Origin of the sequence: Corynebacterium sp. MSK012, from assembly GCF_030232435.1 — a bacterium.
Classification (GTDB): Bacteria; Actinomycetota; Actinomycetes; order Mycobacteriales; family Mycobacteriaceae; genus Corynebacterium; species Corynebacterium jeikeium_D.
In genome coordinates this window covers 230,687-288,357 of sequence record NZ_JASPJU010000001.1, presented here as the reverse complement: position 1 = coordinate 288,357, position 57,671 = coordinate 230,687, and the positions used below count along the sequence as shown (strand labels likewise).

At 59.5% G+C, this 57,671-nt stretch carries 49 protein-coding genes (2 of these 49 running past the window's edge); 25 read left to right on the top strand and 24 right to left on the bottom strand.

All coding sequences use genetic code 11. The features are described 5' to 3' along the window. Positions 1-73, bottom strand: partial view of a DUF6474 family protein gene (locus tag QP977_RS01205; RefSeq protein WP_016421682.1) — the 5' end (the start) only. 707 nt of this gene lie to the left of the window's left edge; the window shows 73 of its 780 coding nt (coding positions 1-73); it begins with the start codon at positions 71-73; its stop codon lies beyond the left edge, outside the window. 173 nt (positions 74-246) lie between these two features. On the opposite strand from QP977_RS01205, the gene QP977_RS01200 reads away from it, so the two are divergent. Next, a complete protein-coding gene (locus tag QP977_RS01200; protein ID WP_284847062.1) occupies positions 247-2,067 on the top strand; it encodes a ribonuclease H-like domain-containing protein in 1,821 nt (606 codons plus the stop codon). Between the two features lie 4 nt (positions 2,068-2,071). Here QP977_RS01200 and QP977_RS01195 read toward each other — a convergent pair whose 3' ends face one another. The 3 genes from QP977_RS01195 to QP977_RS01185 form a co-directional block, all read right to left on the bottom strand. Beyond that, positions 2,072-2,917, bottom strand: coding sequence for a crotonase/enoyl-CoA hydratase family protein (locus QP977_RS01195; RefSeq protein ID WP_284847061.1), 846 nt, complete (start codon positions 2,915-2,917; stop codon positions 2,072-2,074). Positions 2,918-3,087: 170 nt separating this feature from the next. Further along, positions 3,088-3,684, bottom strand: coding sequence for a superoxide dismutase (locus QP977_RS01190; RefSeq protein ID WP_005510435.1), 597 nt, complete (start codon positions 3,682-3,684; stop codon positions 3,088-3,090). 136 nt (positions 3,685-3,820) lie between these two features. Next, on the bottom strand, positions 3,821-5,797 hold the full coding sequence (locus QP977_RS01185) for an alpha/beta-hydrolase family protein (protein ID WP_049193127.1): 1,977 nt from the start codon (positions 5,795-5,797) through the stop codon (positions 3,821-3,823). A gap of 111 nt (positions 5,798-5,908) precedes the next feature. Here QP977_RS01185 and QP977_RS01180 point away from each other — a divergent pair, with 111 nt between their 5' ends. From QP977_RS01180 to QP977_RS01165, 4 genes are all read left to right on the top strand, one after another. Then, positions 5,909-6,856 carry an L-lactate dehydrogenase gene (locus QP977_RS01180; RefSeq protein WP_284847060.1) on the top strand — a complete coding sequence of 316 codons (948 nt, stop codon included), beginning with the start codon at positions 5,909-5,911 and terminating at the stop codon, positions 6,854-6,856. Between the two features lie 138 nt (positions 6,857-6,994). After that, on the top strand, positions 6,995-8,956 hold the full coding sequence (locus tag QP977_RS01175) for a pyruvate kinase (protein WP_284847059.1): 1,962 nt from the start codon (positions 6,995-6,997) through the stop codon (positions 8,954-8,956). Positions 8,957-9,074: 118 nt separating this feature from the next. Then, entirely contained in the window at positions 9,075-9,953 is an 879-nt protein-coding gene (locus QP977_RS01170) for a hypothetical protein (RefSeq protein ID WP_070851807.1), read from the top strand. Between the two features lie 48 nt (positions 9,954-10,001). Further along, on the top strand, positions 10,002-10,919 hold the full coding sequence (locus QP977_RS01165; protein ID WP_070429924.1) for a DUF5926 family protein: 918 nt from the start codon (positions 10,002-10,004) through the stop codon (positions 10,917-10,919). Positions 10,920-11,038: 119 nt separating this feature from the next. Here QP977_RS01165 and QP977_RS01160 read toward each other — a convergent pair whose 3' ends face one another. Next, positions 11,039-12,442, bottom strand: a complete 1,404-nt coding sequence (locus QP977_RS01160; RefSeq protein ID WP_224784282.1) for an LCP family protein — start codon at positions 12,440-12,442, stop codon at positions 11,039-11,041. A gap of 131 nt (positions 12,443-12,573) precedes the next feature. Between QP977_RS01160 and QP977_RS01155 the strand changes: the two genes are divergently transcribed. After that, a complete protein-coding gene (locus QP977_RS01155; RefSeq protein ID WP_070827528.1) occupies positions 12,574-13,383 on the top strand; it encodes a fructosamine kinase family protein in 810 nt (269 codons plus the stop codon). On the opposite strand, the gene QP977_RS01150 is transcribed toward QP977_RS01155, so the two are convergent. After that, positions 13,380-14,768, bottom strand: a complete 1,389-nt coding sequence (locus QP977_RS01150) for an amidase (RefSeq protein WP_070827517.1) — start codon at positions 14,766-14,768, stop codon at positions 13,380-13,382. The genes QP977_RS01155 and QP977_RS01150 overlap by 4 nt on opposite strands. 33 nt (positions 14,769-14,801) lie before the next feature. On the opposite strand from QP977_RS01150, the gene pheA reads away from it, so the two are divergent. Next, the gene (gene pheA, locus QP977_RS01145; RefSeq protein WP_070827515.1) at positions 14,802-15,737 is read left to right on the top strand and encodes a prephenate dehydratase; all 936 of its coding nucleotides are present in this window, start codon (positions 14,802-14,804) and stop codon (positions 15,735-15,737) included. 3 nt (positions 15,738-15,740) lie between these two features. Continuing rightward, positions 15,741-16,532 carry a histidine phosphatase family protein gene (locus tag QP977_RS01140; protein ID WP_070827513.1) on the top strand — a complete coding sequence of 264 codons (792 nt, stop codon included), beginning with the start codon at positions 15,741-15,743 and terminating at the stop codon, positions 16,530-16,532. Between the two features lie 34 nt (positions 16,533-16,566). Here QP977_RS01140 and QP977_RS01135 read toward each other — a convergent pair whose 3' ends face one another. From QP977_RS01135 to QP977_RS01125, 3 genes are all read right to left on the bottom strand, one after another. Beyond that, positions 16,567-17,112 carry a DUF1707 SHOCT-like domain-containing protein gene (locus QP977_RS01135; RefSeq protein ID WP_038627001.1) on the bottom strand — a complete coding sequence of 182 codons (546 nt, stop codon included), beginning with the start codon at positions 17,110-17,112 and terminating at the stop codon, positions 16,567-16,569. Positions 17,113-17,190: 78 nt separating this feature from the next. Next, on the bottom strand, positions 17,191-17,535 hold the full coding sequence (locus QP977_RS01130; RefSeq protein WP_038626990.1) for a metallopeptidase family protein: 345 nt from the start codon (positions 17,533-17,535) through the stop codon (positions 17,191-17,193). A gap of 47 nt (positions 17,536-17,582) precedes the next feature. Next, the gene (locus tag QP977_RS01125) at positions 17,583-18,836 is read right to left on the bottom strand and encodes a septum formation family protein (protein WP_246821825.1); all 1,254 of its coding nucleotides are present in this window, start codon (positions 18,834-18,836) and stop codon (positions 17,583-17,585) included. A 134-nt stretch (positions 18,837-18,970) separates the two neighbouring features. Here QP977_RS01125 and QP977_RS01120 point away from each other — a divergent pair, with 134 nt between their 5' ends. Next, a complete protein-coding gene (locus QP977_RS01120; RefSeq protein WP_049171671.1) occupies positions 18,971-19,621 on the top strand; it encodes a LysE family translocator in 651 nt (216 codons plus the stop codon). A gap of 47 nt (positions 19,622-19,668) precedes the next feature. Further along, the gene (serS, locus tag QP977_RS01115) at positions 19,669-20,940 is read left to right on the top strand and encodes a serine--tRNA ligase (protein ID WP_048731242.1); all 1,272 of its coding nucleotides are present in this window, start codon (positions 19,669-19,671) and stop codon (positions 20,938-20,940) included. Between the two features lie 321 nt (positions 20,941-21,261). Here serS and QP977_RS01110 read toward each other — a convergent pair whose 3' ends face one another. The 6 genes from QP977_RS01110 to QP977_RS01085 all read right to left on the bottom strand — a co-directional run bounded on the left by QP977_RS01110 (position 21,262) and on the right by QP977_RS01085 (position 28,390). After that, positions 21,262-22,104 (bottom strand): DUF5808 domain-containing protein, encoded by an 843-nt coding sequence (locus QP977_RS01110; protein ID WP_070549939.1) that lies wholly within the window; start codon positions 22,102-22,104, stop codon positions 21,262-21,264. Beyond that, a complete protein-coding gene (locus tag QP977_RS01105) occupies positions 22,101-22,436 on the bottom strand; it encodes a PadR family transcriptional regulator (protein WP_049190945.1) in 336 nt (111 codons plus the stop codon). The genes QP977_RS01110 and QP977_RS01105 overlap by 4 nt, the downstream gene beginning before the upstream one ends. Positions 22,437-22,694: 258 nt before the next feature. Next, complete coding sequence (locus QP977_RS01100; RefSeq protein WP_070827510.1) at positions 22,695-23,867, bottom strand: alpha/beta hydrolase; 1,173 nt, start codon at positions 23,865-23,867, stop codon at positions 22,695-22,697. Between the two features lie 142 nt (positions 23,868-24,009). After that, positions 24,010-25,566: a glycerol kinase GlpK gene (gene glpK / locus QP977_RS01095; RefSeq protein WP_048732791.1), complete on the bottom strand. Its 1,557-nt coding sequence runs from the start codon at positions 25,564-25,566 to the stop codon at positions 24,010-24,012. An 84-nt stretch (positions 25,567-25,650) separates the two neighbouring features. After that, positions 25,651-26,400 (bottom strand): MIP/aquaporin family protein, encoded by a 750-nt coding sequence (locus QP977_RS01090; protein ID WP_187401458.1) that lies wholly within the window; start codon positions 26,398-26,400, stop codon positions 25,651-25,653. Between the two features lie 253 nt (positions 26,401-26,653). Further along, positions 26,654-28,390 carry a glycerol-3-phosphate dehydrogenase/oxidase gene (locus QP977_RS01085; RefSeq protein ID WP_284847057.1) on the bottom strand — a complete coding sequence of 579 codons (1,737 nt, stop codon included), beginning with the start codon at positions 28,388-28,390 and terminating at the stop codon, positions 26,654-26,656. 429 nt (positions 28,391-28,819) lie between these two features. Between QP977_RS01085 and QP977_RS01080 the strand changes: the two genes are divergently transcribed. Continuing rightward, positions 28,820-30,469, top strand: a complete 1,650-nt coding sequence (locus QP977_RS01080) for a 1-acyl-sn-glycerol-3-phosphate acyltransferase (RefSeq protein WP_070827508.1) — start codon at positions 28,820-28,822, stop codon at positions 30,467-30,469. Positions 30,470-30,475: 6 nt separating this feature from the next. After that, positions 30,476-31,309, top strand: a complete 834-nt coding sequence (locus QP977_RS01075; RefSeq protein WP_070652832.1) for a Cof-type HAD-IIB family hydrolase — start codon at positions 30,476-30,478, stop codon at positions 31,307-31,309. Between the two features lie 52 nt (positions 31,310-31,361). On the opposite strand, the gene QP977_RS01070 is transcribed toward QP977_RS01075, so the two are convergent. Further along, positions 31,362-33,785, bottom strand: coding sequence for an N-acetylmuramoyl-L-alanine amidase (locus QP977_RS01070; RefSeq protein WP_070652831.1), 2,424 nt, complete (start codon positions 33,783-33,785; stop codon positions 31,362-31,364). An 85-nt stretch (positions 33,786-33,870) separates the two neighbouring features. Continuing rightward, positions 33,871-35,376, bottom strand: a complete 1,506-nt coding sequence (locus tag QP977_RS01065) for an N-acetylmuramoyl-L-alanine amidase (protein WP_284847056.1) — start codon at positions 35,374-35,376, stop codon at positions 33,871-33,873. 329 nt (positions 35,377-35,705) lie between these two features. Between QP977_RS01065 and glf the strand changes: the two genes are divergently transcribed. The 11 genes from glf to QP977_RS01010 all read left to right on the top strand — a co-directional run bounded on the left by glf (position 35,706) and on the right by QP977_RS01010 (position 49,359). Then, a complete protein-coding gene (glf, locus tag QP977_RS01060) occupies positions 35,706-36,902 on the top strand; it encodes a UDP-galactopyranose mutase (protein WP_042388989.1) in 1,197 nt (398 codons plus the stop codon). A 36-nt stretch (positions 36,903-36,938) separates the two neighbouring features. Continuing rightward, positions 36,939-37,868, top strand: coding sequence for an EamA family transporter (locus QP977_RS01055; protein WP_242451348.1), 930 nt, complete (start codon positions 36,939-36,941; stop codon positions 37,866-37,868). 182 nt (positions 37,869-38,050) lie between these two features. Continuing rightward, entirely contained in the window at positions 38,051-39,064 is a 1,014-nt protein-coding gene (locus QP977_RS01050) for an alpha/beta hydrolase (RefSeq protein ID WP_049171829.1), read from the top strand. A gap of 200 nt (positions 39,065-39,264) precedes the next feature. Then, entirely contained in the window at positions 39,265-41,325 is a 2,061-nt protein-coding gene (locus QP977_RS01045) for a glycosyltransferase (protein ID WP_049193150.1), read from the top strand. Beyond that, a complete protein-coding gene (locus QP977_RS01040) occupies positions 41,309-41,899 on the top strand; it encodes a phosphatase PAP2 family protein (RefSeq protein ID WP_049190962.1) in 591 nt (196 codons plus the stop codon). The genes QP977_RS01045 and QP977_RS01040 overlap by 17 nt, the downstream gene beginning before the upstream one ends. Positions 41,900-41,928: 29 nt before the next feature. Then, entirely contained in the window at positions 41,929-42,948 is a 1,020-nt protein-coding gene (locus tag QP977_RS01035) for a decaprenyl-phosphate phosphoribosyltransferase (protein ID WP_048734319.1), read from the top strand. 473 nt (positions 42,949-43,421) lie between these two features. Then, on the top strand, positions 43,422-44,465 hold the full coding sequence (locus QP977_RS01030; RefSeq protein WP_126108232.1) for an alpha/beta hydrolase: 1,044 nt from the start codon (positions 43,422-43,424) through the stop codon (positions 44,463-44,465). Positions 44,466-45,012: 547 nt separating this feature from the next. Continuing rightward, the gene (locus QP977_RS01025) at positions 45,013-47,124 is read left to right on the top strand and encodes an alpha/beta hydrolase-fold protein (RefSeq protein ID WP_126108231.1); all 2,112 of its coding nucleotides are present in this window, start codon (positions 45,013-45,015) and stop codon (positions 47,122-47,124) included. 37 nt (positions 47,125-47,161) lie between these two features. After that, positions 47,162-47,650: a DUF732 domain-containing protein gene (locus QP977_RS01020; RefSeq protein ID WP_049190969.1), complete on the top strand. Its 489-nt coding sequence runs from the start codon at positions 47,162-47,164 to the stop codon at positions 47,648-47,650. Positions 47,651-47,655: 5 nt separating this feature from the next. Further along, entirely contained in the window at positions 47,656-48,582 is a 927-nt protein-coding gene (locus tag QP977_RS01015; RefSeq protein ID WP_149420765.1) for a cutinase family protein, read from the top strand. A 219-nt stretch (positions 48,583-48,801) separates the two neighbouring features. Continuing rightward, entirely contained in the window at positions 48,802-49,359 is a 558-nt protein-coding gene (locus QP977_RS01010; RefSeq protein ID WP_284847055.1) for a TM2 domain-containing protein, read from the top strand. Between the two features lie 18 nt (positions 49,360-49,377). Here QP977_RS01010 and QP977_RS01005 read toward each other — a convergent pair whose 3' ends face one another. The 7 genes from QP977_RS01005 to trmB form a co-directional block, all read right to left on the bottom strand. Further along, positions 49,378-50,742 carry a PFL family protein gene (locus tag QP977_RS01005; RefSeq protein WP_147766142.1) on the bottom strand — a complete coding sequence of 455 codons (1,365 nt, stop codon included), beginning with the start codon at positions 50,740-50,742 and terminating at the stop codon, positions 49,378-49,380. A gap of 14 nt (positions 50,743-50,756) precedes the next feature. After that, positions 50,757-51,026 (bottom strand): ACT domain-containing protein, encoded by a 270-nt coding sequence (locus QP977_RS01000; protein WP_016421638.1) that lies wholly within the window; start codon positions 51,024-51,026, stop codon positions 50,757-50,759. Between the two features lie 252 nt (positions 51,027-51,278). Next, entirely contained in the window at positions 51,279-52,805 is a 1,527-nt protein-coding gene (locus QP977_RS00995; RefSeq protein ID WP_016421637.1) for a peptide MFS transporter, read from the bottom strand. Positions 52,806-52,892: 87 nt separating this feature from the next. Then, a complete protein-coding gene (locus tag QP977_RS00990; RefSeq protein WP_049171813.1) occupies positions 52,893-53,264 on the bottom strand; it encodes a DUF3054 domain-containing protein in 372 nt (123 codons plus the stop codon). A 62-nt stretch (positions 53,265-53,326) separates the two neighbouring features. Beyond that, positions 53,327-54,307, bottom strand: a complete 981-nt coding sequence (locus QP977_RS00985) for a lysylphosphatidylglycerol synthase transmembrane domain-containing protein (RefSeq protein ID WP_242458653.1) — start codon at positions 54,305-54,307, stop codon at positions 53,327-53,329. A gap of 122 nt (positions 54,308-54,429) precedes the next feature. Next, positions 54,430-55,113 carry an NYN domain-containing protein gene (locus QP977_RS00980; protein ID WP_049171810.1) on the bottom strand — a complete coding sequence of 228 codons (684 nt, stop codon included), beginning with the start codon at positions 55,111-55,113 and terminating at the stop codon, positions 54,430-54,432. A 4-nt stretch (positions 55,114-55,117) separates the two neighbouring features. Further along, positions 55,118-55,966 (bottom strand): tRNA (guanosine(46)-N7)-methyltransferase TrmB, encoded by an 849-nt coding sequence (gene trmB / locus QP977_RS00975; RefSeq protein ID WP_224433347.1) that lies wholly within the window; start codon positions 55,964-55,966, stop codon positions 55,118-55,120. A gap of 324 nt (positions 55,967-56,290) precedes the next feature. On the opposite strand from trmB, the gene QP977_RS00970 reads away from it, so the two are divergent. Further along, positions 56,291-56,833, top strand: a complete 543-nt coding sequence (locus QP977_RS00970) for a hypothetical protein (RefSeq protein ID WP_070827506.1) — start codon at positions 56,291-56,293, stop codon at positions 56,831-56,833. Beyond that, positions 56,815-57,671 carry the 5' portion of a hypothetical protein gene (locus QP977_RS00965; protein WP_070605249.1) on the top strand. 172 nt of this gene lie beyond the right edge of the window, so only the first 857 of its 1,029 coding nucleotides appear in the window; the start codon lies at positions 56,815-56,817; its stop codon lies off the right edge, out of view. Before QP977_RS00970 ends, QP977_RS00965 begins: the two co-directional genes overlap by 19 nt.

The window sequence follows — 57,671 nt, the reverse complement described above, 5'->3', positions numbered from 1 at the left end:
CCTTCGCCTTGGCAGCCTTCACCTGCTTGGCGGTTTCGCGCCGACGCTCACGGATGTCACCCAAGAAGCTCATTTTTTCCTTCGCCTAGTTGCTCGCAGATAGTCCCTCCGGAAAAGTGGGGCGGAAAACCCGTAAACCCCACCGCGCCGGAGTGCGCTTGCCAGATGCAGTGGCTGCATCACGATTCTTGCTATCCAAGCTTAACGTGAAACTTCCTACCGAGTGGCGATACGCTAATTCTCATTGTGACTGATTCATCCGTTTCGCGCCCGCTTCTCCACGCGAGCGACCTCATCGGCTGCCGCTACCGGCTGAGCCTCGACCTCCGCGAGGGGCGGCTAGTCGAACCTGCTTCTCACCATGAGCACCGCTTGCCGACGTCCATCGCGTCCATCCCCGGCCTGTACACAGTGGCCCCGGGGCCGGACGCTCACCTGGATACCCTTGAGGCCATCGCCCGCGGAGAAAGCGTCATCGCCGGTGGCGTGCTCATGCATGAGCGTCCGATTCTCGGTGGGGTGTACTCGGGAATCGACGAGATTTGCCACCCCGATCTGCTGGTCAAGGTCGATGATTCACCACAGACGACCTCACCGACGTACATGCCGGTCCTGGTTGTCACACGGCACCTGCTTTCTGCGCGCAAACCGGGCCGGCGGCGTAAGCCGTCGTCAAGCAATGCGGCGCGTGCGGCGGCGATGAAGGTGCGACTGCTGGGCGTTGATCGGCTCGGGCGTGCTGGCGTGATGGGGCGGACCCTGCGTCAGGCGATGGTTGTCACGGACGAGTGGAAGCTACGGCATTACGGACCCGATGCTGTGAAGCTTGGGCAGGCAGCGGCGATACTGCACCGCCTGGGCGTGTCCTGTGGTCTGGTGGGGGCGATTAGTGCCACCGGGATGAACCTGGATACACGGCATATTGTCATTGCCGATGAAGGTTCGCGCGTGGCCTCGTACCGGATGGCGTTGCGGGATGCGCGTGATGCCGTCGCTGCCACTCAGGGGCGACCGTCACGGTTTACGCCAGGCACCTGGCCGCTGGCGCCACGGCGCATCCGGGAGTGCCGAACCTGCCGTCACCACGACCTTTGCTTGGATGAGCTGACCGCAAGTGACGATATTTCCCTCCTCCTACCTGGCGATAAGTCCATGCGGTTGCGCAGTGTGGGCATCGACACAGTCACGGCACTGGCGCAGGCCAGTACCAACACTCCGCACGTCAGCAAGGAGCAGGTGTGGATGGCGAGGGCGCGGCTTGCCGACGTCGACGCGCTCCGGGTAGCCGCTAAGACATCGGCCCCGCGTGGCGATATTGAGATGGATATCGATATGGAGGCGTACCCCAACGATGGCGCCTACCTGTGGGGAACGTGGGTGCCTGGGGAGGACTACCGCGGGTTTATCACCTGGGAGCCACCGGGGCCAGAAGGGCTCGGTGGCACGGCAGAGGCCAGGAACTTTGCGATTTTCTGGGATTACCTGATGCGTCGTCGAAATGCGGCGCATGAACAAGGCAAGACCTTCCGCGCCTATTGCTGGGCGGCAGAGGGTGAGAACTATTGGCTGCGTCAGAGCGCCACCCGGTTCGGCGGCCAGGAATTTGTGGTGCCCGCAGATTCGGCGGAGCTGGCTACAGGCGATGCGGCTGGTTCCAGTTCCGAGGCAGCTGGCCCGACAAAGATTGTGCGGGTGCCGACCCGCGAAGAAGTGGACAAGTTCATTGCCTCGGAGGACTGGGTGGACATGCTGAAGGTCGCCCGTCGCCAAATCCTCTCCACCGTCGGCATGGGGCTTAAAGTCGTGGCCCCGTGGTCGGGCTTCCACTGGCGCGACGCCGATGTTGACGGCGAGGCATCGCTGGATCTGTATCGCATTGCGACGGCCACTGACCTTGACTTTGTCTCGGAACAGTCCTTTGAAAAGCTCACGCAAGCCGAGGCTCGCGCCATGCTGCTGCGCTACAACGGCGATGACTGCCGATCGGTAGCCCACGTCCGCGACTGGCTGGATTCACAGCGCGCGGCCGCGGACCTGCCGCATGGGGATGACCTGCCGGTTCCTTAGCGCGCTAACCACGCGCCCACGTGCCGCGCCGGGCGAACTTAGGTGAGACCTTCTTCATCGCAGCATTGCGAATAATGGCCGTGTTCTTGCGGGCTAACAGCAGCAGCTGCTGTGTGCGCTCGGCACGGAATGTTGCGCGAGGAGAGCGGTGCACATCGCGGAAAAGCCGCTTCGTCGCCGCCAGCTGATCCGGCGAGCGTGTCGCCAGCTGTGCCAACTTCTCCTTGGACAGCTTGAGTGCAGCGTCCTCCGTGTCCACGGCCCACGTCGCCAGACCGATCTCAGTTGCTTCCTTGCCGTTGAGTTCTTCGCCAGACATGGTCAGCCAACGTGCAGTATCGGCGCTGACCTCATCGAGGATGGTTCGCATACCGGACATATCCGGAATCAGTCCCCACTTCGCTTCGAGGATTGACCACTTGGCATCGCTCGTAGTAATGCGGAAATCAGCACCTAGTGCAATCTGTAGACCACCGCCGTAGCAGTGCCCATGCACCGCCGCAATGACCGGCACCGGCAGGCCTCGCCAGTCCCAGCAGGCGCGCTGGAACAGGTTTGTGCCGTGGATATCGGGGACGAATGAGCGCAGGATGCGTGAGGGCTTCTTAAATGCCGAGGCGAAATCGAGTCCAGCGCAAAACGATTTGCCCTCGCCACGTAGGATTACGCCACGCAGATCACGGTCAGCTGCCAGTTTCCGGGCGACGGCGGACAGCTCGGTCAGCATCTCAAGTGTTAGACCGTTGAGTTTGTCTCCGCGGTCCAAACTGACGACAGCGATTTTCGCCACCTCTGAATCAGCTACGGCGAGGTATTCATAGGCGACGTTGACATTGTTGCTGGTGTTCATGGGCACTAACGCTAAACGACGGCTACGTGTGCCGCCCGGGAAATACCAAAAGTGGTCTCAAACAAGACACAAAAAACCGACCCGCTGAGGGTAAGCCCCGTCAGCGAGCCGGTAAGCCATCTTTAGCGCGCGGCAGGGACGCGTAAAAAGCCGCGCGCTGTTAGCTGAAATTACTTGGCAGCTGCGAACAGCTCTGCAGCGTAATCCCAGTTGAAGACGTTCCAGACAGCCTTGACGTAGTCAGCCTTGACGTTCTTGTACTGCAGGTAGAAAGCGTGCTCCCACATATCCAGCAGCAGAACCGGCTTCAGGTTGATGGACAGGTTGCCCTGCTGATCCGTCATCTGCTCAATAACCAGGCGCTCTGCAATGGTGTCGTAACCCAGAACAGCCCAGCCGGAGCCCTGCAGGCCCAGAGCAGCAGCGTTGAAGTGAGCCTGGAACTTCTCGAAAGAGCCGAAGTCGCGCTCGATAGCCTCAGCCAGCTCACCGGTCGGCTGGCCGCCACCGTTCGGGGACAGCAGCTTCCAGAACAGGGAGTGGTTGGTGTGGCCACCCAGGTTAAAGGCCAGGTCCTTGGACAGGCCGGTAACAGCTGCGAAGTCGCCGGACTCGCGAGCAGCAGCGAGCTTCTCCAGAGCAGCGTTGGCGCCGTTGACGTAATTAGCGTGGTGCTTGCTGTGGTGCAGCTCCATAATCTCGCCGGAGATGTGCGGCTCCAGAGCGTCGTAAGCGTAATCCAGCTCAGGAAGTTCGTACTTAGTCATTAGGAAAATTCCTCCTCAACACGTTTTTAGGTTGTGCCGTCGATGGTACTCAAGATGAGTGGATGCGCAACCATTTAAGCAATACAATTAATGCGAAATTCATAAAAAATGCTGTTCAGGGATATCTGTCACAAGTTTATGAACGCGGCGGCTGAGTGCGGCGAATCCACTTACTCACGCGCTTGAAGCGCATTCCGGCTGCGCCACCCAGGTCGTCGTCAAGCGGAATGTCGAGGATGGAAGCCCACGTTGGCAACATTTCTTCCTCGTACCGGTGGCCGTGACCACCGGGGACGGTGACGGAGGCGAGGCCGTCGATAAGCACCTGCCAGAAGGTGACGAACGGATGCCAGCGCATGGAGGGGAGAACATCGCGGCCGACGCGCTCTGCAAGCCAGTCGGGGCGGCGCCAGGCCAGTGGGTAATCCCACCAAACGATGGGGTCAGAGGCATGCTGCAGGAATGCGACGCGCGGGAATTCCCACGGCCCGAACTTGGTGCCATAGAAGGAGTGGTACAGCTCGTCGGGGCGCGTAGCGAAGCGGATGTTTCGCCCCTCGTCGATGACTGGAGCGATTTCCGGAGACCCCTTTGTCCGACGGTGCGTCAGCTCTTTCCACATCGCGGAGAACTGTGGTGCGCCCGTCCAGACAGCACCGTCGACGCGTGCGAGCATGTCAGCGGAATTCTCGAATGCGCCGAGACCGCCAAACCCGCCGAGGGATTCACCGGCGACGTAGACCTTTGGCCGGTCGTTCTCCGGCATCTTGTCGACTTCCTGCAACACCCGATGGATAAGGGTGTGGCCAGCCGCGATTGGGGTTTCGTGGTCCGTTAGCCATGCCACTGGGGAGGGGAGGTCAGAGTACTGCAGAGCGACAGTGGCGCAGTTGCCAAGGGTCAAGAACTCTGCAGCCTGCGCCGACCACGGTGGCACCCAACCGGTGCCGGTGGTGGTGAAGACAACCAGATGATCGCGCCGAAACGCGCCGGTGCGGTGCATCTCGCGGATGATGAGCTCCGCCTGTTCCCGCAGAGAACGACCTGGCACCTTGCCCGCATAAATGCGGATGGGTTCCTGCAGTTCGGAGAGCGGCTTGCCAGTGACCACCGCCAAATCTCGGGCACGGGGGCCTTCGGCGACGAAGACGCGCCCCTCGGCGCCGAGTGCGTACCACGGCTCCAAAGACCATGGACTCCCGGAACGTTCCGGCTCCCAGGGCTGCATGCGGCCTGGAACTACCAGGGTATTCAGGTATCGGGACTTCTTGGCGATGGACTCCAAAGTCCGACGGATAAGCAGTCGATCAATGCTGGCGGCCACGGCACCACCGACGATGGCACCGCTGAGAACCGGGGCGAGACCGCGCGGCAGCCAGGGGCGGAGGTTGTCCCGCAGTAAGTCATAGCCGCGATTGGCCAGCGCGGAGAGCCCCCGAGTGGTCAGGTAGAGACCACTGGCAATCATTGTGGAGGCGAACTGGCTGCGTGCGGATTCCTGCTCATCCTTGCCCACCAGGCGGCCAATTTCGCGCTGCTGGGAAATGGAGCGCAGCCACAGCGCCGCGGTGGTGGCCGTGGTGGCAACATGCCAGGTCACGGCCAGTGCGCGCTCGTGTCGAGGTGCCGGCGCAAAGCGGCTGAGCGGAGTGCTGGCCAGACGCCGCATCGTCGTGTTGTAGCCATAGCCGATAGCCACCCCGGTGACATGGCCCGCCAGCTGTGCCAGGAAGGTCACAGTAACGGTGGCGATCCGAGTACGCGGCATCAGCGAGGGGCTAAAGGCAGCCCATGACGCAATTTCTGCACCAATTAGACCGGGGTTGGAGGGAATGCCCGCTCGCAGTGCGCTGCGGATAGTGCCAGGGCCGGTACCTAGGAGGCGTTCGCGAAAGACTTTGGTCGCCATCAGACTGCCGGTGCCGACTGCGCCCAGCGCTTTGGCCATGCCAGCTGTGCCAGCGACTCCTGTAATTCCCGTTCGCGCTGCTCGTGCAGCTCGCACTGTCCTGGTGGTTTCGATTGGCTGAGCTACAGGTGTGTTGCCCGTAGACGCAATCGAGGGCGCAATCGAAGTAAATGCGCGACGCAGGAATCCCATAACTCCCATCATGGCAAAATTTTTTCCACGGGGTTTATTCATCTCGCGCCAGTTTTCCGCACAAAGCGTAGCCTGTGGGGTGTCGCAACGTTTTCCGAATCGGTTGAGAAGGATCCGAGGGCTATGAAGCTATCCACAGGAAATAAGGTCGTGCTGATCGGCGCTGGCGACGTCGGCGTGGCATATGCGTACTCACTGGTCAACCAAGGCACTGTCGACCATTTGGCAATCATTGACATCGACGAAAAGAAGACGATGGGCAACGTCATGGACTTAAACCATGGCGTCGTGTGGGCGTCGTCGCGCACCAAAGTCACTCAGGGCACGTACGCCGACTGTGACGATGCCGCGCTGGTAGTCATCTGTGCAGGCGCAGCACAAAAGCCCGGCGAGACTCGCCTACAGCTGGTGGACAAGAACATGAAAGTTATGAAGTCCATCGTCGATTCCGTCATGGCCAGCGGTTTTGATGGGCTCCTACTGATCGCCTCCAACCCCGTCGACGTACTCACATACGCCGCGTGGAAGTACTCCGGGCTGCCACACAACCGTGTCTTCGGCTCCGGCACCATCCTGGACACCGCACGTTTCCGTTACATGCTGGGTGAATACTACGATGTTTCCCCGATGAGCGTGCACGCATACATCATTGGTGAACACGGCGACTCCGAGCTGCCGGTGTTGTCCAGCGCCAACGTTGCAGGCGTCAGTCTGTCCAAGCGCCTCGCCGCCGACCCCGCGCTTCACGACGAGCTGGAGGACATCTTCATCCGAACCCGTGATGCAGCCTACGAGATTATCGATGCCAAGGGCTCCACTTCCTACGGAATCGGTATGGGTCTGGCCCGCATTACGCGCGCCATTTTCCAGAACCAAGAGGTAGCTCTGCCGGTCTCCGCATACTTGCAAGGTGAATACGGTCATGAGGACGTGTTCATCGGAACACCAGCCATTGTGAACCGTCGAGGAATTCGCCGCGTTATCGAGCTTGAGCTGGACGAATACGAAAAGAAGCAGCTGGACAAGTCCATTCAGACGCTCCGAGATGTGCAGGATCCATTCTGGAAGTAACTGCTGGTAGCGAGAGTAGATGTCTTCTCGACATGCGCTTTCGGCCGTCTCATTTGAGAATGAGAATGCCCACCTTCTATTGGCCCGCGTGGCCGACTCTGGCCAACGCTTCGTCTTCAACACAGGAGTGCCTTCTCTATGGCAGCGCAGAGCCCTCAAGACACAGCAACTGACAACACTGAAAGCGGCGCGGCCGTACCGCGTCTGGATGACCTCATCAGCAAGGTCACTGATCTGATCACAGAGTTGGACGACGTCTCGGTGGAGGCTTCTGCACTGCTCGCAGAGGTGCCGGAAGAGCGCCGTCGGCACGCGGAAAACCTGCTGCACTACGCACACCTGCGCACAATTGACATCCGTGAGCTGCAAAACAGCTTGCACGACCTCGGCGTGACCAGTCTGACCACGGTGGAGACTTTCACCCGGGGGCGCCTTGAGCTCGCTCTCAACGCGCTGTTGGCGCTGGCGGGGCGCACCTCAGACATCGATGTCGCCCGCATTATTGCCGACGATGAGCGCGCGGATATTGCCCTGGATAACAACGCCACCGAGCTGTTCGGTCAGGAGCGCGCGGATGTCACTTCGCACATTATGGTGACCCTGCCCGCCGAGGCCGCCGACGATGCAGAGTTGGTGGAGAGCTTCGCTGCCGCTGGCATGGATCTCGCTCGCATCAACTGCGCCCACGACGGACCTGAGCAGTGGAGCCGCATGATTGGCAACGTCAATGCTGCAGCTGAGAAAGCCGGTCGCCGCATCTTCGTGTCCATGGATCTGGCTGGCCCGAAGCTGCGCACGGGTGATATCGAACCGGGGCCGCGTGTGGGGCGCGCCCGTGTTGTGCGTGACGACGCCGGCACGGTCATCTCCAAGTCCAAGATTTGGCTGACTCCGCGACTGGATGAGCACCCCAAGCCAGCTCCGAGCGATTTGCCGGGGCGTCCCGCACTGCCGTTGGAAGCAGATCAGGGGTGGTTGGAACAGCTGCAGCTTGACGATGTCATTACGCTGCATGACTCCCGCTCGGCGAAGCGTCACTTCACCGTTGTGCGCATCGACACCGACTCCGAGGGCGAGGTCGAGGCTGTCCTCGCCGAGGGCGAAAAGAACGCCTGGATTGCCGAGGGAACACACCTGCGCAGCAACTACGAGGTCACGCGCGCTGGTGGCGTGCCACCGACCGTGCAAAAGCTGCGCTTCCACACCGGTGATGAGTTTATTCTCACCAGCCGCGAGGAAATCACCACCATTCCACGCACTGACGATGAAATTCCACGCGTCTCCTGTTCGCTGCCGTCTGCCGTGGCGGCTCTGAAGCCGGGCGATCCGGTGCTTTTCGACGACGGTGCGCTCGGCGCTGAGGTGGTTGAGGTCTCCGAGACGTCGTCAAGCGAAGATAGTCACGTCGATGCCCGGCTGCGTGTCCTGCGTACGAAGCCGAATGGTCAGCCGCTGGCGGCGCATAAGGGCATCAATCTGCCGAACACCGACCTGCCACTCAATTCGCTTACCGACGAAGACATTGAGCACCTGCGCTTTGTGGTGGAGCATGCGGATATTGCTGCGGTGAGCTTTATTCGCACGCAGGGGGATGCTGAGTACGTTTACAAGGTGCTCGATGAGATTGCGGCGGAACATGAGGCTGCGGGCCGCGAGGACCTGGCGTCGAAGGCTCGGAACCTGGGTGTTGTGCTGAAGATTGAGACTATTCCGGCATTCCAGAATCTGCCGGGAATCATCATCGCCAGCATGAAGCGCGCCAAGTCCGGTCTGATGATTGCTCGTGGTGACCTGGCTGTGGAGCTGGGCTTCGACCGTATGGGTGAGGTCCCAGGCCAGATTCTGACGCTGGCGCAGGCAGCCGGTGTGCCGACCATTCTGGGTACTCAGGTGCTGGAGAACATGGCCAAGGCCGGCCTGCCGTCCCGCGCGGAGATTACCGATGCGGCCTTCGCCCTGCGTGCCGAGTGCGTGATGCTGAACAAGGGGCCGCACATTACCGAGGCCATCGCGATTTTGAACAACCTGGCCCGGAAGATGGGACGTTCGCAGCGTAAGAGCCGCATCATGCTGCGGAAGATTCGCAGCTGGTCGGACTAGTGGCTGGGTTAGGGGCCGGGCTAGTTTGGGTAGGTTAGGGGGAGCGCACCTAAAAACACCGTGGGAGAAAAGACTGCGGAAGAAGCCGGCCGCGCGTAAGAGAGGAGCCCTGCGGAAAATGTCTAATGAACAGGCAGAAAACGCGGGGTGGGCTGTGCCGCCGCAGTCTCCAAAACAGCAGCCACAGCAGTCCCCACCTCAGGTGGTGCTGCCACCGCAGCAGAGCTGGCAGCCGACTGTCTCGGATTCGGCCATCACAGGTGCGACGCCGCGCTGGAAGGCCGATGAGATTGTTCGCAAGCGTGCGGACAGCGTCTTTCGATGGGCAATGAGCGGCGCTGGAGTATTCGCCGCATTTACCGTATTCATCTGGATGAGCATTCTGAGTCCAGGTCAGGATCTGGTGGTTTCCCTCCTCGGCGAACTGGGAGCATGGGCTTTCGGTCTCTGCGGAATGGTTTCCCTCATTGGGCTGGGTTTTTCGGTCTACAAGACCCTCCAGGTGCTGCGTGACCGCGCAACGTATGCCCGCCCACTGCTGTCGCGCACGGCAACGGATGTGCGCACGATGCACATGTGGCCAGTGCGCAACATCACGGGACCCGTGGTCGCGTTGGCTGAAACAGGAGTCACTGCCGTAATGGGGCCAGGTCGCTTTATCTGGTATCTGGCCTGCGTTTTGTGGCCACTTGCAACGGGTTGGTTTATCGCTGCCGACGTGTCCAGGACGTACTTCCAGGCCGGAATCATCACTGTTTTAGCTTGTGTGACAACTGCCCTTACGGCTCGGCTACTCCGCTACGTGTTGGCTCCCGAGGAAGTGCATCGCAACATTCCCGTTGGGGCAGGTCGCGAGCGCACCCAGCCCGGTTTTTGGTCCAAGGGCTTCATCCCCAGCGAAGCTACCGATGAACAGGGGGAGGCGGGCGCAATGGCCGTCGACAAGCAGCTTTTCGAAGGAACGGCGAGCGAATTCGTCGACGATTTTTATAAGTAGCCCAGGCAGTCGCGAATTACGGACTGCGAATAGGTATTCTGTGGCCTTGTGGGAAAGAAATCTCGTAAGAAGAATAATCAGGCCCCGGAGGGCATGAGCCGCCGTCAGGCGAAGCTGGCAGCCCGCGCTGCTGAGCGTGCAGCGTTGCTGGGCAATCCGCGTCCGTTCAAGGACTTCGACGAAGAGGCTGACATCGTGGCTGTCCGCGAGTTCGCTCCGGCTGTGGTCATTCCGGTCACGGTCGCTGACGCTGAGCGTGACATCAAGCTCTGCACCGTGCTGCCGGGTGGCGTAGCCGCACTGACGCGTGCCGCTGACCAGGGCAATGAGGCTTTCGTCGCGCTGCAGACGCAGGCTCGCACCAATGACGGCGCTGCGGATCTCTCCCGTGCGCTGGCATGGGCTTGCGATGCAGAGCCGGGTCAGCAGCTCTCCGCCGCTACTGACGGCGAAGCTGCACCGCTTACCGACGTCCTGACCGCCGTGGATCTCGACAACATGGAGGTCCACCAGGACTTCGAGTGGTGGATTCCCAAGGGCATTGAACGCACCCCGATGATCGAGCAGAACCTGGCCGTGGCTAACGACGCGATTCTCCCGTCATACCGCCTGGATGCGAAGGTCGCTGGTGCTGTGTGGTGGATTGATCCGGGCGAGCGCGCCCACATCCGCTGGGTGCGTCGTGAAGATGAGAAGCCGCTGCTGGATGCCTTGGCACGCGTGCACGCTGCGGACAACCTCTCGCTGGGAGAGGGCACGAAGTTCGCCGGTGTCTTCCGTACCGATGGCGTGCTGGTGCCGGTCTGGGACCTGGATAACACCAAGCCGCACGACCACTGGATTGCTGCCGTGGAAGAGGCCGACAAGCGTATCGCTGAGGCGCTGGCCAGCGAAGAGCCGCTGACCGCCGAGGAGCGTAAGTCCCGTGAGACCATCGTGTCCCGTCAGGTGACCATTCGGAACTAGGTACCTAGACAGCCTGGCGGAACTGGTTTAAGAACTAACGCGTGTGGCTCAGCGAAAAACTGAGCCACACGCGTTAGTTGCCTCTAAGTTATCTGAAGCAGTTTTAGCTACTCTCTTGGCTATCTCAGCTCCGCAAAAAGTGTTGGCGCTTCGATTTCGTCCCAGAGCAGCACATTGCCCGCATAACCGGTATCCATGGCGCCTGAGGTGGGCACGGTAAGAGAATCGGAACCGAAGAGCATGCGCAACATCAGCCAGGTCAGATGCCAGACGTGGTCACCATCGCCGACGAGCACGGCCTTAGTGCCAGCATTGGCCAGGCGAATCCAGCGGTAGGGGTTGAGCCATACCGCAGGTGACTTCAGCCGTCCCATCAGCGCACTCATGAATTCACGCTGCCGCTCTACGCGGTCCAAGTCTCCCTGGGCGGTAGCACGCGTGCGCACGTAACCCAGGGCACTCGCGCCATCGAATTTCTGGCAACCGGCCTGAATATTCAGGCCTGCCAGCGGGTCGTCGATGGCTTCTTCAGGGCACATTTCGATGCCACCGACAGCGTCGACGACACCGGCGAAACCGCCAAAGCCAATTTCGGCGTAGTGGTCGATGTGAATTCCAGTGTTTTTCTCTACGGTGTCGATGAGTAACTGGGGGCCACCAAATGCGAATGCCGCATTGATCTTGTTTTTGTCATTGCCCGGGATATCCACGAAGGAGTCACGCGGGATACTGACCAACTTCGGCTTACCGAACACCGGAATGTGGGCAATCATGATGGTGTCTGTGCGCTGGCCGAAATCACCACTGCCCGTCGATAGCTTGGCGGCATCTTCCTCTGACAAGCCCGTACGAGAGTCCGAACCGACGAGCAACCAGTTGGAGGACATCGTATTGGCAGGGCGATTTGCCAGACCTGAGAACGCGTCGACCCTGGTCAGGCGGATGTCAACAAGTGCCATCGTGGCGACAAGGAAGATGACGACAACCAGGATGATGGATTTAAAGCGCAAGCGTGGCAGCCGCATGCGTGGCATGCGGAAGCTCGACCTGGCACCGGCTCCGCCACGACTGCTGCGGCGTCCACCACGGCCAGAACTCGCTGCTTGTGGGGCACTGTAGTAGTCCTGCGACGAACCCTGCGAGGAAGATTGGAAATCCGCATCCGGGTTATAGCCGGGTGGAGGAAACCGCGGATCGCTGCCAGCGCGTCCGCTACCGGTCCGGTTCATCGGTGGACGGGACTCAATGCGCGTTTCGTTCAGTGGCGCCTGCCGACGTTCTGGTTGCGGCCTAGACCTGCGTGGAGGCATAGGCGCTGGGCGGGCTGCCCCTGCCCGAGAAGGGCGGTTCGGGCGGGGAGGGATGGGGCGTCGTGAAGCGCCACGCGAATCGGCCGCACGGGAGCGAGCATGCTTCGGCGACGCCTCGTCCACACGGCGGTAGATGGGGCGACCATAGCGATCTTTGAGCGGCCTGCCGTATCGGTCGCGGGCAATGCGCGAGTCGTCGAAGTTGCCTTCCATACCAATTAAGAATAGGCAACGACAGTGCACTAAGAGAACCGAGACAGCAATACAAGTATTGGTAGCGCTGGCGTTACCCTGCGTGCGACGTGCTGAAAGGGTTTGGGACCGAAGAAGAATATGCTGGAAATATGTCCGCAATGAACCAGAACTACGAACGTGCAGTCAACGAGTCGGATGTTTATGTCAAGAGCCGACATGGTGTTCCTCGAGGGTTCTTCGCCTGTGAGGCGGCGGGGCTGGACTGGCTGCGCGAGGGCGAACCTGACGGCGGTGCGCGCGTCGTGGATGTGCTGGGCGTGAGCGGGCATGCGCTGAAATTGCGTCGAATTGAGTCGATGGCGCCGAATCCACAGGCAGCGTACGAGTTTGGAAAATCGTTGGCTATTACCCACAATCTGGGCGCCGCTGGCTGGGGTGCCGGCCCCGATGGCTGGGAGGGGCACGGCTACTTCGGTCCGCTGGATCAGCCACTACAGATGGACCTGACTCCACGGGAGAGCTTCGGTGAATACTGGGCGAAAGGACGTCTGCTGCCCACGCTTGGAAAGTTGGAAAACTCCTACAATAACCGTCAGCTAGATATCTTTGACCAGCTCATTGACCGACTCTTGGCTGGAGATTTCGACAACGAGCCAGACGCTGCGCGTGTCCACGGTGACCTGTGGTGGGGAAACCTCATGTGGGATGCAGACGGCGCGATCCTGATTGACCCCGCGGCGCACGGCGGAGCCCGCGAGGAGGATCTGGCGCTGCTGGCGCTATTCGGGGCAACGCACTTCGACGAGATCTTGAGTGGCTATGAGTCCGTACATCCCGTGCCGGGATTCGCGGAGAGCTGCGAACTCCACCAGCTCTATGCCGTGCTCATGCACGCAGTGCTATTTGGTGGCGGATACGCTGGACAGGCAGCGGCAATGGCAGCGAAGTACGTGCGTTAGCTGGCGTTCGCAGCCTCCAGCACGCTAGCGATCTCCAGTAGCTCTGCCTCACCGCAGTGCACCGCACCGATGTTGACGCTGGTGGCGGGGAGCTCCGCGTTGGGTGTGCTGCCGCTTGTGCCCGGCACAGCAATTGGCACGGACACGCTTGCCCACCCAGTCAGATTCCACAGCGACAACCACGGTGTCCACCGGGTTTGCTCGTCAAAGTCCTCCCACGGCGCCAACGCAGAGAAATGCCCAATACGTGGCGGATCAAACGCCAGCGTTGGCGTAATCACCGCATCGATTTCCCAACGCGATCGAATCGCGCCGGGCAGAGCCATCCGCTGCTGATGTGTCGCCGCTGCCTCCGCTACAGAAATCTCCTGGCCACAGGCGCGAATCCACTGCACGATCTCGGAGTAGTCCGCGCGCGGTAATTTCGTGGCCATTCGCGTGATGGTCCGTCGAAAGATCTTGAACACGTCCGGACCTGCCGGGTCATAGGGGCTGGGCACTTCCACCACCTCATACCCGGCGTCGGCAAGACGGTCAGCCGCCGCCCACGCACCGTTTGCCCAGCGCTTATCGACGTCCACCTCAGCATGAAAAGGGCTGACAGTGACACCGATGCGAAGGGGACGCTGGGAACGTCGGAAAACATGCGGGGTTGAGGAAAGTGGCACCCCGGCCAGCAGTGCTGCGTCATCGACTGTGCGAGTGAGGAAGGCAGGCGTGGAGAGATTTCCACCCGCAATATCATGTGCTGGCTTCAACCCAACGAGGCCACAGCAGGCGGCGGGCACACGGATAGAACCGCCGCCGTCAGAGCCCAGAGCTGCGGGAACGACACCAGTTGCGACAGCAACCGCGCTGCCGCCCGAGGAACCGCCGGGAGTGCGTGGCGTGGTATCCGGCTGATTGGACAGCTGATTGGGCGTGGCGAAGTAGGGGTTTTCCGGGGCCGTGTAACCAATCGGCTCGGTGTAGGCCGTCATCCCGACCTCGGAGGTGTGTGTCGTCGCCGTGAGGACCGCGCCACGAGCCAGCAGTTTCGCCACGGGTTCCGAAGTTTCGGTGGCGGTGAAAGCCAAGTTGGTCGAGCCCATCGTGCATTCGACCCCAGCGATGGTGAATAGGTCCTTGATTGCCACTGGCAGACCCAGGAGGTCACGCCGGAGACCGTGGCTAGCGCGCCGGGCGGGTTCGGATCCGGCAGTGAGGCTGCGCGCGCGGTCGACAGCGTGCTCGGCCAAGGACGTGGCAATACCGAAACGAGCGGGATTGGTCGCGGCGTCGTCGGCAAGCGTGGCGAATTCCGAAACGATTTCCGATACCGAGATTGCGCCACTGCGCACGGCTTCAGTGAGGGCGCGGGCGGGCATCTCGGAAGAAGAGGTCATGCAATAAGTGTAGAAGCCCTCTAATCTGAGCTTATGACGACGGTTACTTATTTGGGCCCTGCGGGCACATTCACCGAGCAGGCGCTGTGGGACATGGCGCGTGCCGGCGAGATTGATCCGGCGGGGGAATCCGCGGTCAATGCGGTGCCGGTGGATAGCCCCGCGGCTGCGCTTGGAGCCGTGCGCCGAGGGGAAGCGGACTTTGCCTGCGTGGCTATCGAAAGCAGCGTGGACGGTCCCGTCACACCAACTTTTGACGCGCTGACAGCTGGCCCAGAACTTCAAGTTTTCCGGGAAACTGAAGTCGGAGTGGTGTTCTCTATCCTGGTCCGTCCTGGTACGACGGCGGAACAGGTGCGTACTTTTACGACACATCCCGTAGCGTATCCGCAGGTCAAACAGTGGGTGGACGCCAACCTTCCGGGCGTGGAGGTGCACCAGGCCAGCTCCAATGCAGCGGCGGCACACCAGGTTGCCGAGGGCACCCACGACGCTTGTGCTGCCCCGGCCCGTGCGGGTGAGCTGCTCGGACTTGATGCGCTGGCCACTGAGGTCGCCGACGTGCGCGGTGCCCGCACCCGTTTCCTGCTGGTGGGGCGCCCCGGAGTGCCGACGCCGCGCACCGGCGCCGACCGCACCTCGGTCTCCTTCACGCTGCCGAACCAGCCCGGCACATTGATGCGCGCCATGAACGAGTTTGCAGTGCGACAGATCAACCTCACCCGCATTGAGTCACGGCCGACACGCGAGCTCTTTGGCCTCTACCGCTTCTACATTGACTGCAACGGCCACGTTGATGATGCCCAGGTCGCCGCGGCTCTCGCGGCACTGCACGAATACGCCGAAGACCTGCGCTATCTGGGATCTTGGCCGGTCGCTGAGGGCGGTCGGCGCAGCATTATGACCCCGCCACCGGACATTTCCCAGTCAATTGAGTGGGTCGACGCGCTTAAGGAAGGACGAAGGTAAAACATGACACCTGCCGCGCCCGAAAATCCAGTTGGACAGCTGCCTTTCCTCGATGACCGCCCAGACCGCCCTGAATCTGTCATGCCGATGGACTCGCAGCGCATTATTTTCATCCGCCACGGTCAGACCACCGGCAACATCAACCGCCGCCTGGATACCGCATTGCCGGGCGCACCGCTCACCGACCTCGGTGTGAGGCAGGCGCGCAGTCTGGGACGTCTTTTGCTTCCCGACGTCCACAGAATCGGTGACATCGTCACATCCCATGCCCTGCGTGCACGCCAAACTGGTGCAGGCGCGGTCGCGAGTCTGCACCACCTGGGAGAGACTTCCGTTCGCATCCGCCATGAGGGTGGTCTCCACGAGATTCAGGCCGGCGACCTTGAGGGGCGCAATGATCGCGATGCGCACATGGAGTACATGCGCGCCTTCTATCAGTGGCTCAATGGAGAGCTGGAGTACTGCCTTCCCGGCGGTGAATCCGGTGCTGACGTGCTGAATCGGTACCTGCCGACGCTACAGCAGCTGCTGGAGCAGGCAGGAGCGACAGGTGGTGAATCCAAGGAGTCCAGGGAGGGCAGCAGCAAGGATATCGTCATTGTCAGCCACGGCGCGGCTATTCGTCTGATTGGGCAGTATCTGACCGGGGTGGATCCGGAATACGCACTGCGACACCGCATTGCCAATACCGAGCGAATTGAGCTGGTTCCGAACGCAGCGGCCGTCGGCAAGCGTGCTGGCATTGAACCGGGCGCGTGGGATGTGCGTCGCTGGGGCGACAGCGAGTTGCCCTAGAAGGGAGCGAAACGGCGACCGTTACTGCTGACCGTTACTGCTGGCCCTCCTGAATCTCGCGGCGCTTCTGAGCTGCCAGGCGTAGGCGTTCTGTGCGACGCTTGGATTCCTCTTCGTTGATTTCGTTGAGGAGCTCTTCTTCGTCATCATTGATGTTCAAGGCGGCGCGCCCGATAAGGGCAACGGCCGCAGCGACGATGAAGCCGAGCCACGCGTTATCGATATTGGTGAAAAACATCAGAACGATAGTGACACATACGATAACGCCTGCAGCAGAATCAACAATGTTGAGCTGGCGGCCCTTTTTCATCAGGTTTTGCAGCTCTTGATCGACACTTTGATGCTGCGGATTAGCCGGGGTGCCCTGTGAACTCTCGGGGGAGACCTCAGCGGGCAGGTCCGCGAAGAGAGTTTGCAGTTCTGCCCGAGTTTTAGCGGAAGCAGCACTTTCGGCGCGTTTGGAGAACTCATCGACATCCAAGTAGCCATCAGCGAAATGATTGCCGAGACGCTCCATGGCAGCGTTGCGCTCCCTGTCGCCGACCCTGATTTCTGGCTTCTCGCTCGAGTTGTCGCTCATGGTTATTAAGGCTACAGGGAAGAAGAGGGGAGGGGACAGTATCGCGAGAGGAACGAGACCGTGCACGGCGGGACAAACTTATCCGTAGCCGAGTCGGTCCAAATCCTCCTCTTCGAGGCCGAAATAATGCCCGATTTCATGCAGGAGAGTGACCCGAATCTGCTCCACCAGCTCCTCTTCGGTGCGGCTGATGCGGCAGAGCATGTCGCGATACAGGCTGATTTGGTCAGGCGGACCCCAGTGGTTGTTAGAACGCTCGGTCAGAGGTATGCCCTCGTAGAGGCCCAGCAGTGTGGGTTCGTCGAGGTTATACGGGTGGACCTGGATGATGACCTGATCGAGCTGGTCGAGAAACTGCGTGGGGATGCGGTCGATGGCCTCATCGACAAGTGCATCGAACCGCTCCGGGCTAACGTCAACCATTTATGGTGCTGCCTCGCAATGTCCTCTTGTTTTACTGGCCGATTGTTCTATTGTCCGGCGGGAGCGACTGCGTTATCCGCAGCGCCTGCTCCTGCGCCAGTACCGTCGGCACCGACCTCACCGACGTCACCTGTGCCAGCGCCAGCGCCAGCGTCACCCTGCTCCTCCCGCAGCGGATTGCGCGGTGGCGGAGCTACGGGCGGCTGGCCGTCGATAGTGAAGGACTCGTTAGCGTGGCCGTTGAGAGTGGAGAACCCGCCCTGGCCATTGTCCTTAATCAACCAGCAGTTCACACTGCGCGAGCCGGCATTGAGCGACTCCTGCGACAGGGAGGTCCAAAATGGCAACAGCGTTGAGTTATACAGCGGGTCGTCACCGCCGAGGTAATTCTGCGCGAGAGTCACACACTGTTCCGCGAGCACATCATTCTGCTCCTGGTCAGTGGGGATGTTGTCACCGAAATGGTCGCGGAGATTGACAATTCCCGTCGACTCCATCAGGTGATCTTCCACGCAAGGCACCTGGCGGATGGCGCCGTTTTCATCCAATGTCACGCAGCGGCCGCCCTCGAACACGCGGGACTGGTCCTGCCCGGCCGCAGGACCGGACATGTGCGTCGTGTTGCCGTCTTCATCGACGACCTGGATACCGCACAGGAAGGTACGGTCACCCTTTTCCCACTGGCTAGGTGAAGGAATGATCGGCGCCGTGATAAATCGACCGTCTGGATCGTACTGGCCGCCCAGGTATTCAGTCACAGTGTTGCGACACACGCCATTTTGCAGAGCCACCAAATTGTCCGCTGTCGGGTAGTTGGCAGTTTTGGCGTATTGCCCCGGATGTTCCTCGTAATCGGCGAGATTCAGTTTCTTGGCGACCTCATAAGCATGCGGCTGCTCACAGGGCACGACGCGGAAGTCAGAAACATTCAAATCTTCTGCCAGATTCCAGTCCAGACAGTTGCCCGCGGTTGCGCTGGTGAACGCCGTCGTCTCCTTGTCAACGATGGTCGTCGTTGTCGACGATGACGCGCTTGCCGACGAGCCCTTGCCCCCAAGTGGCCCACTCGGTGGCTCGATGACTCCCGCTTGCAGCGCGAATGCCATTCCCGCGGCGCCGACCAGCATTGCCGTCGACAAAGCGCGCATTCCCCAGCTTCCACGAGAGTTACGGGAAGCGTGGGCATCGTTGCTGGCTGCGGAGGACGCACCAGCGCTGGCATCTGCGCCAGTACCTGCACCGGAGTCAGTGTCTGTGGCGGCAGCGTGCTCGCGATCCTGGTTCATATTGTCATCAGCCATAGTGACCCCATTGTGCACCGCCAATGAGCCTGTGGACAAGGTAACGCTCTGTCCGAGTTTGCGGTCCGAGTTTGCTCAATAACTTCAGGCACTACAATAGTCCGGTATTTGTTCGCTACCCGAGGACACGAGTCTTGACCTGGACTGCACTACTCAGCCTGCTGGGCGTCCACATTATTGGTATGGCCTCACCAGGGCCTGACGTCTTCTTAATCCTGCGCCTTGCCACCAAATCCCGAAAGCACGCCATCGCAGCGGTTGCGGGTATCAGTACTGGTGCCACTATCTGGATGACCCTCACAGTTTTTGGGTTCGCAGCTGTCATCACCGCCAATCCTTTGCTGATGGGCGTAATCCAGCTCGTCGGGGGCTGTTATCTCATTTACATGGGCATCAGCATGGCCAAGGCAGGCATCAATACCCTCCGCGAACTGCGCGCCGGTGCCGCACCAGCGCTGGGAAGCGAGGCGCTCCGGTCGCCGAAGGCGACATTCCGTCAGGGCTTTTTCACCAATATGTCGAACCCGAAGATTGTTCTCTTCCTCACGGCAGTGCTTTCACAGTTCATTCCCGCAGGCGCATCCGTGGGGACGCTTGTGCTTTGTACGTTGGTGCTAATCGTCTCCCAAATCGCTTTCTTCCTATTTATCGCAATCGTGGTGTCGACGGATGCCGTCGTCAAGCGAATGGTGCTGGCAGGGCCGTGGATTGACACTGTCGCCGGCGTGATCTTCCTCGTCCTCGGCGCGCTGCTGGTCGCCTCAGGAGCGGAAGCGGCACTCTAGCAAGCCTTGTGCCTGCTTGCCGACGTAAACCAGGTACTCTAGGGGACGTGATTGATCTCAAATTTCTCCGCGAAAACCCTGAAGTAGCCCGCGAGTCCCAGCGCACCCGTGGTGAGGACCCGGCATTGGTCGATCAGCTGCTGGAAGCTGACGCTAAGCGCCGCGAGGTTATTGCCTCCACCGACGCGCTGCGTTCAGAGCAGAAGGGCTTCGGTAAGAAGATTGGTCAGGCGTCGAAGGAAGAGCGCCCGGCCATGCTGGAGAAGGCCAAGGAGCTTTCCGACGCCGTGAAGGCAGCCGAAGCGGAGCAGAAGGAAGCCGAGGCTGAGGTCGAGCGCCTGCAGTACCTGATTGGCAACATCGTTACGGGTGCGCCCGCCGGCGGCGAAGATGACTTTGTCGTGCTGGAGGAAATCGGTGAGATTCCACAGTTCGACTTTGAGCCCAAAGATCACCTGGACCTCGGTGAGTCGCTGGGTCTTATTGATATGGAGCGTGGCGTCAAGGTCTCCGGTTCCCGCTTCTACTTCCTGACCGGCTACGGTGCCATGCTGCAGCTGGCCATGATGAACCTGGCTGCTCAGAAGGCAACTCAGAATGGCTTCCAGCTGATGGTGCCGCCGGTGCTGGTTCGTCCGGAGACCATGTCGGGTACCGGCTTCCTCGGTGCGCACTCCGATGAGATCTACTACCTGCAGGAAGATGACCTCTACCTGGTCGGTACCTCGGAAGTCGCGCTGGCCGGCTACCACTCCAACGAGATTATTGACCTGTCGGAGGGGCCGCGTCGCTACGCTGGTTGGTCTTCCTGTTTCCGTCGTGAAGCGGGCTCTTACGGTAAGGACACCCGCGGTATCCTGCGCGTGCACCAGTTCGACAAGCTGGAGATGTTCTCCTACTGTCCGCCGGAGCAGGCGGAGGCAGAGCACCAGAAGCTGCTGAACATGGAGCGCGAGATGCTGGCCGCGGTCGATGTTCCATACCGCATCATCGATGTTGCTGGTGGTGACCTGGGTGCATCGGCTGCCCGCAAGTTCGATACCGAGGCATGGGTGCCGACGCAGAACACCTACCGCGAGCTGACCTCGACTTCGAACTGCACGACTTTCCAGGCTCGTCGTTTGAAGACCCGCTACCGCGATGCCGATGGCAAGTCTCAGTACTGCGCCACCCTAAATGGCACGCTGGCCACGACGCGTTGGCTGGTCGCCATTCTGGAAAACCACCAGCAGGCCGATGGTTCTGTGGTGATTCCGGAGGCGCTGCGTCCGTTCATGATGGGCAAGGAAGTTCTCGAGCCGGTTAAGCGAGCCGGTTAAGCAGGTGCGGCCCCGCCCCAGTTCATCCGCGACTTCACGACACCTATGTCACCTCATGCCACCTCCACAGCTGGCATGAGGTGACGCCTGTGTCGTGAAGTGGCTTTTTTCAGGCGTGACTTGTTTAGCTGCGCTAAAAAATTAATTGGGGGATTGAGAAGGTAAAAACACCAGGAAGGTTGAGAGTAGAAACACAACCGAAAACACAACTGAACCAGGGGGATAGCCTCACTCGAGGTGGTAGAGGTTGTGTACAACATTCGGGATTACAGCAATTTTGCTGATGTGTCTTTCACCTGCTGATGTATCCTGCACCGTGATTTAAGCTGCTCCAGCTTTCTTCCACGCAGCCTTCAGCCCAGCTCGGAGGGGCAGGACGAGGCAGGCAGACGAAGCCACGGCCGAAGTGAGGGCAACGCCAGCTCGCACAAATGCTGGATTGAGCTTGGAGTTTTCTTCCGTGAGAATGCCGATCAGCTGAGATGGCGCAATTGTGCTTGCGAGCGCGCCTAGGGACGCAACGCGCAGCGCGTCTTCACGGTCATCTGCCTTGAGCAGCGAAGCAGCTGAAAATCCAGCTCCGACCGTAGAAACCACGAAGGGAAGAAGCAGAGTTTCCTTCGGTGCTGTCTTCTGAACTGCCTCGCCGTTTAGCTTCCATTTGGTGTGGACTTCTGCAGGCAACTGCTTCCAGGACATAGCCAGTGCGACTCCGTGCGCAACCGTCACGGCCGCGGGGAGAAGAGCGGTCGCCTGCAGTGTGCGAGCTGGAATTTCAGAGATAACCTCACCGTCAATATCGTCCGGTCGGACAATCCCCAGCTTGGTCGCTACTGCGGCCCAGTTGATAGACCAGCCAAAACCCAACAGGTGAGGTTGGAGGATCCGCGGGTCGTCCATGTTCCACAGGGAAGCGCGACCGCTTTTGGTAAATACCCGAAGCGGTTTGGAGAGGTACCTGCGCAAGGTGTTTGGTTCGCCAACTTGTTCGGCTACGCAATTTGCGTAGTCGGTCGCCGTTCCCAGCTCTTCGGTCAGGTCCGCGTGGACGTCGTTAAGCTCTTGCAGAAGACTCTCCTGCTCGGCGATGATCGCCTTGCGTTGTGCGTGCGATATGCCGATTTCGCGCAGTTTGTGGTCAATGGCAGTGAGGTAGGTGTTCATTGGGGCTCCTCGGAAAATAGTGCGGTCATGTCGGCGGATAGGTCGATGAAGTCCTGATGCAGTTGCGTGAGTGTTTGCTTTCCTTTGGCTGTCAGTGAGTAGTACTTGCGCGGCGGCCCTTTGGGGGATTCCTCCCAGCGATTGCTAATCAAGCCGTTGGTGGTCAGCCGCGAGAGTAGGGGGTAGACGGTTCCCGCGGGCGCGCTGAGGTGGGGGTAGGCGTTGAGCTTTGCGACGAGTGCCGCGCCATAGAGCTCTTCGCGAGAAATCAGCTTGAGAATGGCGAGCTCAAGTACCCCTTTCTTCAGTTGTGTCTGTGGACGTTTGGGCATAGCGTTGTGCTTTCTTTCCGGCGGTATGGAGGAATCTGCCCAGGCAGAATACTTTTCATACCTAGTACCTTGTAATACCAACTATACGCACAGTAGTTTGTATTGCCAAGTACTGCATGCTTTATACGGCGCGGAGAGGGCAGGGCAAAGAAAATGAGGGGCAATTGCCAGAAGGCAATCGCCCCTCATTCCACCGGGTTAGCTCTATGGAGAACTCGTAACTGCTAGGAAGCGGTTCGGTTCCTATTTAGCGTTCAATTAGATACGCGCATCAAGCCAGGCAATAGCCGTCGCAATGGCCTCGTGCTGTGCCGGCTCGTTGAAGGTCTCGTGGAACTGGCCTTCGAACTCGATCAGCTGCTTGTCGGTGGACGAGATGCCGTTGTGCCAGTCGCGCGAGAAGAACGGCGGCACAATCTCATCCTGGCCGCCCATCATGACCAGGGTCGGCTCAACAAAGTCGACGGAGTTGGTGCCGTTGTAGGTGGCGGCAAAAGCCATCTGCTGAGCCATGCCGAGCGAGAGCTTGGAGTTGTTGTACGGATCAGTTTCGTACTCATCACGCACTGCCTGCGAAGAAGAGGTCTTAGAACCCAGCGGGTTGCCAAGCTGAATCAAGTCGCTGCCGGGTAGTGATGGCACGCGCATCTCGGTGCGGTTCGGCACTTCCTTGAGCATGCGAGTGTTGAATGTGGTCATGTCCTGGAATGGCAGGCGCTGGTAAATCGTCGGCTGCGCCTCGCGCTGGACATCGGTCATGGCCTCTGGGGTGATGGTTTCGCCCTCGTCCGTGCCACCGTAGGGGTTGAAAAGAGCGCCACCACCGTTGGCGACAATGCCATCGACACTGCCCGGGTACTTGATGCCGTGGAAGTCCACGGCAAGGCCGCCCATGGAGTGGCCGAGCAGGAAGGTCTTCGTGCTCGGGTTCTCCGCCTTGGCCTTTTCGACGAGCATGTGCAGGTCATCGACAAGCGAGTGGAAATCATCAATATGACCACGGGCAACTGGGGTTCCTTCGACCTGGCCGGAGTGGCCGTGCCCACGGTGGTCAATGCGGTAAACGTTGTAGCCGGCGTTCAGCAGCTTGCCGGTTACCCACTCGTAGCGACCCAGGTGTTCTGCAGCGCCATGCACGACGACGACAGTGGCTTTGGCATTCGGGATGGTGTTGGACTTCCAGTAAATCTGGGTGCCCTTGCCATCCTGTGAGGTCATGTAGCCGTCGGTGACCGTAACGTGGCGTCCGTCAACCGTAGTGGTTGGTGCCGGGGTGGTGGGCAGCTCGACCATTGCAGTGGACTGCGGGTCGGGAGTTGGTTCCAGCGGGTTCTTGATGAAGTCCGTTGGGGCTGCTGATGCTGCCGGGGTGGCCAGGGCCAAAGTCAGGGCGGTGGTCACACTCGCAGTGAAAATTGATGCGCGACGCATGATTGCTCTTTTCTGTTTTCAATCGAGGAGTGGATGATAGTTATAATAATTTTATTATAACAAACAAGCCCTGAATTTATAATAAAAATAGCCCGGAAAACCGAATAGGTTTTCCGGGCTATTTTTCGGCTCTTACGAGGACTTATTCAGGCTTCGGTGCCTCCTCAGCATCCGTATCCTCGACCCAACCATAGGTGCGCTCAACGGCACGGTTCCACTGGTGGAACAGGCGATCGCGCTCTTCGGCCTCCATCTTCGGACGCCACTTCTTGTCGATCGTGATGTGAGCCTTGACCTCATCCAGGTTCGACCAGAAGCCAATGCCAAGGCCCGCAGCGTATGCCGCACCAAGGGCCGTGGTTTCAATGTTGTTCGGGCGTGTGACAGCGACATTCAGGATGTCGGACTGGAACTGCATGAGGAACTCGTTCATAGTCATGCCACCATCAACGCTCAGCGTTGTGATGTCCGTGTCGGATTCTGCGACCATGGCGTCGAGGACCTCGCGGGTCTGGTACGCAGCAGCCTCCAGCACAGCACGGGCAATGTGGTTTCGGTTGACGAAACGGGTCAAACCGACGATGACGCCACGAGCGTCCGGCTGCCAACGAGGAGCAAAAAGACCGGAGAAGGCCGGCACGATGTACACGCCGCCGTTATCCTTGACGCTCTTTGCCTTGTTCTCAATGGATGCCGCATTCGGAATCATCTGCAGCTCGTCACGCAGCCACTGAACAAGTGCGCCGCCCATGGAGACGGAGCCCTCGAGCGCGTAGACCGGCTTCTCTCCCTCGACCTGGTAGCAGACGGTGGAGATGAGTCCGTGGTCAGACCACTTCGGCTTCTCACCAGTATTCATTAGCATGAACAGCCCAGTGCCGTAGGTGTTCTTGGTGTCGCCCTCGCCGAAGCAGCCCTGGCCGAACATGGCGGCCTGCTGGTCGCCGAGGATGCCAGTAATCGGTCGCTCCGCAAGAGAACCGCGGGCGCGGATACGGCCGAAGTCGCCTACCGACGGTCGGATGTCAGGCAGCATCGACATCGGAATGCCAATTTCACGGCAAATGTCCTCATCCCACTCGAGGGTCTTGAGGTCCATCAGGAGAGTACGGGAGGCGTTGGTGACGTCGGTTGCGTGAACTGCGTCTTCGCCGTTGTCGCCCTCTGCACCACCGGTGAGATTCCACAGCAGCCAAGTATCGATGGTGCCGAAGAGTAGATCGCCAGCCTCAGCCTTTTCGCGAGCTCCCTCGACGTTGTCGAGAATCCAGCGCACCTTCGGGCCAGCTGGGTAGGAGTTGATACGTAGGCCCGTGGTCTCACGCCAGCGGTCAGCGCCTTCATCCCCCATGAGTTCCTTGCAGATCTCATTCGTGCGGGTGTCCTGCCAGACGATGGCATTGTAGACCGGTTCACCAGTGTTCTTGTCCCAGACGACAGTGGTTTCACGCTGGTTGGTGATACCGATGGCATCAATATCCTGGGAAGCAATGTCGACATCGGCGAGAGCTTCGCTGACTACTCGACGAGTGTTGGTCCAAATCTCCTGAGCGTCGTGCTCGACCCAGCCCTCTTCCGGGAAAATCTGCTTGTGTTCCATCTGTGCAACAGTGACGATTTCTGCGTCATGGTTGAAGATGATGCAGCGGGTGGAAGTAGTTCCCTGGTCAATGGCGAGGACGTATTTGCTGTGCGTCATGGGGGATACTCCTAGCGAAATTGTGTGTAAATGTGAGTGTTCAGGCTTGCGATATTTTATTGTGCGATATCTCTCATATTCCCGTTATCCGATGGCAAAGGCAAGAGCGCCTGCAGCCACGGCTGCCAGCATCGGTGCGACAATCGGAACCCATGCATAGGCCCAGTTCGCATCGCCCTTGCCCTTAATCGGGAGCACGAAAGCGTAGGCCAAACGCGGGCCGAGGTCACGAACAGGGTTGATGGCGTATCCGGTCGGGGAACCAAGGGAAAGACCAATCGACACAATGATGAACGAGACACCGAAGTAGGTCAGCGGGCCAAGTTCGCCGCCGGCTGGGCCGAACAGGATGAATGCGAGCAGAACGAAGGTCGCGATGAACTCGGTGACGGCATTCCAAAAGTTATTTGGGTGAACCGGCGCGGTGAAGAAGTTGCCGCCAGTTTCGGCATTCGCATTGGTTGGGTTGCCGTTTTCGTCGACACCATTGGCGTCGAACAGCTGCTTAAAAGCGGCCCATGCCAGGATTGCACCTACGAATGCGCCCAACAGCTGACCTGCAACATAGTACGGAACCAGGTCCCATCCCAGGCTGCCCTTGATGGCCAGGGCAACGGTTACCGCAGGGTTCAAGTGCCCACCGGATACGTCGGCAATAGATGCACCAGCGAAAACAGCCATACCCCAGCCGAAGGCAATGCCCAACCAGCCTGCATTTGCAGCGCGGGTTGTCCGGAGGTTGATAGAAGCACAGACTCCGTTACCGAGGAGGATTAGAATGGCGGTTCCGAAAAACTCCCAGAGGAATGCCTGGGATCCTGTGATTGTCTCCATGAGATGTAGAAACTCTCTGTGAGTCGTGACCGGGCGAGGTCACGATGAATCTTGCAACGTAAATTCTTTGGGTATAAGAAATGCCGGCGAGAACTGATTCTTTTCGCCGGCACTTTTATTTCGAGCCCATTAGCCCCTTGAAGTGCGAAGCCGTTTTCCCAAGAGGGAAAGCTATTTCGTTGTGGCTACAGCGTTGGTGGCCATCTAAGAACTAGCTCGTACGGCCACCGGGGGGGGGAGGGGAGGGGGCAAACTAGCGGTCGAGGCTGACGTCGACGTCCGCGCGAGTCTCCACTGCATGAGCAGCAATCTCGTTAGCGGCCTTGTCAGTCAGCTCACGTTCAGCTGCCAGGGTTGCTTCGACACGCCCGATGAAGACCTTGATCTCCTTCTCCATCGTGTCCTTGTCCCAACCCAGAGCTGGGGCAACCAGTTCAGCGGTGGCCCGGGCGCTGTCGACACCGCGGTGTGCGTACTCCATGGAGACACGCAGGCGGCGCTCCAGGATGTCGTCGAGGTGCATTGCGCCTTCGTGAGTCACTGCGTAGAGAACCTCAGCGCGCATGTACTGCTCAGCAGCCTCCAGTGGCTCGAGCAGGGACTTGTCCTCGGCCGTCGGGGCTAGAACCTCGTAGATGAGGGAGCCGTAACGGTTGAGCAGGTGCTCGACCTGCTTCTCGGTGATACCGAACTGCTTGGCCAGGGCTGGCTTCTGGTTGTTCAGTGCGTGGTAGCCGTCAGCGCCGAGCAGCGGGACATCTGCAGTGACGGACTCCGGTACCTTGCGGGGGACGTCCTGGACTGCAGCGTCGATGGTGTCAGCACCGATGACGCGGTAGGTGGTGTACTTACCGCCTGCGACGGAAACCATGCCCGGGGCAACGTGGGCAACAGCGTGGTTGCGGGAGAGGTTGGTGGTGGAGTCGGAGTCGCCTTCCACCAGTGGACGCAGACCCGAGTAGACACCGACGATGTCGTCGTAAGTAATTGGACGGCGAACCTTGGCGTTGACGTGATCGAGGATGTAGTCGATGTCAGCGCGGGTAGCTGCCGGGTTGGCCAAATTCATGGTCCAGTCGGTGTCGGTGGTACCGATAATCCAGTATTCACCCCACGGGATAACGAACAGGACGGACTTCTCGGTCACGAAGGTCATTGCCACCGAGCCCTCAAGAGCGGACTTCGGAATAACAATGTGGACACCCTTGGAGGTGTGGACGCGGAACTTGCCCGTGACGCCAGCCAGCTTCTCAATCTCATCGGACCAAATACCGGTGGCATTGACGAAAACGCTGCCGCGGATGGTGGTGGTGGCGCCGGTGTCGGTGTCAAGGAGCTTCGCGCCGACGATGCGCTCGCCTTCCTTCACGAAGTCGACAACCTGAGTGGAGGTGCGGACGTCAGCGCCGAAGTGAGCAGCGGTGCGCAGGACAGTCATGGTGTGACGGGCATCGTCAACCAGGGTGTCGTAGTAGCGAACGCCGCCGACCACGGCATCTTCCTTCAGGCCCGGAGCCTGCTTCAGGGTGCCCTTGCGGGAGTAGTGCTTCTGCATCGGAACCTGCTTGGCGCCACCCATGACGTCGTAAAGGAAGAAGCCCGATGCCATGAACGGGCGCTCCCACACGCGGTGGGTCAGCGGGAAGACGAAGCGCAGTGGCTTAACCAGGTGCGGTGCTAGGTGCGACATGGACAGTTCGCGCTCGCGCAGGGATTCAGCTACCAGGCGGAAGTCCAACATCTGCAGGTAGCGCAGACCGCCGTGGAACATCTTGGAGGAGCGGCTGGAGGTGCCGCCTGCGAAGTCACGAGTTTCAATGACCGCAGTCTTCAAACCACGGGTTGCGGCATCGAGCGCAGCGCCAGCGCCTACAGAACCGCCGCCGATAATGACGACGTCGTATTGCTCGGTGCCGAATTTCTCCCAGGTCTTTTCATGCTGTTCCTTATTTAGAACTGCAGATGGGGCGAGAGATGAAGAGGACGACATTTTCCAATCCTTCCCGGTGGGGGCGTTGATTTTTCGTCGAAGAGAATTTCTCGGCTCACGGCTCAGGTTACCAAAAATCGGCTTACTTGTAAGCGGTAACTTACGGTTACGTAGATATAAACAATGGGTCAAAAAGCCAAGAAAACCCGCCCCAAAATGTTGTCTGGTTTTCCGCAGGTAGATAGGTATGTTAATAGAGGTTTACTACTTTTAGAATGAATGCCCACCAGCGGAGCCCACCCCATAACGGGGGTGGTAAGAGCGACTATGGGGTGTACCGGGACTGTATGACAGGTGCGCAGTACGCGCAAGGGGGATGTACCTGGTTTTACACATGGATATGGGCCTGTAACGACATTTATTCATGGGTCTCAGATACCAGTACATATCGCCCCGCTAAGGGGTGCGAAAGATTGTAGAGTAAAGGCCATGTTCAAGGATCCTGTGTACTTAACGATTATCGGATTGGCGCGCACCGTCTTCTTTGCCCAAGGTTTGAAGTTCACCGTTAAGGGCTGGGAAAACGTGCCGAAAGACTCTGGCGCCGTTCTCGTTACTAACCACACCGGATACATGGACTTCACCTATGTCGGTCTTCCATTCCGCAAGCACCGCCGTTTTGTCCGTTTTATGGCGAAGAAGGAAGTCTTCGACCATTCGATCGCAGGACCAATCATGCGTGCTTGTAAGCACATTCCGGTCGACCGCACCGACGGCTCCAAGTCTTTCGAAGAGGCCTGCGCAAAGTTGGAAAACGACGAGTTGGTAGGCATCTTTCCGGAGTCGACTATCTCGCGCAGCTTTGAAGTCAAGAATCTGAAGTCGGGTGCGGTGCGTATGGCGCAGCGCACCGGCAAGCCCATCATCCCAGTGCTGATTGTGGGATCCCAGCGCGTGTGGACGAAGGGGCACCCCAAGCATCTCGGCCGCAGCAATACTCCGATTCATATTACGGTTTTGCCGCCGTGGACCCCGGAGGGCGATCCGGCAGAAGCCACCGAAAAGCTACACGAAATCATGGATCAGGGTGTCCGTCAGCTCTGGGACGAGTATGCAGCTGAAGAAGGTCCCCTGCCGAAGGGCGCCTACTGGGTACCGGCTCGCCTTGGCGGCGGCGCACCGACTTTCGAAGAGGCCCAGGCAGAGGACCTGAAAGTCGAAGAAGAGCGTCAGCGTATCCGTCATTTGCGCGGTGATCTGGCCGCATTCAAGGAAAAGCTAGCCGAGTCGGCACGTGAATTCGGCGATAGTGCGCGTGAGTTCGGCGATCAGACCAGGCAGCAGTTCCTCGATGCCTCGCAAACGATGAGCGCGGAGTCTGCTCGCCGAAGGGAACAGACGACCGCCTTGTTGGCGCAGTTCCGTCAGTCTGTGGAACAGATGGCTGATGATGTTGTCGCCGGTGCTAAGGAGAGCAAGGAGTCCGTGCGTACGGCCACGGATTCGATGCGCGTGACCTTCCGCGAAGCGTACGTGCAACTAGAGAAGGCCTCCGCCTCCGGTGTCGAACAGACGCAGCAGACCGTTTACCGTCTTATCGGCCAGTCGATGATGATCCGCGACAAGCTTCCACAGCGCTTGAACAGGCTCATCACCGCTCAGCCGGAGACGTTCATCTTCGATTACCCCGCATCGCTTGCCGACGACGCGGGCAATACCAGCGAAGAAAACATGAAGGCCTTGCAGCAGCTCGGCGATGCCGGAGCCACAATCGTTGTTCTGCACGAACCGGGAGATAAGCCGAATCTATCGGCTTTGGAGTCGGTTGACCTGCAGGTCGTGGAACTCCCGGAGGGCGCCAGCAAACTGGACGTCACAAATGCGGTGGTTAGCACGCTGCGCAAGCAGGCTCGCAAGGAAGAAACCGCGATTCTTTTTGCCGGTCGCTCGAACTTTGAGGAAGCCACACAGCGTGTCGGCATGCCGGTAGTTACGGCCGATGCGGACTGGTCCCTGCTGAAGAACGCGGATTGGGTAATCGACACTGTCGAGCATGGGGGAGTAGCCGCAACGCTGCAGTTGTTGCACGACCGGTTCTGCGATGACGGTGAAGATGACAACAGTGAGGACGGCAAGTAGTTCGAAGTGACCGAGAGACTACACCCACTACTCGTAGCTTCGGATATTGACGGGACGTTCATCGACTCGCGGGAGCGGGTAACTCCCCGCCTGCGACAGGCCGTCACGCGAATGCTACGCCGCGGAACCCCGTTGGTGCTGGCCACGGGAAGGCCGGCTCGGTGGTTGCAACCAGTGCTCGAGCAGCTGCCGGTTCAGCCGTTGTGCGTGTGTGCCAATGGCGCCGTGATTTACGACTCCGGCCGTGATGAAGTGGTTGCCGCCAACACACTGAAGCCGGAGACGCTGCGATACGTCGTCAAGCATGCGCGCGAAGCGGCGCGATCCATCGGTGGAATCGGCATTGCGGCAGAGCGCGCTGGGACGTCGGCGAATGATGCCATCGATGAGCTTTTTGTGGTGGCGCCGTCCTATGACCATGCGTGGGAATCGGATGAGCACGGTGAGCTTGCTGAAGAGGCCGTGTTGTCGGAACCCGCGACGAAACTCTTGCTGCGAAACTCAGATGTGGACAGTGCACAGCTATATGAGCTGGTCGCTCCCGCAATTGACGCGAGCTTGGCCCACGTGACCTACTCCATGCCCGACGGGCTTTTGGAAGTGTCCGCGCCGGGCGTGACTAAGCGCGCCGGGTTGGAATACGTATCTGAACTGGTCGGAGCGACCGCGAAAGATGTGGTCTGCTTCGGTGACATGCCGAACGATATCGAGATGCTGTCGTGGGCGGGCACGGGTGTGGCCATGGGCAATGCGGCTGACAACGTCAAGGAGATTGCAGACGAAATCACCGCCACCAATGATGATGACGGTGTTGCTCGTGTGCTGGAGCGCTGGTTCTAGCTAGCCTCGAGGTTTTCCCGCGCCAGCTAGCTCCCCCAGCGCTCGACAGCGCTTACTTCAGCTCGGTCTTGACTTCGCCGGTGGTGCGGTCGAAGGTGATTGAACCGTTCTGGAACTCAGCGCGCTCGATGTTTCCATCGACCACCTGGGTCTTCGTCGGGGCACCCAGCTTGCCGACCTCGAAGCCCTGGCGGGCCCACTCATCAGCAATCTTGCCCCAGATAGCGTGCGCGCCGGTGGTGTCGGAGTCGGTGATTACGCCGTTGGAGAACTTCACATAGCGCAGGGCATCGGCCTGGCCAGCATTGTTCGCCACGGTAGAACCGCTCTGGATACCGGACATTGCGTAACCGAGAACGGAGCCCATTTCCTCGGAAACTTGGCGCCATTCGGCAGCCAGGTCGTTCTGCTCATTGATAGTGATGATCTGGTCAATCAGGACCGGCAGGTCAGCGATCGACGGGCCGTTTTCAATCGAGCGTCCAACGGCACCCAGAATCGCATCGGCGGTCTGTCCGAGCCCCGGTGCGCCGAGCATGCCCAGCGCCGAGGCCAGCATCGAACGTGCACCCGAGACTGTCTCCAGAGCCTGTGCCTTCTGCTGCTCGTCGGATGCGCTCGGCGAGGAGGAGTTGCTCTGCTCGCTTGCCGACGGTGCGGAGGATTCAGCCGTAGCAGTGTCACCGGTGTTCGTGGCGTCGGTTGGCTCAGAGGTATTCGAAGTACCCGAGGTGGTCGAGTCGGAGCTCGACGTTGTCGAAGAAGTGGTGCTCGATGCGCTCGAGGACTTCTCGGAGGGCGAGGTCGTGGACGTACCCGTGGATGCCGAGGTGGTCGAGGTAGTAGAGGTCGACGTGCTCGACTCGGTCGATTCGCTCGACTGCGAGTCTGTGTCCTCGGCGGTCTTATCGTCCTTTTCATCCTGCGGAACGAGGAGATCAATCAAGCCGTCAGGCCCCTCATTATCAATCTTTCCGCTGGTGAGTGTGTTGTACTTCTTCTCGGCAATCGAGCGGATCTTGCTCATCTGGGCGTAGCCAGCATCACCTGGGCAGGTGGTGTTACCAACGTCGCGGTGCGCGAAGATTGTCGGCAGAGTGACCTGCTTACCGTATCCGTACTTGGAGTAGCTGGTGCCACCCGAAGTCATCTGGATCTGGCCGGTCGGCTTGATGCCGGCGACCTTCAGGCGCCAACCAATCATATTGCCCACCGAGTTCAGTGCGGCCTCGCTGGGAGCAACCGAAGAGTAGTTACCCATCATGGAGATGCCGAAAGTACCGGTGTTGAAGCCACCTGCGTGTGCGCCCTGGACATTCTTATCCAGCCCACCGTAGCGGCCCTCGTAGATGTTGCCGTACTTGTCGACAAGGGCGTTGTATCCGATGTCGCACCAGCCCAGAGTCTGTGCGTGGTACTGGTAAATGCCGCGGACGATACCAGCGGACTGGCTCTCGGTGTAGTTGTTTGAACCAGCGGTGTGGTGCACGGTGGCACCGACAAGCTTGCTGTCGTAGTCCGCGCCCTTACAGCGGTTGTTTTCGTTGGCGCCCCAGCCGGCACGGGTAATGACCTTCGGCATGCCCGTGACATTCTTGGCATCCACAATTGGGTCGATGCCGGATGCAGCAGCCTGGCCGTCGATTAGCACTGCGTCGACCTGGTCGATCGGCAGTTCATCGGCGACCGGTTCGATGTCCGTCCACTTCACCGGGAGGTTCGGCGAGTCCAGATTTGCAGCGTCGTTAGCGTTCGGAGCAGTCGGGTCATCGAGTGCGTCCCCAGGAGCTGCATCCGGAGTCTGCTGGTAGTCGGAAGCGGCCTCGGCGACATCCTTGGCCGCATCCGTAGCGGAATCCTTTGCATCCTCCACGGCCTTCTTGGCGCCCTCGGCATTAATCTCGTCGAGGTTGAGCTTGGACAAATCCAGCTTCTCAGCGCCCTTGATGTCCTTCAGATCCACGCCGGAACCCGGACCGAAGATGTTAAGTCCGTGGGTGGAAACCTGAACGCGCTTGGTTGGCTCGATGTAGATGAGCTCCGTTCCGTTCAGGCCGTTGCCATTGCCTTCAGCGGGGTAGTCCGGGTCAACGCTGAACCAGTCGGACCAGGAGCCGTCTGCTCGCTCGGCGCGGACGAAGCTGGCGATATCAGGGTCACCGGCCCACGTCAGCGCAAACTGGGAAAACTCAGTATCGGAGGTAATTTCCTTGACGACACCGCGGTTGGGATGAGCTTCGTCGGCAAGCGACTGCGTTGCGATTGCTGCATCTTCGACGAGAACGGAGACGCTGTCTGCAAGCGACTTGCTCTGGACAACCGGGTCGATGGGGCCGGCGCCGTTTTCCTCGATGAGGTCATAAGCGGCACCTGCGCCGACAACGGCAACGGGTGTCAGGGCAAGGGTCGCCACGGCAGCGAGTACCAAGGATTGCTTGGCACCTGCGCGGCGATTGATGCGGCGGCGACTAAACACGGTAATAACTCCTGGGTGATTGCGAAGATCTGGTGCTACACCACAAATGTGATGTGGTTATGCCTGTTGTGGATAAGCGGGAGACTTAGTTCTGAGGTGCGAACCAGGCCTGCGTAGCTTCGGCAGGGTTGGCTGGCAGGGAATCAGTTAGAAACTCACCGAGAACCTCGCCTGGTGTGGGCGTTTCCACGTTTCCGAGGGAACCGCCGTTGTCGCCCGACTCGCCGGTGCCCGGAATCGACGGAATGCTGGCGGCCTCTCCGTCCTGGTTGTTCGGATCCGTCGAGCGGCCGGCGATACCCGCTCCGCCGGCGCCATCAAACTTGGCTTTGGCTGCAGCGCGGATGGCATCCATCTGCTGGTAGCCGAAGGTGCCCGGGCATGAGGTGTAGCCGGTGTCGCGGTGGCCGAAGATGGCCGGGAGGTTCACGGTCTGGCCGGAGCTGTAGCGTGCCTTCGAGTAGCCGGCGCTGGTCAGTGCGGCGGTGGACATCGGATCGACGCCACCGACCTTCATGCGCCAGCCGACCATCTCGCCGAGTGCAGTGACGGCCGCATCCGGAATCTCCAGCTGGTCGTGATTGCCCATCACCGAAATACCGAAGGTGCCGTTGTTGAAGCCACCTGCGTGCGCGCCTTCGATGTTCTTGTCCAGGCCGCCGTAGCGCCCCTCGTAGATGTTGCCGTACTTATCGACCAACGCGTTGTAGCCAACATCGCCCCAGCCCAGCGTCTTTGCGTGGTAGGCGTAAATGCCTCGGACAATGGCTGGTCCCTGCGACTCTGAGTAGTTATTGGAACCCGCGGTGTGGTGGATGCACGTGCCCTTGAAAGTGCTGTAGGAGCTCGAACCGCTGCGGATGGACTCATCTGCGCCCCATGCTGCACGGCTGATTACATTTGGCGCACCGGAAATCGACGACTCGTACGCAACTGGCTGAATAACCTCGCCGACCTGCTCTACGCCGTCGATGAAAACTGCCTGGACAGCGTTGAGGGACAACGCGGCCGTAGCGCTGACGAGATCCTGCAGGGCACCGCCGATAGTGGCGGGGTCAAGGTTGTCGATACCAATGATGTTGCGGGGATCCAGGCCTTCGAGGAGGTTCAGGCCGACAGTCGACACCTGCACGCGACGGGTGGGCTCAACGAACAGCAGCTCGGTGCCGGACTGCCCGGAGTTATTCATCGGACCGTGTGAATCAGCGTGGAACCACGGGCCAAAGCTGCCGTCTTCGCGCTCGGCGCGAACGTAAAGCTGCAGATTGTCATCGCCCGGCCAGGTGAGTGCGAACTGGGAGAACGGTTCGTCGCGGGTGATGTCCTTTACGAATCCGCGAAGCGGGTGCAGGGCATCGGTAATGGCATGCGTGCCGACGGCTGCGTCGTCAATCATCATCGTGACAGCGTCAACCAGCGGCGATGTCGAGATCTTGGCTGCGATGGGGCCTACGCCTGGGCTTTCAACCAGGGTAGGGGCCTGGCGAATACCCCATGTTGCTAGCGGAGCTGCGGCAGTAGTAGCTGCCAGTCCATAGAGGAAGGTGCGACGGCCCATCGACGGGGCATTGATGCGACGGCGAGTTGGCACGGTAAAAGCTCCAAAAAAATGGGGTACAGGGTTATCGACCCGAGGTCTACCCGGGGTCGAAGGGAAGGAAAGTTGCAAAGCAACAGAAAATTCTGAGGAGGATGTTACCAGTGTGACTAAAAAAATCTAGTGAGACATCTGTGTTTCCTCGTTAATTTTGGGAAAATTATCAAATAATGTGACCAAACGAACGTTGGGCTGGGCTCACGTGGACGTCGTAAAGCCCGCGTGTACACCCGCAAACCGGATGGAAATGCAATAGGTTTTAAGGCGTGAGTAGCGAAAAGAACACCACTGCCAATGAATTTGCTCCGAAGTCCCTACAGGACATCAAGGACAACACCTACGACCTCATCGTGGTCGGTTCGGGTTTCTTCGGTTTGACCGTTGCTGAGCGGACCGCCACTGAGCTGGGTAAGCGCGTGCTCGTTGTCGAACGCCGCAACCACATCGGCGGCAACGCCTACTCGGAGGCAGAGCCGGAGACTGGCATCGAGGTGCATAAGTACGGTGCGCACCTGTTCCATACCTCTAATAAGAGGGTGTGGGACTACGTCAACCAGTTCACTGACTTCACCGACTACCAGCACCGCGTGTTCGCTATGTACAAGGGCACCGCATACCAGTTCCCGATGGGGCTGGGGCTGATCAACCAGTTCTTCGGCAAGTACTACAGCCCGGACGAGGCTCGTCAGCTGATTAAGGACCAGACCGATGGCCTGGATCCACGTGACGCGAAGAACCTTGAGGAAAAGGCCATCTCCCTGATCGGCCGTCCGCTGTACGAGGCCTTTGTCAAGCACTACACCGCCAAGCAGTGGCAGACCGACCCGAAGAACCTGCCGGCCGGCAACATCACCCGCCTGCCAGTTCGCTACACCTTTAATAACCGCTACTTCAACGACACCTACGAAGGTCTGCCTGTCGACGGCTACACCGCCTGGCTGGAAAACATGGTGACCTCCGACAAGATTGACGTCGTTGTTGACGCCGACTGGTTTGAGGTGCGCGACGAACTCCGCGCTGTCTCCCCGGACGCCCCGGTCGTCTACACCGGCCCGCTGGACCGCTACTTCGACTACGCAGAGGGCAAGCTGGGTTGGCGCACGCTGGACTTCGAGATGGAGGTTGTCAACACCGGCGATTTCCAGGGCACTCCAGTGATGAACTACAACGACGCGGATGTGCCGTACACCCGTATCCACGAATTCCGCCACTTCCACCCGGAGCGCGATTACGTCAAGGACAAGACGGTAATTGTTAAGGAATACTCCCGCTTCGCCGACGATGGCGACGAGGTGTACTACCCGATCAACACTCCGGAAGACCGCGAGATGCTGGAGGCCTACCGCAAGCTCGCTGCAGCAGAAGCGCAGGAGAACAAGGTTCTCTTCGGTGGTCGTCTGGGCACCTACCAGTACCTGGACATGCACATGGCAATCGGTTCTGCACTGTCGATGTTCGACAACAAGATTGCGCCGTTCTTCAACGACGGCGAAGCAATCGAGCAGGAGCGCGGGCACTAATTTGCCGCTTCCGGCTCCCGCACTAGTATTGCGCGAGTGTCGCGTGAGAAAAGCCAAACCGGAATTCCCCAGCAGGGGCCATTGCTGCAGCGTGTGAACAAGTTTCTCACTCTGCCGGTGGCTCCCGTAATTCTGGTTCTCATCGGTTCTCTTGGCACACAGGCCGCGGCCGTGCTGGTCACTGGCATGCTTTCCACGGTCGGCGCGCCGGGCATATCGGGCCTGCGCATGACCGCCGCCGCCATCATCATGGTGGTTCTGTTCCGACCAAAGCTGTCCGGGATGACCCGCGCCCGCGCCATTAACATCGTGGTCTACGGCATCGCCATGGGCATGATGAGCATGATGATTTACGCAGCTATCGCCCGCCTCCCGCAGGGCGTCGCCGTCACCATCGACTTCCTCGGCCCCTGCGTCGTGTCCTTCCTGGGGCTGAAAATGTGGCGCTCCCGCCTATGGGCCATCGTCGCTTTCATCGGCGTTGCCCTGATTGCCCAGCCCTCCAATGACCTTGACATTATCGGCATTGGTTACGCCGCAATCGGTGCAATCTTCTTCGGCGCTTACACGCTCTTCTCCGCCCGAATGGGCAGCACCGAGGGCGGCGGCATGCCCGACCTGGCGCTGTCAGTGGTCGTCGCAGCAATCGTGCTCGCGCCATTTTCTGTTTCCGCTGCACCGCTTGTCGACGGTTCGATGTGGGCCACCATCGTTATTTCCGGGTTTATTGGCGCTGTTATTCCCTACGTGATGGACACCATCGCTGCGGGGATTGTCTCAGCGGCGGTCGTCGGCACGCTCTTTGCACTGGACCCGGTCATCGGTGCAATCCTGGGCTGGGCGTTTTCCGGTGACCGAGTGACTTGGTCCATGGCGCTGGGCATCGTGCTAATCGCGGCGGCTGGCGCGATTATTACCTGGCGCGGGGCGCGGGAGTCGCGCGAGCTGCGGGGGCTTGCGCAGTAAAAATGCGGATACCAGAACCCGCCGAAAAGTGGGGTCTCGACGTGTTCTGCTGGAAAACGACAGTGAATGCGGGTAAGTTTGTCGAAGATTTATTGTTTCTTAAGGTAATTCCCTGAAGCGGAAACACGCCTGATAGTTCCCACCGGCCGTGGGGAATCGCACATTGTGAGGAGAATGCACACGTGAAAATCACCTCTACTTTCCGTGGTTGGCGTCGAAAGGTTGCAGCCGTTGCGTCCGCGGTAGCTGTGGCCGCGTCTGCATTGACCATGGCGCCGGCCGCGAGCGCGGCGGGTGACCGAGGCTCGCTGCGCCCGGGTTGTGAGTGGGATTCGTACCAGTACTTCACCCAGAAGTGCCAGGTTTATTCGCCGGCCATGGACCGTAATATTCCGGTTCAGATTGTGGCCTCTGCCAATGGTGGTAACAAGGCTCTCTACCTGCTAGATGGCCTGCGTAGCCCGGCTGATGCCTCTGACTGGGTGGAGCACGGTAACGCCCCACGTACTTTTGAGGGATCCAACGTCAACCTGGTTATTCCAGGTGGTGGCGGCGGTAGCTTCTACACCGACTGGAAGCGTCCGTCGGTTAGTGTGCACGGTCCGTTTGTAAACATGTGGGAGACTTTCCTGACTCAGGAACTGCCGGTTTACCTTGAGCGTGAGTTCGGCATTTCTCGCACTGGTAACTCCATTGCAGGTCTGTCCATGGGTGCATCTGCTGCACTATCGCTGGCATACAACCACCGAGACCAGTTCGGTCAGGCTCTTGCCTTCTCCGGTTACCTGCACACCACTGCGCCGGGTATGACCACTGCAATTGAGGCCGCTCAGCTGTCGGCTGGCTACAGCTCCTTCGACATGTGGGGTGCGCCTATGTCAGCGGAGCGTGTCCGCAATGATCCGTACCTGAACGTCGAGAAGATGAAGGGGCTGGATCTGGTTATTACCTCGGCAAATGGTGTTCCGGATGAGGTTCGTGACCCGAAGAACCTCTACCGGGTCGTCCCGAAGGCCGGTGGCGTTGCGCTGGAGTCGCTGTCCCGCTTGTCCACCCGCGAGTTTGAGTTGCGTGCTCGTACCTCCGGTCTGGATGCGACGTTTGAATACGAGCAGACCGGTATCCACGATTGGCCGACCTGGGATCGCAACCTCCAGAACTCCAAGGCCCGCATCGAAGGTTTCCTCGGAGCTTAAAACTAGAACCTGAACGAAAAAGCCCCTATGCGCAGCAGATAGTCCGCAGCGCGTAGGGGCTTTCACATTCTGGGCTGTCGCTAGCGTGGCAACAAGAGGCAATCCGCCACGGGCACTAGGATGCTATGAGATAGAAACGTCGGTAACTTATCGGCGGCAACACCCCCGGTAGACCTTTCGGAAAGTGGTTGATACGTCTCATGGCATCACAGCCTGAACAAAAGCGGACACATACCCCGACAACGTCGTCAAGCCTTGCCGTTGAACGCCTGCAGCGGATTTTGCTGCCAAAGTTGGGTGAGCCCCGTGATGTCCGCTCGCTCTACTTGGTTGAGCCGGAGACTAATGCCGGTCGTGTGCAAGCGCATTCGCGCACGTCAGCCACCATTCCGGCGGGTGATGAAGTTAGTTTTGAAACCTACTTCAATGCTTTTCCGGCCAGCTACTGGCGCCGGTGGACGAATCTGGACAATGTTGTCCTGCGCCTGGAACTGTCCGGTACTGCGCGCGTGGACATTTATCGTTCGAAGATTGACGGTGCGCGCATCGCCGTGACCGGCGAAGTTGTCGGTGATCTGGGTGCGGCGGCTGAAGGCGCGGAAGCCAAGGTGGACGGCAAGGATGTCCACGTCTGCGAAATCCCAGTACCGCTGACGCAATTTGAAGACGGCGGCTGGATTTGGTTCGACCTCACCTGTGAGACGGACGTGGTAATCCACTCCGCAGGTTGGTACTCCGATATCGAGGCGCCGAGCCAGACGTACCCGGACGGCACAGAGCATCCGGCGCCGGAGGGGCGCGTCACTATCGGTATCCCGACGTTCAATCGCCCGACCGACGCAGTTGCTGCTCTTGAGGCGCTGTCCTCGGATTCTGAGGTCGATGCCATCATCGATGCTGTTTTGATGCCTGACCAGGGCACCAAGCACCCGGCAGACGAGCCGGGCTTCGATGCTGTCGCCGAGCACTTTGGTGACCGCCTGCGTATTTTCCCGCAGGGAAATCTCGGTGGTTCCGGCGGGTACTCCCGCATTATGTATGAGGCCCTGGGCGGTCCGGATTCGGATTCGAAGCGTGCGACCGATAGTCCGTTCATTCTCTACATGGATGACGACATCGCCATCGAACCGGATTCCATTCTGCGTGCGGTCGCTGTCGGCCGGTTCGCGAAGTCCCCGATGCTGGTCGGCGGTCAGATGCTGAACCTGCAGGAGCGCAGCCACTTGCACTCGATGGGTGAAGTCATCGGCCGCCATGACTTCATGTGGACTTCCGCTCCGCACGTCCACTATGACCACGACTTTTATGCGCACCCACTGCGCGATCGCGGGGAGCACGGCACTAACGCAACCGGTGAGGTTGTCGATTCGAAGGATCTTCACCGTCGCATCGATGTTGAGTTCAACGGCTGGTGGATGTGCCTGATTCCACGCGTCGCCGCTGAGACAATCGGTCAGCCGCTGCCACTGTTTATTAAGTGGGACGATGCCGAATACGGTTTGCGCGCAGGCACGGCAGGCTTTCCGACGGCTACGTGGCCGGGCGTAGCAATTTGGCATATGGCCTGGTCGGACAAGGACGACGCCATTGACTGGCAGGCGTACTTCCATCTGCGCAACCGCTTGATTGTCGCGGCTCTTCAGCACGAGGGCGATGCTGCCGGTATCGTGCGTTCCATGCGCAAGGCCACTTTCAAGCACCTTCTGTGCCTGGAGTACTCCACTGTTGCCATCCAGAACGAAGCCATGAAGGACTTCCTGGCAGGTCCGGAGCACCTGTTCGATATTCTCGAGTCCTCGCTGCCGCGTATCAATGCCCTGCGTAAGAGCTTCCCCGACGCGGTTGTGCTGCCGAGCGCAGGCGATCTGCCAAAGCCCTCCGGTATTCCGGGGGTTCCGACAAAGGATGTCGGTGGTCGTCTGGGCAAGCTGAAGAAGGTCGGTTGGCTGGCCAAGGGTCTGCTGCACAGCGTGCGCCCGGAAAACTCCGAGCACCATGCGGTGCCGCAGGCAAACCTGGCGCCGCTGGAGGCTCGTTGGTTCTCCCTGTCGCGTCTGGATGGCGCAACGGTCACCACCGCTGACGGCCGTGGCGTGGTGTATCGCCAGCGTGACCGCGACAAGGCCAAGGCTCTGCTGGAAGAATCCTGGGAGCTGCAAAAGCAGGTTGAGGAGCGGTTCGAGCAAATGCAGGCACGCTACCGCGCAGCCTATGACGATCTGACCAGTAGGAAGGCCTGGGCGAATGTCTTCGAAAATTAAAGGCGATCCGTTCGGCGAGTCCGACGTTCTCGTTAATATTCAGCACACGCTTAACGACGTCCCGGGTGTGCTGCCCACCGCGCGTGCCATGAGCTATTTCGGTGAGCACGCCCTTGGGTGGATGGGGCTCGCTGCCCTCGGGGCGGCGGTGGATAAGGAGCGACGCATTAGCTGGGCAAAGGTCGGTGTGGCCGCCTTTACCTCGCATGCGGCATCGGTGGTGCTTAAGCGCATTGTCCGTCGCCCGCGTCCCCATGACCGTCGTATAGCAATCGGCGTTGGTACGCCAAGCAAGCTGAGTTTCCCGTCCTCGCACGCGACGTCGACGACGGCGGCGCTGGTGGGGATTGCAAAGTTGGGTTACCCGGCAGCACCGGCCGTGGGCGTGCCGGCGATTATGCTCTCCCGCCTGGTGCTGGGAGTTCATTACCCAACCGATGTCGCTCTCGGAGCAGCGCTGGGTACAGCCACTGCTCTTGCGGTGGACAAGATAGGTGATAAGGTCATCGAGCCGAAAAAGGCGCAGCATAACCAGGGTGGACAGCCCTCCATTGCGGAAAGGAATGCACAGTGACACAGGCGGAGAACGACAACTTGGCCAATGTGTCGGCCAACCAGCGGCAAGCTTCTCAATCAAGGATTGGGTCCGAGCCGCACACTTCCGGTATCGATGAGCCTGCGCACCCGCAGGGGCATCCGCCGAAGAATCTGCTGGACGGCATGATCAAGGCGCTTCGCCCGAAGCAGTGGGTGAAGAATGTCCTAGTCATTGCGGCTCCACTGGCAGCCGGCAACGAGATCATGGACTCGGGACGTTCGATCGGCACGCTGACCGTCGACATCCTGGTGGCGTTTGTGGCCTTTTGCTTGGCAGCATCGTCGATTTACCTGATTAATGATGCCCGCGATGTCGAGGCTGACCGTGCGCACCCAACCAAGCGCTTCCGCCCAATTGCCGCTGGCGTACTGCCGGTGAGCATGGCGTACATTATGGCGGTCGCGCTGATTATTGGTTCGATTGCGGTGTCCTGGTTTGCCTCTGAGGGGCCGGGGCTAGCAATTGTTGTGGCTGTATACATTGCGCTGCAGCTCGGTTACTGCTTTGGTCTGAAGCATCAGCCGGTGATTGATATTGCGCTGGTGTCCTCGGGTTTCATGCTGCGTGCAATGGCCGGCGGTGTTGCTGCCAACATCAACCTGTCCCAGTGGTTCTTGCTGGTTGCCGCCTTTGGTTCGCTGTTTATGGCAGCCGGTAAGCGTTACGCTGAGCTGCTGTTGGCGGAGCGTACAGGTAAGAAGATTCGTAAGTCGTTGCAGGGTTACACCGCGACTTACCTGCGCTTTGTGTGGACCCTCGCTGCGACCGCCGTGGTACTGAGCTACGCGCTGTGGGGCTTCGAGATGGGGCGCGCACCGGGCACTTCGTCCACTTCGGCTATTTGGTACGAGATTTCGATGGTTCCATTCACTGTGGCCATCCTGCGCTTCGCAGCCGACGTCGACCGTGGTGATGCGGGAAGCCCGGATGAGATTGCGCTCAAGGACCGTCCGCTGCAGGCACTGGCCGTCCTGTGGCTGCTGTCCATTGCCATCGCTGTCTACGCTGTTCCGGCTCTGGGGTAGTTCCTTGTTCTTTTCCCATTAAGCGAACTACGGTTTCCGTCGGGTTCTCGTCGGTTTCTCGTCGGTTTCGGTTGGTAGCTGAAGGCCCATGCATCGAGGGGTGCATGGGCTTTTTTCTGTATCTCGTTAGTACTTAGGTTGTGTTTGGGGTTCTTGTAGGCGTGTTTTAGATGTCTCAGTCAGTCCTACGGGTCAGTCGGGGGCAGAATTACAAATCTGTAATTCCTCGCTGGTAAACAGTGTTTCTCCTTGTGGCGAATAGTTTTGTCGGGAAATGTGAGAAATATTACGGAATGGTTACGATTTTAACTTGGTTGTAGGGAAACGATTGAGTATCGTTACATACTCGAGATTCTTTTGTGGAGTCTCCAGTTGTCGCGTCACAACTGGAAGCAGAAAAGCGAAAGCTCGCGCAAGCGACTGCCTCCGAGAAGTCTGGCGCGGAGGTAAGTCCGAAAGTAAAGAGGAGAACGATGAGCTTTACTGCAGTGAGTCGTAACTTCACGGTGAAGGTCGTAGCTGCCCTCGTAGCGGTTGCGATGGTCTTTGGCGGCATCATGCTCGCATCCGCGAAGGACGCGAGTGCTGATCCAAACCGTGATCGACTGCGCCCAGGCTGTGAGTGGGATCCATACAACTGGTGGGTTCAGTACTGCCAGGTTTTCTCGCCAGCTATGAACCGCAATATTCCGGTTCAGATCAAGGCGGCTACTGGTGGCGGCGATGCCTCCCTGTACATGCTCGACGGTCTGTGGGGCTTTAATAAGGGTGCGTCCGGTTGGATTTGGTCGGGCCATATTGCTCAGACTTTTGCCAATGACAACATCACTCTGGTTGCGCCGGCTGCTGGCGACGGCTCCTTCTATGCCGACTGGAACGCTCCGGCAGTGACCGCTGAAGGGGTCAAGACCCAGAAGTGGGAAACCTTCCTGACCCAGGAGCTCCCGGTCTATTTGCAGCGTGAGTTTGGTGTCAACCCGAACCGCAACGCAATCGCTGGTCTGTCCATGGGTGCGGCTGCGGCGGTTTCTCTGGCGGCCCGCCACCGTGATCAGTTCAAGCAGGTTACTTCGCTGTCCGGTTACTACCAGATGTCCAACCCAGTTGTTGCGACCGGCGCTACTGCAATGGTGGCTAGCACTGGTGTAGTGAATCCGACTGGCATGTGGGGCCTTCCGGTTCCTGCTTCGGAGCAGTGGCGTGCTCATGATCCATCGCTGCAGCTGGACCAGCTCCGGGGGCTGCCGATGTATGTTTCCTCCGCCCAGGGTGTTCAGAGCCTGTGGAGTGACCCGGAGGTTTTGAACCGTCCGGTGCCGCAGCTCCCTGACACTGTCTGGCGTGCCGTAATGGAGTCCGTCTCCCGCGCTTCGACGCAGCGCTTTGAGCAGGACGCTCGCGCTGCCGGCCTCAATGCGCAGTTTGTCTACAGCCCGAACGGTATCCACTCGTGGGAGCTGTGGGGCCGTGATGCCGCGCTTGCTCGCCCGCACATTCTTGGGGCGCTGGGGCTCTAGGTCGGTAGTTATTTCAGGGCGCTCTGGCGCGCTGACCTAGCTCTGGTGCTGGATGGCTTCTTAAAGGGGCTAGCTTCTTAAGAAGTCTCAATTTTGAAAAAGACCAATCCTTTTGTGGGGTTGGTCTTTTTTCTGTGTCGAGTCCGGGTTTGGATGCTGAGTGGAAGGTGTGGGTAACGGCCTACAGAGGGGCGCAAAGAGTTGCGCTGTCAAAGCTTGAATTCAGTTCCTTTTGCGTGTGTCTCCACGGTTTTTACCCGTAAGAGGGTAAACATGAGAGTCGAACCTTAAAGTAAAGGGTGAAGCTATTCAGGTAGCTATACCGTATGTTTCGCAGATCGTGTGTGAGATTCTTCTTGCAGCGGCACGCCGGAGGAGGGGAACCTTCGGATACGTTGCTGGTCACTACGTAATTCTGCGAAGCCGAACGGTAAACGCATAGCTCAAGCGCCGCGTGATGCTATCTGCAGGTGCCTAATCGGTGCCGGTGCAACACTCAACGTCTCAAATAATTTCAACCAGCGACTTTGTAAAGGGAAGCCCTCTTATGCGCGTAACCGCTAGATTCCTCCGTGGTGGACTCGGCAACAGCCGGAAGTCATCACGGGCGTTGACCGCACTTTTGGCACTACCGTTGACTCTCGCTCTCGGTGCCCCTGCTGCAGTGGCGGCTCCCGAGCCAGCTCAGCCAGGTCTGCCTAGCTACGAGGAACTTCAGGCCGTTCAGGGGCAGTTGGCGCAATCTGGAGACCTGGGAGACCTTGCTAAGGCCGCTGAAGCAGCGCAAGCTGCTGGTGCGCAGCTACCTGGCCTGGGTATGCCGAAGCCGATGCCAGGGCCGGAGCGTACGCCATTTAAAGTCGATACTCCCGCAGTGGCGAACCTCCCCAGTGGAGTCAGCGTAGACAAGGTCGAGTGGTACACAGATCACCACGTCATTGCGCACATTCGCTCGGCTGCCATGCCGGAGAAGCCAATCCAGGTTGAGATTTTGCTGCCGCGCGATTGGTACCGCGACAAGGAGCGCACATTCCCGAGCGTCTACCACCTTGACGGTATGGCATCGTTTGATGACTACTCCGGTTGGATTCGCGCTACTAATATCGAACGCTTCTACGAGGACAAGAATGTCCTGGTGGTTATGCCTGCCGGCGGTACATCGTCCTTCTACTCTGACTGGGATCAGCCGGATAACGGTCAGAACTACAAGTGGGAGAGCTTCATCACTAAGGAGCTCGTGCCGGTTATCACCAACGGCTTCCGCGGCAACGATGAACGCGGCATTATCGGTATCTCCATGGGAGCTACCGGTGCTTACAACGTTGCAGCACACTCTCCGGAGCTGTGGAAGTTTGCCGGTAGCCTCTCTGGTTACCTGGATATGACTTCGCCGGGCATGCCGCAGGCAATCTCTCTGGCGATGAAGAACACCGGTGGCTATGACGCGACGAAGATGTGGGGCCCGCTCGGTTCGCAGCGTTGGAAGGACAATGATCCGAAGCTGAACATCGACAAGCTCAAGGGCATGTCGCTGTACATCTCGGCGGGTAACGGCAACACCGGTGAGTGGGACGTGCCGTCGCAGATCGATCCGACGAAGCCGGACAATCCGACCGGTTACGCATTGGAAGTGCTTTCCCGCATGACCAGTGAGACCTTCATCCGAAATGCTCGCGAAAAGGGCGTCGAGCCGGTTGTGAACTTCCGGAGCTCGGGTACTCACACTTGGCCGTACTGGCAATTCGAGGTCAGTCAGGCCTGGCCAACGCTGGCCGATGCACTGCAGTTGCCGGAGTCCGATCGTGGCGCGGTCTGCCGTGTAGGCGGCGAGATTGAGAAGGCCGTCGCATCGCTGCCAGGAATTGGCACCTGCCTGTCGGATGAGTATGGCGTCGCCAAGAATGGCGTGGCTCAGGACTTTACCGGCGGTACCGCCTACTGGCACCCGGATTCCGGGGCACATGTGGTCTGGGGGCGCATCGGTTCGCGTTACAACGAGCTCGGTGGTCCGTCCTCGCCGCTCGGCTACCCAGTGACCAACGAACTGGCTACGCCGGATGGCTCGGGACGCTTCGTTCACTTCGAAAAGGGTTCGATTTACTGGACTCCGGAAGGCGGAGCCCACGAAGTCACCGGCGACATTATGAACGTCTGGGGCAAGGCCGGCTTCGAGACCGGTCCGCTGGGCTACCCAGTCGCCAACCACCGCGATATTCCGGGCGGTGTCGCCCAGGACTTCCAGGGTGGCACCATCGTCAAGATCGGCGGCGAAGAACCTCGCATCGTGCGTGGTGAAATCGGCCGTGTCTACAAGGAGCTCGGTGGCGCTGAGTCCGATCTGGGTCTGCCTGTCGACGGCGACGAGGTCAAGCTCGCCCGCGGCGCTTTCCAGCGCTTCGAACACGGTGCCATTTACTGGACTCCGGAAACTGGTGCACAGCCGGTGCGCTCCAACGACATCACTGACCACTGGGGCAGCACTGGCTACGAAAATGGCCCGTTCGGTTACCCGGTCGGCCCACTGCAGCCAGTCAAGGCCGGCGGTCTTGAACAGCAGTTCGAGGGTGGCTGGATTCGCCAGCTCAACGGCAAGATTGTCGAAGAGCGCAATAAGCCAGAAGCACCAGCCCCAGCCGCCGACAACGGTGATGACAAGTAAGCCAACCAAAGCAGGGCACTGAATAAGGGATAGACAAATGTCCATGAACAAGTCCTTCCGGACACTGGCTACAACCACAGCTGTTGCGCTGCTGACCTTCGGAGTGGCCGCCTGTGGCAGTTCCACAGTGGAGTCTTCGGAGGTCACCTCGTCGACGACTACGAAGACCTCCACGACGTCGTCAAGCACGAAGACTTCTGCGCCGAAGTCGAGCGAAAAGTCTGCGCCGGAGATCACAGATCCCCAAGCTAAGCGCGTGGACGAAGCGCCCGATGGACAGATGAAGCTCAGTGAGGCGGATGATTCATACCTCGAAGCGCTGGAAAAAGCGGGAATTGATGTTGCTGGGGTGGAGGATCAGCTCATCGGCACAGGTCGCGCGGCATGCGCAGACGCACCGGAGGAGGAGCGTCAGGTCATCGCGCTGGCGATTGCCGGACAGCTGGTCGCACAGGGGCGCTCACAGGAAAGCGCTGAGGAAGTGGCGAAGACTATTGCAAGCTCCGCTAAAAAGGCGTATTGCTAGCACTCATGCGTAAAGTGGTGACAATTCTGGCGGTCATTGTGCTGGTGGCCGCTATTGGCTTCGGCGTAGTGCAATGGCTTAACGACGACCAAGGCGGTCAAACCCCACCGACCCCCGGTGACGATGGTGGGGTTCTGGCCGAACAACCCGAGTGGTGCCCGGCGGTAGAAGTTATCGCGGTGCCCGGAACTGCGGAATCGCGTGCTGACGATGACCCAATGGCCCCGACCGCGAACCCACATTCGCTGCTGCTTGGCCTGACGAACTCGATTTCGCAGTCCTACTCGGAGGGTGATGTCAAGGTCTGGACTACGCCGTACCCGGCACAGATTAAGACGCATCAGCTGCCCGACCAACTCACCTACGATGATTCGCAGGCAGTCGGGCGCGATGTCACCGCTAAGGAAATGGCTGACTTACACGGGCAGTGCCCGCTGACGGACTTCGTCCTGATGGGCTTCTCCCAGGGCGCGGCTATTGCAGGTGATTTGGCCTCTGACATCGGCAACGGCCGCGGTGTGGTTCCGGCCGAGCGCATCGCGGGCGTGGCTCTGTTGGGCGACCCGCGGCGTGACCCTAATCAGGGCGTGAACCAGGGTGTTCCGCTGGCTGGTGTGGGTGTCGAGCTGTCATTGCAGCCCCTCGGCGGCATTGTGCAGGCTGTGGTTCCGGGCGCAACGATGCGCGGTCCACGAGACGGCTTTGGGCCTCTTAATGACAAGGTCCAGAATGTCTGCGTGCCATCGGATTCCTTCTGTGATGTTCCTCCGGCAGTGGCCGATGCGATCGCACGCGCGCAGGAGATGATTGCCGGCGCAGGAGCGCATGCGACCTACGCCACGAATGACGTAGCAATCCCGGGTACGACTCCGCTGGCCTGGACTGAGGGCTGGACTCGCGAACTGATTGAACAATCGCTGGCGCGACGGTAGAGGCAGCTCAAAAATGTGCGAGACGAGCCCGACCTCGACGGGTACTTGCTGTTAGAATCTTGCTCAAGAACTGGTGTTTAACGTTTCAAAACAACAGGTTCGCTAAAGTTTCGAAAGAAATTGACAAAAATTGCAGGAAGCAGTCTGACAGAACCGGTTATTATCGCCCAAGGAACTGCTGTTCATGACCGGATAATCTAGTCGAAAAGGTAGGGTGCAATGACGAATCCGACAAACCCATATGGAGATTTCGACGAAGACGGTATGCCGAGATCCCGGGGAAAGTTCGCTGACAGCTCGGGTGCTTACAGCTCCGGTATGCCGTACTCGGATCAGTACCCACCGCAGCAGCCGAACATGGGGCAGGGCTATGAGGACCCGAGCCAGCACAATTTCCACAACGGGTACTCGAACCCGTATCAGAGTGGTTACCCAAACCAGCAGGCGCCGGCGTATTCCGCTGGCTTCGGTGGCCCAAACCCGCACCAGGGCTACGGAGGCGCAGGTGCTCCTGTCTCGGATAAGTCCAAGATTGCAGCGGCTCTGCTTGCCTTCTTCCTGGGTACCCTCGGTGTTCACAACTTCTACCTGGGGCACAACTCGCGTGGTGCTATTCAACTAGCACTGACGGTATTCGGCTGGATTACGGCTATCCTTCTGGTCGGATTCTTCCTAATCATCGGCGTCAGCATTTGGGCATTTATCGAGTTCATTTTGATTCTCGTCGGTAGCGGCTCCTACGCCTATGACGCAAATGGGCGCCGCCTGCAATCGTAGGAGCCTCGTCCGAAGCCGCTAGTTCCTGAACCCGTGCACCGGGGCGGGGATGTAGCCGCCACGGGCAATGAACTCGGCATTGCCCTTGGCATTGACATCAATGACCGGCGCATATCCGAGCAGACCACCGAAGTTCACCTCATCGCCCGGCTTGGTACCCGGCACCGGAATGAGGCGGGCGGCGGTGGTTTTGTGGTTCATCACACCGATGGCGGCCTCGTCGGCAATCATGCCGGAAATCGTGGTCGCAGGCGTGTCACCAGGAATTGCAATCATGTCGAAGCCCACCGAACAAATAGAGGTCATCGCCTCCAGCTTGTCCATGCTGATCGACCCCGCACGGACAGCATCAATCATGCCCTTGTCCTCAGAGACCGGGATGAACGACCCGGACAGTCCACCGACGCGTGAACAAGCCATCAGGCCGCCTTTCTTGACGGCGTCGTTAAGCAGCGCGAGCGCGGCAGTGGTGCCGTGCGTGCCGACCTGCTCCAATCCCATGTGTTCGAGGATGTGAGCGACGGAGTCACCCATCTCAGCGGTCGGCGCGAGCGAGAGATCCACGATGCCAAAAGGCACGCCCAGGCGCTCCGACGCCATCGTGCCGACCAGCTGACCCGTACGTGTGATCTTGAACGCCGCCTTCTTAATCTCCTCGGCGACTTCGTTGAAGCTGGCGCCCTGTAGATCGCCGAGCGCGCGATCGACCACCCCCGGACCCGAAACGCCGACGGATACGACACAATCGGGCTCCCCGACGCCGTGGAACGCGCCGGCCATGAACGGATTGTCGCCCACCGCATTGGCGAAAACCACCAGCTTGGCGCAGGCAATCGAGCTGCGGTCAGCGGTTTGCGCCGCGGCTTCCTTCACCACCTCGCCCATGCGACGCACTGCATCCATGTTGATGCCCGCGCGTGACGACGCTACGTTGACCGAGCTGCACACCAATTCGGTCTCGCTCAGAGCGTGGGGAATGGAGTCGATGAGCCGCTTCTCGCTGGTCGTCGCACCCTTTTCGACGAGCGCCGAGTAGCCGCCGAGGAAGTTCACGCCAGAATCGCGGGCGGCGCGGTCGAGGGCCTTGGCCACCACGGTGGGATCGCCTTCGCAACCGGCCGTGATGAGGGAAACCGGTGTGACGGAGATGCGCTTATTGACAATCGGAATGCCCAGCTCCGCCTCGATACCCTCACAGACCTCCACGAGGCGAGCGGCCTGCGTGGTCACGCGGTCATACACCGCCTGTGCGGTGGCTTCCATTCCAGAGCGAGAGCACTCGAGCAGGGAAATTCCCATAGTGACCGTCCGGATATCCAGACGGTACTTCTCGATCATGTCAATGGTGTCGAGGAACTTAGATTGCGCGAAGTTGAAATCCATCCTGGTCGCGCCCTTTAAATCTCGTTGACGGCGTTGAACAGCGCCTCAGACTGGATTCGAATGACAAGCCCCTCCCGCTTGCCGACGGAATCCATGTAACCCTGCAGCGTGCTGATGGGGGTGGCCTTCTCGTTGAACTCCACCCGCAGGATCATGGTGAACCATTTATCCATGAGGGTCTGGGAAACATCGACGATGTTGACGTCCTGCTCCGCCAGAGCAGTGGTGACGGCGGCGATGATGCCGGTGTGATCCTCGCCGGTGACGGTAATGATGGCAAACATGGCCTCAATTTTAGCCGGTGGGGAGGTGGGGAAAATCTGTGGATGGCGGTTGTGCTGGTGGCGAGTTTGTGGCGAAGCATGTTCAGAGCCACCCAAAAAACACTTCACGACACCTATGTCACCTCGTGCCATCTGTGGAGGCGGCATGAGGTGACATAGGTGTCGTGAAGTGGGGAGGAGGGGGAGGGGCGTGGGCGTGGGCGTGGGCTGTGCCAGAGCGGGGGCCAGCCTTACGGATCCGGCCCTACGGCCCTATCGGACGTCGACGAACTCCTTGACAATCCACTTGCGCAGGGCGAGCAGAATCAAGCCCAGGACAACCGAGGCGATACCCAGGGTGATGAAGAAGGTGTTCTCAGCAGCGGCATCCTCATAGTTGTAGAAGCCGGCCAGGGTGCCTGCCAGTGAAGTACCCATAGCGACTGCCATCAGCCAGACGGCCATCATGCGCGACGGGAATGCTGCCGGAGCGACCTTGGTAGCAAGGGCGTTGCCGACCGGGCTCAGCATGAGCTCACCCATGGTGAACAGGAAGAGAATCCAGATAATCGCATACAGCGGAGTGGAGTTCTCACCGCCACCGGAGAATGGGATGAAGAAGAACAGCGAGATACCGATGATGATGTTGGCGACACCGAACTTCACTGGGGTGGACCACTGGCGGTCACCAAGCTTGGACCAGGCGGCTGCAAAGACCATCGAGAAGGCGATGATGAAGATCGGGTTGATCGAGTTAATCCAGGCCGGGGACATTTCCCAACCGAAGATCTCGCGGTCGAGGCGGATGTCCGAGTAGATGGCCAGCACCGTGAACTGCTGCTGGAAGATACCGAAGAACAGCACGCCTGAGACGAACATCGGGATGAAGCCGACCAGGCGAGTCTTCTCCGATTTCGTCGTAAGTGGCGAGGAGTACATCTGCCACCACAGCACCACAGCGGCGATCAGTGCAATCACTGTGACCACAGTGGAAAGAGTCGTGACCGGAACAATTCCGGTGGAAACCAGCGTAACCGAGACAACAGTGATGACCACTGCGATGCCAATCCATACCGGGTACTGCTTCTTCGGCAGCGGGTTCGGAATCTCATGGCCAGCCTCGGCGATGGTGGACTTGCGCATCAGGATGTACTGAATCAGACCGGCAGCCATACCGATAGCGGCCAGGCCGAAGCCCCAGTGGAAGCCCTTCATTCCCCAGATCCAGCCGGTGAGCAGTGGGCCGAACAGGGCACCGATATTGACGCCCATGTAGAAGATGGAGAAGCCGGCGTCACGACGCGGGTCGTCCTTTGCGTAGAGCTGACCCAGCACGACCTGTGCGTTGGTCTTCACGCCGCCGGAGCCGATTGCGATGGAGACAAGGCCAATAGCCAGGCCAATCACGCCGGGGATGAATGCCAAGGAGATGTGGCCAAACATGACCAGGATGGCGGAGTAGAACAGTGTCCGCTCCGAGCCAAGGATACGGTCAGCAACCAGAGAGGCAACGAGTGCGGCCATGTAGACAAGACCGCCGTAAGCACCGACGATAGAGGTAGCAGCACCCTTGTCCAGGCCGAGACCGCCCTGAGTGGTCTCGTAGTACATGTAGAAAGCCAGGATGGCCTGCATGCCGTAGAAGCTGAAGCGCTCCCACATTTCGATGCCGAAGAGATTGGCGAGACCCCACGGTTGGCCCATGAAGGTGCGGTCTTCGCTGGACCCTGCGGGGTTATGAGTTCGTTGGGTCTCAGCAGTTGGTTGATTGCCGAGAGCCTCGTCTGAAGATTTGTCCATTCTTCAATTATCGAGGCGGAGTGCAAAAATTAAAAACCAGATTTAGTCAGTGAACTAAATCGAAGGGTTAGGAACGGGGCCAAAGGCTTAGTCCAGAGACTTACGAGCAACCGCATTCGACGCTGCTCGCCAACCCAGCAGCAGCAAGGCGCTCATGACTGAGGCAACCAGAATGAAGGACCAGTGCGGGACTGCCGAATTGCGGGTGGCCCACACAGCTAGGCCGACGACGACAGTGCCGAGCCACACAATTGCGCCTGAACTCACTGCACGCGGGTTCGGCTCGTTCTTAATCAGCGCGGTGCCCAGGAGGACACCGAATGCGAACGGCCACCAGGTATCGAGGATATTGATGAAGGTAAAAGAATCCTCGGGAGTGTTGTGAGCCAGACGTGCCAACACGGCGAAAATAAAGATGGCGAGGATGTCAATCAAGAACGTCGATACGCGTGTGTTCATGCTTCTTAGTCTAGCGACCCCTCAGATTGGTGGGTGACCAGCGACCAGCGGCGAGGAAGCCATTAGCGGTCAGCGACTGGCTGATGCTCGGGCTGATCCTTGTGGTCGAAGCCGAGGGCGTAGATAATCCAGCCCACAATTGCCACCAGGACGAAGGAAACGATGCGGTAGACCAGCACCGCTGCAAAGGCCTCGGCGCCGGTGGTGCCGCCTGCGATGAGAGCCGCGGTCAAAGCGGCCTCGACAGTGCCGATGCCGCCCGGTGTGGCCTGGATGAAACCTGCGAGCTTGCCGGTTACGAAAGCCAGCAGCACCTTCGTAGCGGAGATGTCATCGACACCAACGGCACGGATGGCGGCGTAGAGACAGACAATTTCCGCGACCCAGTTGATAAAGGACCAGGTGAAGGAAAGAGCCAAAGTTTGCACGGGCAACTTCACGCTGGTCAGCTGTTTGACGGACTCTTCAAGTCGGTCGACATCGGTGTCCGCGGGCTTCTTTCGAATCTTGTTAAAGACACGCAGACACCACGCGCCTGTCTTGTTGAGAAAAGCCGGGTTCTGCGAAATCCGCCACAGCAAAATGGTGGCTAGTAAAACCGCAATTGCCATAGCGATGAGCACTGCGGTCGTGCCACCCTGTCCGACGAAGAAGAGGCTGCCAAGCCCCAGAAATGCCAGACCTAAAAACGACAACGCGCCCGAAAAAAGCACGAACCAGCTGACAAGGACCGCGGATGCGCCCCACTGCATCATGCGCTTAATCTGCAGCGCCGTGGAGAATGCGGCACCACCGGGAACGGTGACCGCCCACGCGTTGGATGCGAGGGTTAGCGCATTGGTGCTACGGCGAGTGGCTGCTTTTACGCCTCCAGCTCGCAACAGCAGACGCATCACTTCCGCCATCGCGTAGAGCGAAAAAGCCACGGAAAAAATGGCGATGAACAGCCACTTAGCATCGACATCCGCAAGGATTTGGAGCCCCTGGACGACGCTGTCCCAGTTTCTTACCGTCAGGACGATACCGGCAATCACGAGGGCCACGAGGATTATCGATCGTAGCCAGCTCGAATTGCCGGTTTTGAGGACTTTTTTAAGTCGTGACATAAATAAGAAGCCTGTTCGTCTTCCTGTTCGTCTCCCTAGACGTCGCCGCGGTGGTCTCCCTAGTCGTCGTTCTTGCCGTCGCGCTCCTTGAGCAACGACGTGAGCGGACGGAACGGCTGCAGCCACGCACCGCCATCAGGCAGGCGGTCGAGATCGATACGCGGTAGCGGCTCGCGGAAGACGCCCTTGATTTCCTCCAGGTCAACGAAGCGAATCGCATCGGAGGCCAGCGCCCAGGAAGCGTGCTCGTGAAAACCGATGACGGTTACCCGAATCCCCTCGGATGCGAGCTTTTCCAACAGCTCCTGGAAATTCTGGCCATCGGCGGACGCAACGACGACACTGCGCAACACGCCTTCGTCGTAACGCCGTTGGATGTGCGCAATCATGTCGGGGTCAACGTCGGTGTCCTCTTCGATCTTCGGCTTTGCGAAGACCGCGAAACCGACATTGCGCAGAGCCTCGACCCAGGGGCGGACAATCTCCGCTGAGCCCGGGTTGACGTTGGTGAATACCGTGGCCTCGGGGAGGACATCGGAACCGATGTTGTGGGATACGCGCTCGGCTTCGTCGATAAGCCATTTGCCCACGGCGTCGAAGCGCGGGCGGTGTGCGGCGGTCGGGCGGGATCCCAAAATGGCGCCGAGCCCCATGTCCAAGTTCGGGGCGTCCCACACGAGTAGTGCGGTCGGGTGCGTCTCAGTGGTGTTGTAGCTGGCAGAGGTGTTTTGGGTAGTGCTCATGTTCCTATGCCTCTTTCTTGCGCCAGATGAACTCGTGGATGTCGTGGTCGAGGTTCAGGCCGCGGGCTTCGAACTTGGTCGTCGGTCGGTCGAGAAGCATGGGGGATTCCGGCCAGGGCCAGGCGATAGGCTCGAGCGTCGGCTCGACCTCGCGGAGCTCCTCGATCCACTCTGCGTAGTCCGCATGGTCGGTGGCGGCGTGGAAAATGCCGCCGGGCTTCAGACGCGAAGAAATCAGGCGCAACGTGCCAGACTGCACAATGCGGCGCTTGTGGTGGCGTGCCTTCGGCCACGGGTCCGGGAAGAACAGGCGCACGCCGGCCAGCGACTCCGGCTCGATCATGCGCTGCAAAACCTCGACGCCGTCGCCGCGGACCATGCGGATGTTCGACACCTCATTGCGCACGGTGGCGGAGAGCAGTTTCGCCAGGCCAGGGCGGTAGAGCTCAACGGCGATGATGTTGTGGTCCGGTTCTTGCGGAGCCATAGCCACGGTGGACGTGCCGGTGCCGCAGCCAATCTCGACGATGGTCGGTCCCTTGCGGCCGAACCATTCCTCCACGTCGATGACCTCGTCGGAGAGGACCTTGCCGTAAGTGTCCCAGTTATCTTCCCAGATCTTTTCCTGGTTGGGAGTCAAAGTGCCGCGGCGGAAGGACAGATTGCCGATGCGCGGGTAGTCAAGACCATCGTCGAATTGGGTCTTTTCCGGACGACCTGCAGGCAATTCGCCCTTCTTCGGCTGGCGCTCATGCGGTTGCTCCGCCTGCTCGTCTGCGCGAGTTGGCAATGGTTCGGATTCCTGCGAAACCGCAGGCTGTTCGATATTTTCAGAAAAATCAGAAGTAGTCACGTTCCCTATTGTCCACGACATCGGCCAACTATCCAATCATTGCCCCTAGGATTTTTGTTGTTGTCCTGGCGGTTTCACGCCGGTTGACGATGCCGCGTCGTCCTGAACTGGCGGCACGGCGGGGCAATTTGTTTTGCCGACTTGCCGAATCCGCGGTCCGCTGTAGGCTGAACGCGAAGCCGCGCTTATTCGTTGGTTGAAGCGGTGCTTGGGGTCTGCCTAGCGCAGCGTTTCAGGGCGCGGAATCTGGCCTACGGGTCGTATGGGGGTTACGCAGGTTTTAACTAAACCACGCAGGGGATTTATGGGAGGGGACTAGGCCTAATGGACCTTATTTCCGCAACTGACGTCACGGAAACAACACAGCCGTCAACAGGATCTACATCGTCGTCGTTGCGCGCCGCTGTGGTGGACTGGCTGTCAGAACGGCAGGTCACGCACTCGGACACCACACACACGAGCGGTGCGGAGGTATGCGTCGCCAAGGCGCTTGAGCGTGAGAAACGGCCATCGATAATCTGCGCGCGATTGCGCAGGGGCGTGCGCGAAACCGCTGTGCGCGAGGCGTTTTCGCAATGTCACGCGGAGCTGGCCGACAAGCTGTCCGCCCCTGTCGCGCTGGTCATCGAGCAACAACCGATTCGCCATTCGCTTGCCGACGAGTACTGCGACATCTCCACAAACGAGACAGCTGAACACACCTTTTTGTTCAGCTCCGCGTTGCGGAAGATTGCTGAACGCTACGGTGCGGAAGACGAATCACGCGATGATGACGGGCTACTCGCAGTGCAGTTGACTGAGATCGCGGCAGCCTTTCCCGCGGCTAGAGACAGCCTGGAGGAGTTGCTATGGCAACACCGGACGTAGTTGAGCCACGCCCGGTCTCGGCGGAGGGGTCTGAGCAGCCACCGCTTCTTGTCACCAAAGCCGGGGACGCGGCGGACCGCGCGGACTTCTCGCAGATCGTTGACACTGCGACGCCGCCACGTCGGCTGGAGTTTGTGGATAAACGCAGCGCCGTCGTGCTCTATGTTGCAGACAGCGAGGTGCAGCCCACGCGGGAGTGCGTCAGCACGGTTGCAGCAATTAGCCAGGCCACCGGCCGCGTTGCAGTTGGCCTGATTGGCAATGGTGAGTATGCCGAGGCCTGGCGCCAGGAAATCGACAGCACAATCCCGATGGGAGCGCTGGACGAGAGAATGGCCAGAACCCTGGTTCTGCTGGCAGAAGGCCCGCCCAGAAACTCGGGAGAAACACTGAGTGCGCGCCGGGCTCGAAATGTGCGAGCTCAGCTGGCGCAGGAGCGATCGCGCGGAGCCGGGGCGGCGGCGCGATTGCAGCGGAAGATGCAGTTGGTAGCTGAGAGTGCAGTGCGGGATGCGCTCCAGGAAGTGGCTGACGGACCCGCAGGTGACCAAGCGGAACTTCAGGGCCGTGCCGAGGTCGCAGCGACGCGGCTGCAGCAGCGGTGTGGCGACGAATTGGGCTTTCGTGTGGAAATCCCGGTGCCCGCTCCAGAAAACCCAGCTCGCCCCAGTTATGCCATGGACGCGCTGGTGGCGGTGGCCTCGCTTGGCGTGGCGGTCGGCGCAGTGCGGATCATCCACGGGGTGCTGATGTGGGTTGGGGTGCCGACGCTTGCGGCGCAGCTGGCCGCACTTGCAATAGGCCTCGGCGTTGCGGTGGTGGCGGTGGGCGCAACGAT

Excerpts from the sequence above, each read along its gene's own strand:
- QP977_RS01195 (WP_284847061.1), bottom strand. The coding sequence starts at position 2,917 with ATGAACACCAGCAACAATGTCAACGTCGCCTATGAATACCTCGCCGTA.
- QP977_RS01190 (WP_005510435.1), bottom strand. The coding sequence starts at position 3,684 with ATGACTAAGTACGAACTTCCTGAGCTGGATTACGCTTACGACGCTCTG.
- QP977_RS01185 (WP_049193127.1), bottom strand. The coding sequence starts at position 5,797 with ATGATGGGAGTTATGGGATTCCTGCGTCGCGCATTTACTTCGATTGCG.
- QP977_RS01180 (WP_284847060.1), top strand. The coding sequence starts at position 5,909 with ATGAAGCTATCCACAGGAAATAAGGTCGTGCTGATCGGCGCTGGCGAC.
- QP977_RS01175 (WP_284847059.1), top strand. The coding sequence starts at position 6,995 with ATGGCAGCGCAGAGCCCTCAAGACACAGCAACTGACAACACTGAAAGC.
- QP977_RS01170 (WP_070851807.1), top strand. The coding sequence starts at position 9,075 with ATGTCTAATGAACAGGCAGAAAACGCGGGGTGGGCTGTGCCGCCGCAG.
- QP977_RS01160 (WP_224784282.1), bottom strand. The coding sequence starts at position 12,442 with ATGGAAGGCAACTTCGACGACTCGCGCATTGCCCGCGACCGATACGGC.
- QP977_RS01155 (WP_070827528.1), top strand. The coding sequence starts at position 12,574 with ATGTCCGCAATGAACCAGAACTACGAACGTGCAGTCAACGAGTCGGAT.
- QP977_RS01150 (WP_070827517.1), bottom strand. The coding sequence starts at position 14,768 with ATGACCTCTTCTTCCGAGATGCCCGCCCGCGCCCTCACTGAAGCCGTG.
- pheA (WP_070827515.1), top strand. The coding sequence starts at position 14,802 with ATGACGACGGTTACTTATTTGGGCCCTGCGGGCACATTCACCGAGCAG.
- QP977_RS01140 (WP_070827513.1), top strand. The coding sequence starts at position 15,741 with ATGACACCTGCCGCGCCCGAAAATCCAGTTGGACAGCTGCCTTTCCTC.
- QP977_RS01135 (WP_038627001.1), bottom strand. The coding sequence starts at position 17,112 with ATGAGCGACAACTCGAGCGAGAAGCCAGAAATCAGGGTCGGCGACAGG.
- QP977_RS01130 (WP_038626990.1), bottom strand. The coding sequence starts at position 17,535 with ATGGTTGACGTTAGCCCGGAGCGGTTCGATGCACTTGTCGATGAGGCC.
- QP977_RS01125 (WP_246821825.1), bottom strand. The coding sequence starts at position 18,836 with ATGGCTGATGACAATATGAACCAGGATCGCGAGCACGCTGCCGCCACA.
- QP977_RS01110 (WP_070549939.1), bottom strand. The coding sequence starts at position 22,104 with ATGAACACCTACCTCACTGCCATTGACCACAAACTGCGCGAAATCGGC.
- QP977_RS01105 (WP_049190945.1), bottom strand. The coding sequence starts at position 22,436 with ATGCCCAAACGTCCACAGACACAACTGAAGAAAGGGGTACTTGAGCTC.
- QP977_RS01100 (WP_070827510.1), bottom strand. The coding sequence starts at position 23,867 with ATGCGTCGCGCATCAATTTTCACTGCGAGTGTGACCACCGCCCTGACT.
- glpK (WP_048732791.1), bottom strand. The coding sequence starts at position 25,566 with ATGACGCACAGCAAATACGTCCTCGCCATTGACCAGGGAACTACTTCC.
- QP977_RS01090 (WP_187401458.1), bottom strand. The coding sequence starts at position 26,400 with ATGGAGACAATCACAGGATCCCAGGCATTCCTCTGGGAGTTTTTCGGA.
- QP977_RS01085 (WP_284847057.1), bottom strand. The coding sequence starts at position 28,390 with ATGTCGTCCTCTTCATCTCTCGCCCCATCTGCAGTTCTAAATAAGGAA.
- QP977_RS01080 (WP_070827508.1), top strand. The coding sequence starts at position 28,820 with ATGTTCAAGGATCCTGTGTACTTAACGATTATCGGATTGGCGCGCACC.
- QP977_RS01045 (WP_049193150.1), top strand. The coding sequence starts at position 39,265 with ATGGCATCACAGCCTGAACAAAAGCGGACACATACCCCGACAACGTCG.
- QP977_RS01040 (WP_049190962.1), top strand. The coding sequence starts at position 41,309 with ATGTCTTCGAAAATTAAAGGCGATCCGTTCGGCGAGTCCGACGTTCTC.
- QP977_RS01030 (WP_126108232.1), top strand. The coding sequence starts at position 43,422 with ATGAGCTTTACTGCAGTGAGTCGTAACTTCACGGTGAAGGTCGTAGCT.
- QP977_RS01025 (WP_126108231.1), top strand. The coding sequence starts at position 45,013 with ATGCGCGTAACCGCTAGATTCCTCCGTGGTGGACTCGGCAACAGCCGG.
- QP977_RS01020 (WP_049190969.1), top strand. The coding sequence starts at position 47,162 with ATGTCCATGAACAAGTCCTTCCGGACACTGGCTACAACCACAGCTGTT.
- QP977_RS01015 (WP_149420765.1), top strand. The coding sequence starts at position 47,656 with ATGCGTAAAGTGGTGACAATTCTGGCGGTCATTGTGCTGGTGGCCGCT.
- QP977_RS01010 (WP_284847055.1), top strand. The coding sequence starts at position 48,802 with ATGACGAATCCGACAAACCCATATGGAGATTTCGACGAAGACGGTATG.
- QP977_RS01005 (WP_147766142.1), bottom strand. The coding sequence starts at position 50,742 with ATGGATTTCAACTTCGCGCAATCTAAGTTCCTCGACACCATTGACATG.
- QP977_RS01000 (WP_016421638.1), bottom strand. The coding sequence starts at position 51,026 with ATGTTTGCCATCATTACCGTCACCGGCGAGGATCACACCGGCATCATC.
- QP977_RS00995 (WP_016421637.1), bottom strand. The coding sequence starts at position 52,805 with ATGGACAAATCTTCAGACGAGGCTCTCGGCAATCAACCAACTGCTGAG.
- QP977_RS00990 (WP_049171813.1), bottom strand. The coding sequence starts at position 53,264 with ATGAACACACGCGTATCGACGTTCTTGATTGACATCCTCGCCATCTTT.
- QP977_RS00980 (WP_049171810.1), bottom strand. The coding sequence starts at position 55,113 with ATGAGCACTACCCAAAACACCTCTGCCAGCTACAACACCACTGAGACG.
- QP977_RS00970 (WP_070827506.1), top strand. The coding sequence starts at position 56,291 with ATGGACCTTATTTCCGCAACTGACGTCACGGAAACAACACAGCCGTCA.